Below are 56837 nucleotides of genomic sequence, written 5' to 3'. Positions count from 1 at the left end.
CTTCCATGACGCAGGGCAGTGGTCTGGCCGGGCACGGATTCAGCTCCGACAACATTTCACCAATGAATCTCATTTATCGGCGCAAGGTAGGTTACGGCGTTCGCGGCTTCTCGTTCAGGGAACAGCAGAGCGACCAGGCCGACCCCGTTTCAGACGCACTGCGGCGCGTTTTGCGCAAGGCTCTCAATGAATTGAACAGGTGATGCGGAACAAGCCCCGGCAGCAGCCGGAGCCGCCATCGCAAACCATGGAGGAATCAACGTGGATCTTCATGATTTTACTCAAAAGATAGCAGAAGTCACCAAAAGCCTGACGCCCGAAGAGCGCGAAACGCTGCGCAAGATATTTGCCACGTCTTCCGGCTCGGCTGTTACCCTCACGCCCACTGCCCCCGCGCAGCATTCCGGCCCCAAGGCTGGCGTGTCTGACGGCGTCAACGTGCCTGACGGCCCTACCGAGCGCCATCTCAAGCTCAAGACCAACTATCTTTTGCAGATGCCGCGCATCACCATTCACCGTGCGCGCGCCATTACCAAGATTGACAGCGAAAACCCCGGCATGCCGCGCATTCTGCTGCGCGCCAAGGCTTTCCGCTACTGCTGCGAAACCGCGCCCCTGGTCATTCAGGATAATGAACTCATCGTGGGCGCACCCAACGGCGCGCCGCGCGCTGGCGCGTTTTCGCCCGATATTTCCTGGCGCTGGCTGCGCGACGAGCTGGACACCATCGGCTCCCGCCCGCAGGACCCCTTCTATCTTGCTGAAGAAGACAAGAAAGTTCTGCGCGAAGAAATCTTCCCCTACTGGGAAGGCAAGTCCGTGGACGAATACTGCGAAGCCCAGTACCGCGAAGCCGGTCTGTGGGAACTTTCGGGCGAATCCTACGTGTCCGACTGCTCGTACCACGCCCTCAACGGCGGCGGCGACTCCAACCCCGGCTATGACGTCATCCTGATGAAAAAAGGCATGCTGGACATTCAGCATGAAGCGCAGGAACACCTGACGCACCTGGATTACGCCAATCCCGAAGATATCGACAAAATCTACTTCTACAAGTCGGTTATCGAAACGACCGAAGGCGTCATGTGCTATGCAAAGCGCATGTCCGAATACGCCGCCCAGCTTGCGGAAAAAGAACACGATCCCAAGCGCAAGGCCGAACTGCTCAAGATTTCCGAAGTCAACGCCCGCGTTCCCGCACATGCTCCCACCACCTTCTGGGAGGCCATTCAGGCTGTGTGGACCGTGGAATCCCTGCTGGTGGTTGAAGAAAACCAGACCGGCATGTCCATTGGCCGCGTTGACCAGTACATGTACCCCCTCTACAAGGCCGACATCGAAGCGGGTCGCATGACCCCCTGCGAGGCATTTGATCTCGCTGGCTGCATGCTGATCAAGATGTCTGAAATGATGTGGCTCACCAGCGAGGGCAGCTCCAAGTTCTTTGCTGGCTACCAGCCCTTCGTGAACATGTGCGTGGGCGGCGTTACCCGCGAGGGCCGCGACGCCACCAACGAGCTGACCTATCTGCTTATGGACGCGGTGCGCCACGTGCGTATTTACCAGCCCTCGCTGGCAACCCGCGTGCACAACTCCTCGCCGCAGGAATACCTCAAGAAGATCGTGGCCGTCATCCGTTCCGGCATGGGCTTCCCCGCCGTGCACTTTGACGACACCCACATCAAGATGATGCTGGCCAAGGGCGTGAGCATTGAAGACGCCCGCGACTACTGCCTCATGGGCTGCGTGGAACCGCAGAAATCTGGCCGCCTCTACCAGTGGACCTCCACTGCATACACCCAGTGGCCCATCTGCATCGAACTGGTGCTCAACCACGGCGTGCCGCTGTGGTATGGCAAACAAGTCTGCCCCGACTCCGGCGACCTGAGCCAGTTTGACACCTACGAAAAATTCGAGGCCGCGGTGAAGGAGCAGATTCGCTACATCACCAAGTGGTCCAGCGTCGCCACGGTCATTTCCCAGCGCGTGCACCGCGACTTTGCGCCCAAGCCGCTCATGTCCATCATGTACGAAGGCTGCATGGAACACGGCTGCGACGTGGCCTCCGGCGGCGCCATGTACAACTTCGGCCCCGGCGTGGTCTGGAGCGGTCTTGCCACCTATGTGGACTCCATGGCCGCCATCAAGAAGCTTGTGTACGAAGACAAGAAGTACACGCTCGAATACCTGAACGAAGCCCTCAAGGCCGACTTCAAGGGCTACGATGCCGTGCTGGCAGACTGCCTTGCCGCGCCCAAGTACGGCAACGACGACGACTACGCCGACAACATCGCCGCCGACCTCGTGTCGTTCACCGAGCAGGAGCACCGCAAGTACCGCACGCTCTACTCCATCCTGAGCCACGGCACCCTGTCCATCTCCAACAACACGCCCTTCGGCCAGTTGCTTGGCGCATCCGCCAACGGCCGCAGCGCATGGCAGCCCCTTTCCGACGGCATCAGCCCCACCCAGGGCGCGGACGTCAAAGGCCCCACCGCCATCATCAAGAGCGTGTCCAAGATGTCCAACGACAACATGAACATCGGCATGGTGCACAACTTCAAGCTCATGTCCGGTCTGCTGGATACCCCCGAAGGCGAACAGGGCGTCATCACCCTCATCCGCACGGCCAGCATCCTGGGCAACGGCGAAATGCAGTTCAACTACCTGGATAACCAGACCCTGCTTGATGCGCAGAAGAACCCCAAGGACTTCCGCGATCTGGTTGTGCGCGTGGCTGGCTACAGCGCCTTCTTCATCGAGCTGTGCAAGGACGTTCAGGACGAAATCATCAGCAGAACCGTGCTGCGCCACTTCTAGGCCGCCCGGTACTTACGGCAACACAAGCGTAACGGCATACGGCAGGGGAAAAGCACCGTGATCGAAAGAAAAGCCATCGTTTTCAACATACAGAAATACAATATGTATGACGGTCCGGGCATACGCACCATCGTTTTCTTCAAGGGCTGCGCCCTTCGCTGCAAATGGTGCTCAAACCCCGAAAGCCAGCGTCGGCGCTGTGATGTGCTGTACAAAAAAGACCTTTGTATCTCCTGCGGCGCGTGCGTGCCCGTCTGCCCCTCAGGCATTCACGCGCTCGCAGGAGAGCAAGGCCAGCATACCGTCAACAGGGAGCTTGACTGCATCGCCTGCGGGCGCTGCGTCAAGGCCTGCCCCCAGGGGGCGCTGGCCATCGCGGGCGAATGCAAGGGCATTTCTGAACTGCTGGAAGTGGTGGAACAGGACTGGCCTTTTTACCAGAGCTCCGGCGGGGGCGTTACCGTAGGCGGCGGCGAGCCAATGCTCCAGCCGGAAGCCGTGGCAAACCTGCTCCTGGCCTGTAAGCACAAGGGCATCAACACCGCCATGGAAACGTGCGGCTATGCCCGCCCTGAAGTTGTGCGCCAGCTTGCCGAAGTGGTTGATCTCTTCCTCTTCGACATCAAGCACATGAATCCGGAAAAGCACTACGCCCTCACGGGCGTGCGCAACGAGACCATACTGGCGAACCTGAGCTGGCTGCTTGAAAACGGCAGCAACGTGCGCATCCGCATGCCCCTGCTGAAGGGATACAACGACGATGCGGAAGAACTGCACGCCGTGGGAAAATTTCTGTATAATTACAAAGGTATGAAAAACCTGAAGGGTGTTGATCTGCTCCCCTACCACAAGATGGGCGTCGGCAAGTACGCCCAGCTCGACATGGAATATCCCATCAAGGACAACCCTGTGCTTGATGACCGGGATATGGCGACCATGGAAAGCATTTTACGTGGCTATGACCTCGATGTGAAGACCATCAGGCATTAACGCAGACAATTACGGACAAACCCGCGCCGCGCCCTTGCGCAGTGAAGGAGAAAAAGCATGCTGGCATTAGGACTTGTGGAAACGAGGGGCTTGATAGGAGCCATTGAGGCTGCCGACGCCATGCTCAAGGCAGCAGACGTGCGCCTGCTCGAAAAGTCCCTTGCTTCCGGCGGGCTTGTGACCATCACCATTGCGGGCGAGGTGGCTGCCGTGCAGTCCTCCGTGGACGCAGCCACGGCCTCCATTGCGCGCATTGAAGGCGCGGAGTGCGTTTCGCGGCATGTCATCCCCCGCCCCGATGCGGAGCTTGAACATATTTTGCTGTTGCAACCGCGCAGCATTGAGATTGAGGCGGCGGCCCCGGCAGAGGCCGCACAGGAAGGCCAGACAAGCATGACTGACCCCGCCGACAAGGCGAAGCCCGCCACGCAGGCCGCGCCCCCGAGCAAGGAAAAACTCGCGGGCATGAGCATAAACAAACTTCGGCAGTTGGCCAGAGACCTTCAGGTTCCGCTCACGCGCGGACAGATTGTCTCCTCCGACAAGAAAACGCTGATAGACGCCATTTGCCGGGCGGCTCTGAAGGAAAAGGAGTAAAAAATGGTCGATAAGGATTTGCTCTCCATTCAGGAGGTGCGCGCACTGGTTCGCGCTGCGCGCAAGGCGCAGCCGGAATTCGCACAGATGAGCCAGGAACGTGTGGACGCCGTGATCAAGGCCGTTTCCGAAGCCACCGCTGCCCAGGCTGAAACGCTGGGCACAATGGCTGCGGAAGAAACCGGCTTTGGCAAGCCGCAGGACAAAAAGACCAAGAACCTGCTTGCCAGCGAAAAGGTCTATGCCTGCATTCGCGACATGAAGACCGTGGGCATTCTTTCCACCAACAACGAGACCAAGGTTGTGGAAGTGGCCGTGCCCGTGGGTGTGATTGCGGGTATTGTGCCCTCCACCAACCCCACGTCCACCACCATCTACAAGTCGCTCATCTCGCTCAAGTCGGGCAATGCCATTGTGTTTACGCCGCACCCCAGCGCCCGCAAGTGCATTGCCAAGACGGTGGAAATCATTCAGGGCGCGCTGCGCAGCTGCAACGTGTCGCCCGATCTGGTGAGCTGCATTACCATTCCCACCATTGAAGGCACCAACGAACTGATGAAGATCTGCGATCTCATCCTTGCCACGGGCGGCCCCGGCATGGTCAAGGCCGCGTACAGCTCCGGCACGCCCGCACTGGGAGTGGGCGCTGGCAACACGCCCGCCTTCATTGAACGCACCGCTGATATCGAAAGCGCCGTGACCAAGATCATGAGCAGCAAAACTTTCGACAACGGCACCATCTGCGCCTCCGAGCAGTCCATCGTCACCGAATCCTGCATCGCCGCCAAGGTGCGCGCCACGCTGGAAGCCCAGGGAGCCTACTTCCTCCAGGGCGAAAAGCTGGAAAAGGTCAAGAACGTCATGGAACGCGGCAATGGCAGCATGAACCCCGCCATTGTGGGCCGCGACGCCCAGACCATCGCACGCATCGCCGGCATCGACGTACCCCAGGGTACGCGCCTGCTCGTTTCGGACGAAAAGGGCGTTGGCCACAAGTATCCTTTCTCCAAGGAAAAGCTCACGGCCCTGCTCGGCTTTTACGTGGTGGAAGACTGGCATGAAGCCTGCGAACTGTGCACCGCCCTGCTGCACAACTGCGGCGCGGGCCACACCCTTGCCATCCACTCCAACAACGAAGAAATCATCCGCGAATTCGGCCTCAAAAAGCCTGTTTCGCGCATCATGGTCAACACGCCCGCCACGCAGGGCGCGGTGGGCCTCAGCACCGGGCTGTTCCCCTCGTTCACCCTGGGCTGCGGGGCCGTTGGCGGCAGTGCCACTTCCGACAACGTCACGCCCATGAACCTGATCAACATCCGCCGTGTGGCCTATGACCTTAACTCCCAGTGCTGCTGCTCCGGCAACGGGCACGGCGCGGACAGCCATGCTGCCCCTGCCTCCTCCTGCTGCTCCGGCAGCGGTCATGGCACGTCTGCCCCGGCTGCCAGCGCTGGCAACATTGATATCAACGCCGTCACCGAACTGATTGTGGCCGAGCTGAAGAAGGTTCTTTAGCAGCAGCTACACCGGGCTGGCCAGTGCCCGCCCAATGTAACCGTAACAGCCCGTTATTGCGGAATGCCCCCAACGGCATGACCCGCTCAGGGGCACAACAACATACGCAAATAACGCAAGGAGAATAGCTATGACCGCTTCCGCCAACGCTCTGGGCATGATCGAAACCCGTGGTCTTGTGGGCGCCATTGAAGCCGCCGATGCCATGGTGAAAGCCGCCAACGTAACCCTTATTGGCCGTAGCCAGGTGGGTTCCGGCCTTGTCACCGTGATGGTGCGCGGCGATGTGGGCGCTGTTAAGGCCGCCACTGACGCCGGTGCCGCCGCTGCCAAAAAGGTGGGCGAACTCGTGAGCGTGCACGTGATCCCCCGCCCCCACAGCGAAGTGGAAATGATTCTGCCCAAGCGCGAAGCCTAGTCTTTGCCGTATCTGGCCCCCCGGCGCACACTGACGGGCAGCGCGCTGCACGCGAGCAGCGCCGGGGGAGCCACAGGCAGAACGCCTCTACGGAAACGGCGCGGTGTTGCCCATAAAAACGCCCGCCAAAGGAATTTGAGCCTGCGGCCCGATTCCCGCGTATTTACAAGGCGGTTGCCCAATGCGCAGCCGTTGCATGCTGGAGCCAAGATGAACGAACAAGCGATCAAGGACATTGTGACAGATGTTGTGCGCAAGGTGCTGACAGAGCAGTGCGCCAGCAGCGACAGGGAAGAAACCATGAACGCCGGGCCCATCCCGGTGGAGATTTCCGCCCGTCACGTCCACCTGAGCGTCGAAGATGCGCTGTCGCTGTACGGTGAGGCCCTGCGACCCGAAAGGCCGCTCTCGCAGCCGGGACAATTTTTGTGCGTTGAACGTGTGCGGCTGATCGGCCCCAAGGGCGTCATGGACAAGGTGGCCGTTCTCGGCCCCGCCCGCAGCGTTTCGCAGATAGAGCTTTCCAAGACCGATGCCCGCATTCTGGGCATCAATCCTCCGGTGCGCCAGAGCGGCGACACCAAGGACACCCCTGGCATCGTGCTTGCATCCACCACGGGTATTGTGGGCCTGGAATCGGGCGTGATTGTTGCCGCCCGCCACATCCACATGCACACCGATGATGCCGAACGCTTCGGCCTCAAGGACAAGGACAAGGTCGCCGTGCGTCTTGATACGGAACGGCCCATGATTCTTGAAGACGTGCTGGTGCGCGTGAGCGACTCCTTCAAACTTGCCATGCACATTGATGCGGACGAAGGCAACAGCGCAGGCTGGAAGCCCGGCGTCACCGGCGTCATCGTGCGGCGCTCAAGGGGCTGATATGGACTTTGCCGCAGCGGACAAACTGATCGCCACGCTTGACCAGTGCCGGGAAAATCCCCGCAAGGTCAGCCCCACGGAACCCCTTTATGTGGGCGTAGACCTTGGCACCGCGTACATTGTGGTGGTTGTGGTCAACGCCAAACGCGAGCCTGTGGCCTGTGCCATGCGCTTTGCCCAGGTGGTGCGTGACGGTCTGGTGGTGGACTACGCGGGCGGCGCGCGCATTGTGCGCGAGCTGACCGAAGAGCTGGAAGAACGCCTTGGCCGCAAGCTTGAAAATGCCGCCATCGCCGTTCCGCCCGGCACCAGCGAGCGCGACTGCGCAACCCATCGCCATGTGGCGGAGGCCGCTGGCTACCGCGTTACCGCCCTGCTTGACGAACCCACTGCGGCCAACAGCGTTTTGCAGGTGCGCGACGGCGCCATCGTGGATATCGGCGGCGGCACCACCGGCATTGCCCTGTTGCAGGACGACAAGGTTGTGTACGTGGCGGACGAACCCACGGGCGGAACGCACGTTTCACTTGTGCTGGCGGGTAATTACGACATTCCTTTTGACGAAGCTGAAGACCTGAAAAAGGACGCGAGCCGCCACAAGGAACTTCTGCCCGTGGTGCGCCCCGTGATTGAAAAGATGGCGGCCATCATCAGGAAGCACATTCAGGGGCGCAAGGTTTCGGCCCTGTACCTTGTGGGCGGCACCTGCTGCCTCGCTGATATGGAATCCATCATCCAGAAAGACACCGGCGTGCCCACATTCAAGCCCGCCAATCCTTTTCTGGTGACGCCGCTGGGCATAGCCCTCAACTGCACAGACTAGAGCATTTTGCTTTTACGAATATAATTCAAAGCCTTAAATGATTATAGGAGCGCGGCCTATGCCCGTGGAACTGAACACACTTATTACCGCCGTGGTGCGGGCCGTGCTGGATCAGCTTGATACCAGGCCCGCATCCGTGGCTCAGGTGCTGGCCCCCAGGGACGAAGCCCTCGCCCGCCAGGTGGAAAAGCGCCTCGGCAGCGCCATGCAGGTGTGCTTTCAGGGGCAGAGCGCCGGGCAGGAACCGGTCCTCTACATCCTGCCTGAGCTTTCCTGCCCGGATATGGCGGATCTGGCGCTTGGGCGCGGCTCAAGCCTTGCCCAGCGCGAAGTGCTTGACCTGCTCTTGCAGGGCAAACAGGTGCGCACCCTTGGCTTTGCTTACCGCGCACACGCCGCCACTGCCCCGGACGCGCTTTTGCGCCTGTATGAAGAATATGAAGCGCGGCTTGCGGCCTTTGGCCTGACGGAACTCGTCGAGGCCGCGCCGGAGGCGTCGCGCACGCGCGATTGTCTTATAACCGCAAACCATGTGGCCGAGGCCGCCGCAACGGGCGCGCGCACCCTGCGTGCTCCCCAAGGGGCCGTTGTAACACCGCTGGCGCAGGATGCGGCGGTGGAACGCAACATGACCATTCTGAAAGATCTGTAGGTGTCGCATGCTGATAGGCATTGTCGTCGGTAACGTATGGGCCACGCGAAAGGAAGATTCCCTCAACGGGCTCAAGCTCATGGTGGTACAGCGCCTTGACCTCGCCCACAACAGGCTGGCCGAAAGTTTTGTGGCGGTGGACTGCGTGGGAGCCGGTATTGGCGAACGCGTGCTTATCACCACCGGCAGCCCGGCCCGCAAGGCTCTGTACAATCAGGAATCCCCTGTTGATGCAGCCATTGTGGGCATTCTGGATCAGGAAGAAATGATGGGCAAAAGCCCGGAGAGCGAATAGCTCATGGATACGCTGGGCATTGTGGACAGCCGCAGCATAGCCGCTGGGGCGGAGCTGGCCGACATCATGCTCAAGGCCGCTCCGGTCACGCTGGTGCGCGCTTCCGTTGTGTGCGCAGGGCGCTTTCTCATCCTTGTGGGGGGAGACAGAGAGGCGGTAGACGCCTCGGTGCAAGCCGCCAGAGCAACGGAAGCGCGCCTTGCGGGCAGCTATGTTGTTTCCAATGTGTCCAGCCAGGTACTCAATGTTCTGCGACGCATGCCCGCTGAAATCGGCGGCGCGGCCCTGGGCGTTGTTGAATGCCGCAACGCGGCAGACAGCGTCATAGCGGCAGACAAGGCCGTCAAGCAGGCGGAGGTGTCGCTCATGCGCATGGTTCTTGGCCAGGGCATTAGCGGCAAGTCATACTTTGTGCTGACAGGCGATGTGGCCGCCGTGCGTGAAGCCGCAGCCGCAGCCGCTGACGTGCTGGGCAACAACCTGATGCGTATGGTGGTCATTCCCCAGCCCGACCCGGAAGTGGTCAACGCGCTGGCGGGCACGGCGCGGCGTAGCGCCAATGACGCCCAACAATAACCCGCGCCTGCGGAACGAACGAGGCACATATGGGAAAAACGCTGATAACCATTGATAATCTTGATCAGTTCATCCACAGCAACAAGCTTGTGATGGACTCCGCAAAGATTCTGACCCCCGGCGCGCGCGATGAACTTTGCAAGCGCGGCGTCCAGATAAGCTACGACGAGGCCGCCGCCCACCACTGCGGCCACGGCGAATGCGCGCAACACGCGCATGACGGACATGACGAACACTGCGATGAGCTGCTCATCGGCGTGGCCGCCATCATCAAACAGCACTATGGCATCACCGACCCCGACGAACTGCGGAAGGTGACGCTGGAAACCGTGGCAGTGATCGGCAAGAGCCTTCACGCTTAAGCCTCTGCCGCGCATACGCAAACATAAAAGGAGATTACAATGGCTATAATGACTGACGCTCTCGGCATGGTTGAAACCCGTGGTCTTGTTGGCGCTGTGGAAGCTGCCGATGCCATGGTCAAGGCTGCCAACGTGACCCTCATCGGTCGCGAACAGGTGGGTTCCGGTCTGGTGACCGTGATGGTGCGCGGCGATGTGGGCGCTGTTAAGGCCGCCACCGATGCGGGCGCTGCCGCTGCCTCGCGCGTGGGCGAACTTGTGAGCGTGCACGTTATCCCCCGCCCCCATGAAGAAGTGGAAATGATTCTGCCCAAGTGCAAGTAAAGCCTGAAGCCGGGCTATGTGATTGCGGCGGGTGCGGTTAGGGCAGTTTACGAAAGAAATGGGGTAACTGCTCTGCAGGGGTTTTCCTGAAAATCCTTGCCACGAAATGCGAGCAGGCAGGCTTTGCCTGTCGCAAGCGAACATTTCAGGAGTGAAATGCTCTGGCGGCCCGCTTTGCGATAATTCCAGTGAGAGGACATCATGGGAAAACCAATTGTTGACGCCATTCGCGCGGCTGGCGTGGTAGGTGCGGGCGGCGCAGGCCTGCCCACGCACGTCAAGGCCGACGCCGCCGCGCAGACGGTGCTGGTCAACGGGGCTTCGTGCGAACCGCTGCTGATGAGCGATCCGTATCTGATGGAAACACAGGTGGACACTCTGGTGCGCGGCCTCGAGGCCATGATGGATTGCACAGGGGCCGGGCGTGGCGTCATCTGCCTCAAGGGCAAACACGCCCACGCCATGCAGAGTGTACGCGAAGGCGTTGCCCGCCTTGGCAAGGGCCGCATCGAGGCCTTTGAACTGGGCGACTTCTACCCCGCTGGCGACGAGCAGGTGATGGTCTATGAAGTGCTTGGCGGCATTGTGCCCGAGCGCGGCATTCCTTTGCAGATCGGCGCAGTGGTAAGCAATGTGGAATCGCTCTGCAATGTGGCCCACGCGCTGGACGGCAAACCTGTGACCCACCGCTACCTCACCGTGGGGTGCGAGGTGCGCAAGCCCATGGTGGTGCGCGTGCCGGTGGGTACGCGTGTTGCCGAGGTGCTGCAATTTGCGGGCGGGCCGACCATTGACGAATACCGCGTGGTGGACGGCGGCCCCATGATGGGCCGCGTGCTGCCCGATACGGATCAGCCCGTCACCAAAACCACAAGCGGCCTCCTTGTACTGCCGCCCGACCACAACGTGGTGTGCCGCAAGGTCATGGACCCGCACACGGTCAAACGCCTTACCAACACCATTTGCTGTCAGTGCTCGCAGTGTACCGATCTTTGCCCCCGGCAGTTGCTTGGTCACAGCCTGCACCCGCACCGGCTTATGCGCGTGCTTGACGGGCAGGCCGTGGATTCGCCCATTGCGCGCGAGGCCCTGCTCTGCTCCGAATGCGGCATCTGCGAAAAGTTCGCCTGCCCCATGGGCCTTTCGCCCAGGGAAGTGAACGCGCAGCTCAAAAAGGAACTCATGGCCGCCGGGGTCAAGTGGGAAAACAGGGGCGAACCCCTTGTGGCCTCGCGTTTCCGCGACGAGCGCAGGATTCCCACCAGCCGCCTTGTAAGCAGGCTTGGCCTTGCGGGTTATGAAGCGCACCCGCACTTTGCAGGCGACTACACGCCTTCGGAAGTGCGTATTCCCCTGCGCCAGCACATAGGCGCGCCCGCTCTTGCCGTGGTGCATGCGGGCGATCACGTCAAAACAGGCGACCTCATCGGTGAAATTCCCGAAGGGGCCATGGGTGCGCGCGTACACGCCAGCATTGACGGCGTGGTCACTGCCGTTGAAAACGGCATCATAACCATCAAGGCGTGAGGCAACAGGTGAGCGGCATGAAATTACGCACTATTGGCTGTGTGGAACTGAACAGCATCGGCGTGGGCATTCAGACGGCGGACGAAATGGTCAAAGCCGCCAATGTGGAGCTGGTTATCTCCCGCCCCACCTGCCCTGGCCGTTATCTTGTGGTCATCACCGGCGATACCGGAGCCGTGACCAGCTCCGTGCAGACCGGGTTGCACCTGGGCGCGGATCTGGTGGTGGATTCCTTTATCATCCCCAACGTGCACGAAAGCGTCATCCCAGCCATGAACGGCACCGCCATCAGGGAAAAGATCAACGCTCTCGGCATTATTGAAACATATACCGCAGCCTCCTGCGTGCTGGCGGCGGATGCCGCAGCCAAGGCTGGCGATGTGCACCTTGTGGAACTGCGCCTTTCTGCGGGCCTGGGCGGCAAAGCCTTTGTGCTCATGACGGGCGAGGTCAGCGCCGTGCAGTCATCCGTGGACGCTGGTGCGGCCAACGTGACGGACGGCGGCCCGGTGGTCAGCAAGATTGTGATACCCTCGCCCAGCGACGATCTCAAAAAGCAGTTGCTCTAGAAGCAGATGAACTTTGAAATGTGAAGCATTCCAAAGTTGAAATGCTCTAACCAGTTTACTCTCGGGCAACCCCTTGCGCGGGGAGCCAGACTCCCCGCGCGCCCATCAACATTCCCTCAAGCAAACAGGCAGCCGCACCATGGAAGAAGCGAAACAGCGCGTCATACAGGAGTATGTGCCCGGCAGGCAGATCACTCTGGCGCACCTTATCGCCAGCCCCCAGCGCGACATTCCCCTCAAGCTCGGCCTTGACGAAAGCGCAACGGACGCCATCGGCATACTCACCATCACGCCCAGCGAAGGCGTGATCATTGCCGCAGATATCGCCACCAAGGCCGCCGATGTGCAGATCGGCTTTCTGGACAGGTTTGGCGGCTCCCTGCTGCTCACCGGCGATGTGGCCAGCGTCGAAGCCGGGCTGCGTGAAGTGCTGCGCTATTTTGGCGATGTGCTCCACTACGCCCTGACAGATTGCACCCGGTCATAGGTCTGCCGTGCGCCGTATTATGCTTATGGGCGAACGGGGGGTGGGCAGACGCACCGTTGCCCGCCTGCTTGGCTGCACCGTACCGGATCTGCGGCGTACCATGGCCGTGGAATATGCCGGAGAATTTGTTTTTCCCCCGCCGGAATTTCTGGAAAACCGCCGTTTTTACTGCGCCCTGATTACCCTGGCCACGGAATGCGCGGCCATTCTTTTTGTGCAGGACGCCACCCGCCCAACCTCCGCCTTCCCGCCGGGTTTTGCCCGCATATTCAACCGCACCGTCGTTGGCGTCATCAGCAAGACAGACATGGACGCAGCCAACACGGAACGCGCAAGGCGCTTTCTGCACAGCGCAGGGACAACGCAAATCGTTGCGCTGAGCTCCGTAACCCTCGCTGGCGTAAACGAACTGCGCGCAGCCCTGCCCCTCAAAGCCTGATCCCTTTCAGGCACGGGCCGTCGCAACATATACGGTCAGGTCAGGCCATCCCCCCATCAACCATTCCCCAGAATCTGCATCAATTCAGTCAATATCCATGCGGAGGTTCATTTCTCCAGCATGAGCCCTCCACGCGTACGTACCATACCCGCGCCCCTGATTTGTATTCCATGGCTTTCGTATAAAAAGCAAAAAGAGTTCTATACACATTTTGTTATCAAATGATGCAAGATAGCAGTGTTCAATCAATGATGTGCCAAAAACTTTATGTATTGCATAAAAAAATTTTACATATTGCAACTTTACTATCATGATGTTCATGGCATGATCTTGCCTGTTTTCGGGAGTCTATTCACTTTAAAATTTTTTTGTGCTAACTACTCAAAAATATGCTTATTTTCAGCGCTATTTTAGAAAATCGCCAATGCTAACCAATAAAGTATTTTTTTATGTTTAAAAAAATTATCCATAAATAATACTATTATCGCTTTTCAGCTTATTCATTGCTTGACCAGTGAGTGCAATTTTCAAATTCATGGGTATAATAACATAAAAAATTTGCATTATAGAGTCTGCATCTCCTTCAGGCCAGGGTGCGGCTTTGGCCTGATCATCACCGATGAAAAATGAAAAAAAACGCATGAAATCAAAACATGGCATAATCATTTACTAAAACATGCCGAAAGGCTCTGCGTTGCTGCGGCATTCCCCTGCGCAAGGGTATAGGGTTTCCGCACTGATTCACGATTCATGGTTTACGTTTTTTGAAGTGACAAAGTCTCCGCTCCTCACTGGCGCTCCTGGCTGGCTGCAAAAACAACCATCAAAGAGAACGTGATAATGCTGTATTTATTTAAAAAATGTTTACTTTCAGCCTTATTTTTAGCATTTATTCAGCTATTTTTTGTTCAGGCAGGCAATGCAGACAACACTAAAACCTACATTGGTTCTAAAAACTGCGCTCCATGCCATGAAGAGCAGTACAATTCTTTTATCAAGCATTCCAAAAAAGCCCATTCATGGAATTCTATAGCCATCATGAAGCCCAAGCTCAAGGAGCACGAGCTTCAAAAATGCTACGAATGTCACACCACTGGCTACAACAAGGGCGGATTCAAAAGCATAGAAACAACGCCCGAGCTGGCCGATGTTGGTTGCGAAACCTGCCACGGGCCAGGCAGCGAACATGCGGAAAATCAGGACCCTCAATCCATCAGCAGAAAGCCTGCCGTGGAAACCTGCACGGCATGCCATAATTCCGAGCGGATTCAGGATTTCAAATTCAAGCCACTGATCTTTTCCGGCGCGCACTAGCTCGGGGGTAGCAATGCTTTTATCCAGATCGCTTAATTTCAAAATTACTGTATCCATTGTCACTATTACTTTTCTCGTCATAAGCTGCATAATGACCCTGGAATATGCCGGGGTTAAAAAGCTTATGACTGATGAAATCCGCTCCAGCGCGCATATGGAAACAGGGCTGATCTATATGGGCATTGAAAAGCCCATGATCGTGGGCGACAACAAGGGAACAGCCGACGAATTCAGCAAGATCAAAAGCAAATTCGGGCATATTACCGCTTACATGACCTCCTACGCGGGCAATATCACTTACAGTACGGACGACACCACCCTGCGCAAGGATTTTGCAGCGGTTGAAGCGGACAAGGAGCTGGCGGGCCTGCATGTGCGCGGCCTCAAACAGCCCATTGAGGAAGCCATTTTTATTGACCAGAACGGTAAAAAAATTCTGGGCAGCGTTTTTTCCATAGCCAACCAGCGCAGGTGCTATCACTGCCACGGCGAATCTGAACCAATCCTCGGCCAGCTGGTGATGAAACTTGACGTCACCAACGCCTGGACCGCCATGGAAAACCAGTTGCTGCGCTCGTCCATCATGGGGGCTGTGGGCCTGCTGGCTCTCATTGCCTTTACGGTGCTGGCGATCCGCCATTTTCTCATTCGCCGGATTTCGCGGCTTGTTGCCAATGCCGGGCAGGTAGCCGCAGGCAACCTTGCCGTGGAGTTTGACCAGCAGGGTAAGGACGAACTTGCCACGCTTTCCACCGACATTGGCAAAATGGTGGCGCAACTCAAAGACAAGCTTGGCTTTTCAGAAGGCGTGCTCAACGGCATTGCCGCCCCCTGCCTGATCATTGGCGCGGACAAAAAAATTCTCTGGCTTAACCAGCACCTGTGCGACCTGCTGGAAAAAACCGCAAAGCCCCAGAGTTTTCTCGGTCTGACATCGGGCAAATTTTTGTGGAATGACGAAAATCGCGAAACCACCGCAGTGCGCGCCGTGCTGCACCGCAAAAAATTTGTGGCCGAGCGTGAACTCCCAACGGAAAAAGGCAACCTGCGCTATGTCACGGTGACTGCCACGCCCTTTTTTGACATGGATAATACTCTCATGGGGTCGGTGACTTTCTGGAACGACATTACCGAAATCAGAAAAAATCAGCGCCAGATTGAAAAGAACGGCGCCATGGTCGCCAGGGTGGCGGAAAATGCAGGCGAAATTGCCACCCACCTTGCCCATATATCCGACCAATTGCTGGAACGCATCGGCCATACCAGCGAAGGCACAGCCAACCAGCAAAACAGGATACGCGAAACCGCCACCGCCATCGAAGCCATGAACGCCTCCATAGTGGATGTGGCGCGCAACGCTGGCGATGCCTCGGGCAATGCTGATCAGGCCCGGCAGCGCGCCCAGAGCGGCCAGAAGATCACCGACCAGTCCATTGAGGCCATAGCCGATGTACGCAAGCACACCACAACCATGAGCACGGGGCTGCACGATCTTGGCAGCAAGGCGCAGGACGTGGGCAAAATCCTTGGCATCATCAGCGATATTGCCGACCAGACAAACCTGCTGGCCCTTAACGCCGCCATTGAAGCCGCCCGCGCTGGCGAGGCAGGGCGCGGATTTGCCGTGGTTGCCGATGAAGTGCGCAAACTGGCGGAAAAAACCATGCAAGCCACCATGGAAGTCTCTTCCGCCGTCAAGGGCATTCAGGACAGCGCCCAGAGCAATATTGCGCTGATGGACGAAACTGACGCCAGCGTACAGCAGGGTGTGGAGCTTGTGACGCAGGCGGGTGAAGCCTTGCAGGAAATTGTCACCCAGGTCATGCAGACCGCCGACATGATCGGCATAATCGCCACTACGGCTGAAAAGCAGTCCGCCGCTTCTGAAGAAATCAACGGCAACATCGGCACGGTTGATTCCATTGCGCTGGATATTTCCAACGCCATGACGGAGCTTGGCGTCACCGCCCGCGAGGTGGCCCAGATGGCCGCCGACCTGCGCGAGACCATTGCCTCCATGAGCAATGGGAACGGCAACGGGCACAGCGGTTCCTAGAAAGGTACAACCGCTGCCCATTGACCCGGCGCACCACAGGCCCAGATACATCAATTCATTAAAAGCTGCGGCGAACGTTTGTTTGCCGCAGCTTTTTTTCGTCCTCTTGACACTGATCAATTAATGTTGAAATATCATTTTATGGAAAGCAAAACTGCCGCCAACATCTTTGAAGCCCTGTCATCCGAGGTACGCCTCGACCTGTTCAGACTGCTGGTCAAAAATGCCCCGCAGGGGCTGGTGGCTGGAGAAATCGCCCGTCAGCTGGATATTCCCTCCACCAACCTCTCCTTTCACCTCAAGGCCGTTGTGCACAGCGGTCTGGTGACGGTTGAAAAGGAGGGGCGATTTATGCGCTACAAGGCCAGCATCCCCCTGATGCTTGAGGTGATCGCCTACCTCACGTCAGAATGCTGCTCCGCCAACCCCGGTGAGTGCCGGAAGTTCCGGGCAGCAAGCAGCGTATTGCCAGGCATCCTCCCGAAATTATAAATAAAAGGGCCCTGCCTTTTTTTAGCTTCAACATGTCAACTATTCAACAAATATTAAAATAAAAGATGCTCACCATGAACACGCCTCTTCAACAAAAATGCTGCTGCAAAAACGATACGTTGCAGCCCCACAAAGCGTCAGAAACGCGTGCCTGGAACCTCGGATACGCTGCGGCTATTACCGCCCTCGGCGTGGTGTGGTGGCTGGTCTATTCCGTCATTCAGCCTGCGGCGCACTGGCTGGCTGTGGGCCTTATGGGTTTTGCCCCTGGCTCGCCCATTGCGGAATCCGTGGAGTTCTTCTTCTATGACACGGCAAAAATTCTGCTCCTGCTGGTAGCGCTTATCTACGCCATTGCCTGGGCGCGGGCCGGGCTCAACGTGGAGCGGGTGCGTGATTATCTGAGCGGCAAGGCAAAGGGAGTAGGCTATTTTCTCGGCTCCGCCTTTGGCGCGGTTACACCATTTTGCTCCTGCTCAAGCATCCCGCTGTTTCTCGGCTTCACCACGGCCAGCATCCCCATGGGCATTACCATGTCCTTTCTCATCACCTCGCCGCTTATCAACGAACTGGCCGTTGTTTTGCTGTGGGGCCTGCTGGGCTGGAAGATCACCGTGGCCTACGTGGTTGTGGGCATGATCGCTGGCATCATTGGCGGCTGCCTCATGGACGCCATCAAGGCCGAGCGCTGGCTGCACCCCTTTATTCTTGAGGCCATGGCCAACATGCCCGCGCAAGCGGAAGAAGCCAAGAGCGCAGGTGCCGCCCCGGTCTGCTCCCCACGCATCACCCTGCGCCAGCGGCACGATTTTGCATGGTCGGAAACATCCACCATCTTCCGCCGCGTGTGGAAGTGGGTGATCATCGGCGTTGGGCTTGGCGCGGCCCTGCACGGCTTTGTGCCGGAAAACTGGTTTGCCGAGCATCTTGGCGCCGGGGAGTGGTGGTCGGTGCCGCTTTCCGTCCTGCTGGGCATCCCTCTGTATTCCAGCGTGACAGGCATCATCCCGGTTATGGAAAGCCTGCTGACCAAGGGGCTGCCCATCGGCACCACACTGGCCTTCTGCATGAGCACGGTAGTAGTCAGCCTGCCGGAAATGCTCATGTTGCGGCAGGTCATGACAGGCAGGCTGCTGGCTGTTTTTGTGGGTTATCTTTTGCTTATGTTCACCCTGGTGGGCTGGTTGTTCAATCTGGCTGGATCATTCCTGGCATAACTTTCAGGAGCAAAACAAATGGAAATCAAGGTATTCGGCCCCGGCTGCGCGCGTTGCGTAGAGGCGGAAAACGTGGTGCGTCAGGCTGCGGAACAGGCTGGCGGTGAAATTTCGGTGATCAAGATATCTGATTTCAGAGAAATCATGGCCGCGCGCATCATTTCCACCCCGGCGGTGATGGTCAACGGCCAGATCAAATGCACGGGCAGGGTCCCCACCGGGGATGAGGTCGCCAGCTGGATTGCGGAGGCCAAGGCTTAAGCCCCGGCTCCTCGCTGACACGCGCCGACATGAGCGGACGTTTACGGCCCGCCGCGCAGATGCAACCAGCTTGCCCTGCGTGGCGGGTCACGTTATTGTCGGGCATTGTTCCGGGTGCAATTTCGCATATTTCCACCAAGGCCGCCCCAATGCACTATCCCCACATTGCCCTGCTGAAAACCAAGTGCCTTTTTCTGGTTGTGGTTATGCACTGCGTCATGTTTTACGCCACGCCCTTTCCGTTCTGGGAGCTCTATGCGGATACCCCGCAACCTTGGGCAGATTTGTTCACGGCCATCTCAGGTTCTACCCTTATCCAGTGTTTCATGTTTGCATCGGGCTTTCTGTTTGCCGCCTCGTGGGATGCTGGCAAGCGCACCCCCCTGCAACACGCGCTGCACAGGGGGCGGAGGCTCCTGCTGCCCTGGTTTGGCGTGGGCATGCTCTGGGTAGCCCCGCTCTACACGCTCTTTTCCATCCCCGCGTTTGGGCATCCGGCAGACGCAACACTGCTTGAAACGTGGAAATCCGTTGCGCTCGGCCTGTTCACAGATCATCTGTGGTTCTTGCTGGTGCTGTTCTGGATCACCCTTTTCTGGATTATCGCCCTGTGGATTCTGCAAAAGCTGGGGCGCGACACGGCCCTTACCGGCGGCATGGTGGCCCTTGTGGCCGCACTGTGCTTGCAGAACTATGGCGGCTGGCTCAAGTGGTATTGCCTGTGGGAAGCACCTTCGTTCATTCTGTGCTACTACATGGGCATTGTGGCTTTCAGAAATCACGAGGCCCTCAATGCCCTGTGCCGCACCCGCCCGCTGGCTCTCGGGCTTGGACTCACTGCGCTGATAGTTCTGCTGTGGCCCTATGCAAGCGCGCCTGTGAGCGGCTGGATCGTTTCCCTGCTCTGCGCCTTGCTGGTGTACCATATGTTTTTACTCACAGCCGGGCTGTACCCGCTGTTGCAGGCATTTGCTCCTTTTGCCTGGTTTGAGCGCAACGGCTTTCGTTTTTATCTTTTTCACCTGCCCACGCCCCTGCTGGTCTTCATGTGGCTTTACAAGCCCTTGCAACTGCCGCCCGTCGCCTTTGTGCTGCTGAACATTGCCATCACCCTGACAGTGACATCTGCCCTTGTGGCCGCAAGCCGCAAGCTGGAAGAAAAACTGGGCATAAAATTATAAATGATTTAGCACTGTTTGGTGTTTTATCCCCCTGTTTATTGGTGTACGGTTTTCAGGCGCATATTTTGCGGCACTGCGCGAAATCCTTGCTCGGGAGGGAATACCATGATGGGGTTCTTGAAGCTGGTGTTGGCATTTGCGCCCTGGCTGTCGTTTCTGATCATTGCGCACGGCAGCATGTTTCGGCTGGAGCTTGGCCTTGGCATCGCTTTGGCCCTCAGCATCCTCATGGGCGTGCTCAAACTGCACCGGGGGGTGATACTGTGGGTGGGGCTGGCCTTTTTCAGCGCGGCATCCGTGCTTGTGATCGGCTTCCAGAACATGTGGACAGTGCGGTACATGGGAGTGCTTGCCAATAGTGCTCTGGCGCTTGGCACATGGGCAGGGGTCGTCATGCGCAAGCCGTTTACCCTCGATTACGCCAGGGATCACACCGATCCGGCGCTCTGGGATTCCCCTATCTTTCTACGCACAAACATGATTATTACTTCTGTCTGGGGTGGGGCCTTCACCTGCAATGCCCTGCTGGCGTGGCTGAAAATGAAGGAGTTCTTTTTTTCAGAACTTACCTACGAGCTGATCTCCTACACCCTGCTCATAGGTGTGGCCGTGTTCACCCAGTGGTATCCGGCGCATTTGCGCTGCTTGCGGGCCAGTCAGCAAACGGCGGCGTAACGCTGCACACGCATTTTACAAATTACGCACGACAACGCCCAATAATATAATAAGTAAAGGACTGCACCCCATGACACGGCGCAGTCCTTTATGTTTTGCAGGTGCGGCTTTCGGCAAAAAACGCAAAGATCAGAGTAAATATCTGCCCTCAATTCTGATTGTCGCACTGCCGCCAAACAGCACTTTGCCCGCAGTTTCCTTCAGCTTGACCACATTGGACGCCGTCTTTTCCGCATTTTGTTCGATTGAAACAGCGCTGCCGTCCCACAGGGAATTTTTAAGCATATAATAGCCAAAAGCCGAATTTCCCGACCCTGTCGCCGGGTCTTCAAGATAGCCAAAGCGGGGTGCAAAAACCCGTGTGCGCATGATATTTTGGCTACATGCAACCTCTGAACTGAAAACAAGAATAATATCCACTTCGCTGTCGATGCAAAACTGCTTCAGCGCGGCTTCATCCGGGTGCATGGCGAGGACTGTTCCCAGCGAAGCAATGGGCACGATCAGCGTGCGCAGGCCAGCATCAATGCACTCCACATTCAGATCTTTTCTGATTTCTGATTTTGAAATAGCCAGATGTTGCGCAACGGCGTCCATATGCGGCTTTACAGGCAGTTCAACCTTACCTGGCGCTGTAATAAATACCGCGTCAGAGGTGGAAATTTCGTTGTAAACCTTCAGGCTGCCCTTGCTTGTGGTGATGGTTATTTCCGGTTTTTGCAGCAGCATGGGGTCGTTGGCGATCAGGTCGTACATGCAGGCAATGGTGCCGTGCCCGCAAAACGCAACCTCGCATTCAGAAGAATAATAGCGCAAATGATAGTGCGCGTCTTCAACCGGCGTGCAAAACACCACTTCTGATACAAAGCCCTCATGTTCCCTGGCCACAGCCAGCATGTCCTTATCCGCCAGTGGCCGCCCTTTTTCAAGATACAAACAGGCTGCCGGATTTCCAGACGAAAAATGCGAGGTAAAGGCATCTATCTTTTTATACGGATAACTGCTCACTTTTGCTCCGTATGGCAAAAGGAATGTGGAGTGGGGGCTGACCATTATGGGTTGGGGCACCCGCAAGCTGTTTCGCCATGAATATTTTATGCCATGCAAAATACTGCGCGCATTGCGTATTGGCAAGCATTCCGATTGGGTGTATGCGCTTTACCGCGTCATGAACGAGCCCGCCAACGGCCCCATATTTTTTGCAACAGCCGAGGATGTTACGCATGAGAAAAATCGCCCTGATCCTTGCCCTGATGATGAGCACCTTTATGCTCACCGCCTGTGGCTCCAAGTACATTGCCGTTACGAAGGATTACACTATCTACATCGGCACCAAGAAGCCCGTTATCAATCCCGAAAATGATTCCGTGAGCTTTGAGGACGACACAGGCAAAACCCACACCATCCCCCGCGAAGACTTGAAGCAGGTTCGTCCCCTGCCCTAGCGTTTTTTTGCCTGACCGCCCAGCGCGGCAAGCGTGCAAAAGAGCAGCCGCCTTACAGCTCCATCTGGAACCGTAAGGCGGCTGCCTTACTTTATGCCGTAAAATGAATTTTAGAACACAGGCACGATGCCGCGTTCAAGCAGATTCTTCTGGATGTATTCCTTCACTTCAGGGGACTGCACGGCCTTCATGAGGGCCTTGGCCTTGGGGCTGTCCTTGTCTTCATTGCGCACAACAATGATGTTGGCGTAGGGGGATTCGCTGCCTTCCATCACAAGGGCGTCACGCGAGGGCACCAGACCGGCTTCGCCAGCAAAGTTGGTGTTGATGACCGAAGCGGTCACGTCGTCCAGGGTGCGGGGCAGCTGGGCCGCGTCAAGCTCGTGGAACTTGAGGCCAAGGGGGTTTTTGGTGATGTCGGCCACGGTAACGAGCGCGCCGGGCTTGATGGCGATCACGCCGTTGGCTTCGAGCAGGCGCAGGGCGCGGGCTTCGTTGGTGGGGTCGTTAGGCACGGAAACGCTGTTGCCCTTCTTGAGGTCGGCAAGCTTTTTGATCTTCTTGGAATACACGCCCAGGGGTTCGATATGCACCTTGCCGATGGAAACAAGGTCAAGCTTCTTTTCCTTGTTCATGTTGTCAAGGTAGGGTTCGTGCTGAAAGAAGTTGGCAAAGAGCTGCTTGCTGGCCAGCGCCATGTTGGGCTGCACGTAGTCGGTAAATTCCTTGATGACCAGATTGTAGCCTTCCTTGGCAAGCAGGGGCTTGGCCGCCAGCATAATATCCTTATGCGGGAAGGGGGTCACGCCGACAACAATGTCTTCAGCAGCGAACGAAGGGGCGGCCAGCGCCAGAACCATGGCCAGAGACAAAAGCAGACGTTTCATAAGCGCTCCTGCAAGGGTAAAGGGTAAAAAAGTTCACACGCCGCCGCGGGCCTAGCGCAAAATCTTGTACAAGAAATTGCAGACGCCCTGAATGAGCAGCACGAGAAGGCAAAGAATAATGACCGAATACACCATGATATCGACCTGAAAGCGGTTGTAGCCGTATTTGACGGCCAGATCGCCCAACCCGCCGCCGCCAACGGTTCCGGCCATGGCCGAATAACCCAGCAGCGTAATGGCGATAACAGCCACGTTCAGCACAATGGAAGGCAATGCTTCAGGAATCAGCACGCGAAAGATGATCTGCGTGTTGCTGGCCCCAAAAGACCGCGCAGCCTCAATAACGCCCCTGTCCACCTCAAGAAAGCAGGTTTCGATAAGCCGCGCCACAAAGGGGGCTGCGGCGATGGTCAGCGGCACTATGGCCGCCGCGCTGCCAATGGAGGTGCCCACCACAAAACGGGTAAAGGGAATGAGCGCAATGAGCAGAATGATAAAGGGGAACGAGCGCAGCAGGTTGACCACAAAATCCACAGCCTGATACACCGAGCGGTTGGGCTTGAGGCCGATGGGATTGGTGACGATCATGAGGATAGCCAGCAAAAAGCCCGAAATGAGCGAAAACAGCGTGGAGAGCAGCACCATGTCCAGCGTTTCCCACGTTGCCGTAATAATTTCCGGCAGCTTGTCCAGAAACCGCTCCCACAGCGGGTAGTAGGCCGCAAGGCCGCTCATGTTCTCAATCATGCTTGTTCACCCGCGTTTTCAGAATAGGCCAGAATCTCCCAGAACAGGTTCTGCGTTTTCAGATAATGCAGCACTGCGTCCAGGTCTTTGTCCTGCACGTTGATGATAAGAAAGCCGAAAACATCGTCGAGGTAACGTTCAAGCTTGCCGCCAACGATGGAAAAATCAATGCCCAGCGTTCGCGCCATCTGCGTGATGACGCTCTGCTGCGAAATTTCGCGCGGAAACATAAGGCGGATGTTGGTGCCGCCGGGAATGAGCGTGTACTCGTCCTCCACCATGGCCTGCATTTCCTTGGTGGGCGACAGAAAGAGATTTTCCGTCTTGCCCATGGCCACGGTTTTGCCGCCGTCGAGCATGAGCAAGCTGTGGCAGAGGCGTTTGACCACTTCCATCTGGTGCGTAACCATGATGATGGTGAGGTTGAGCCGCCGGTTGATGTCTTCCAGCAGGTCGAGAATGGACGAAGTGGTCTTGGGATCAAGAGCGGAGGTGGCCTCGTCGCACAGCAGCACGCGGGGATTGAGCGCCAGCGCACGGGCAATGCCCACGCGCTGCTTTTGCCCGCCGCTCAGGTTCTGCACGCGCTGTTTGGCCCTGTCGGCAAGGCCCACAAGCTCAAGCAGCTCCATGACGCGCTCTTCGCGCTTGGCAACGCCCCACAGCGAAAGCGGAAAGGCCACGTTGTCGAACACGTTTTTGCGGGACATGAGATTGAAATTCTGAAAAATCATGCCCATTTTGCTTTGCAGCATACGCAGGGCCGTGCCTTCGAGGGAGGCAACTTCAACGCCCATGACTTTGACACTGCCCATCTGGTAGGGTTCCAGGCCGTTAAGGCAGCGCAACAAGGTGGACTTGCCCGCGCCGGAATGCCCCACTATGCCGAAAATCTCCCCCTCGTGCACGTGCATATTGATGTCTTGCAGCACAAGGTGACTTCCGTAGAGCTTGCCAAGATTGGTTACCTGAATCATGCGATGGTTCCTGAGCCTGTTTTCGGTGTCGCCAGACAATGCGATATTTGTCCGCGAAAGTAAAGAATTCACGCAGGCACAGCATGAATAACCCGGCATTCTACCCCAAGGCGGCGTTCAAAATCAAGCTGCCAGCGGAGGCCCCGCATACGGCGGCGCGCAGGGGTAAACAAGGCCCGCGATGTGTTCCTTCGTGCGGGCAGTATCTGCTATCTCCCGCGCATTGCTGTTGCCGCCCCTGCGCAGATGGAAGGCATCCTGCATGTGATGCCGATCATGGACAGCCATGCGCAATGGTGACACAACCAGTGGCGCAATTGTTTATCTGAACAGTCTGAAAGGATATTCCATTATGAACCAATCCGCCGATTCTGCGCCAGAGGCTGCACAGCCCACAGCGCCAGCGCATACCCCCCTCGCACCCAAACCTCCCAAACGCCGCATCACCCCCACCCTGCTGCGGCGCGGCATACAGGGCGCATTCGCCATTTTTCTTGTTTGGGTGGGCTGGGATTTTTACCTCTACGTGCAGTGGGCCACGGGAAAAAGCCAAGCGTTCACGCCCAAGCCACCCTCGGTGGAGGGCTTTTTGCCCATCAGTGAACTCATGGCCGCGCGCCGCCTGTTTGAAACCGGCATGTGGGACGTTGTGCACCCTGCCGGGCTGACGCTCTTTTTGGCAATCGCCCTCATGGCCCTGCTGTTCCGCAAGGGATTTTGCGGCTATATCTGCCCTGTGGGCCTTGCCTCCAACCTGCTGGGCCGCCTGGGCGAGCGCCTGGGCCTGAACCGCAACCCGCCGCGCAAGCTGGAGCTGGCGCTCCAGGCCATCAAGTATATTCCTCTGGTACTGCTGTGTTATTTCAGTTTTTTTGCCATGAGCGTGGACGAAATTGACTCTTTCATGGGCGCGCCATTCAATATGGTTGCTGATTCAAGCATGCTGTTTTTCTTTTTGCGGGCGTCAACCACGACCTTGATTGTGGTTGGCGTGATTGTGGCGGCCTCGCTGGTGGCACGCAATGCGTGGTGCCGTTTTCTCTGCCCTTACGGGGCGTTTCTGGGCATTCTGGCTTTGGCAAGCCCTGTGGCGGTACGCCGCAACGCGGCTACCTGTACGAGCTGCCGCCGCTGCCAGCGCGCCTGCCCTTCGGCCATCGCCGTACACGAGAAAACGCGCGTCAATTCGCCGGAATGCCTTGGCTGCACCGCCTGTATTGAAGCCTGCCCGCAAAAAGACTGCCTCCACCTTTCTGCGGCCCGTAGCCGCGTGCCCTTCTGGACAGTTGCCGCTGGCTGCCTTGTGCTGCTTTTTGCCGCCTACCTATGGGCCGTGAGCACCGGTCACTGGGTTTCAGAAATTCCCCCGGGCATGCTGCGGCGCTTCCACATGATCCAGTTTGGCGGATAGACGGCCGCTCGCCTCAGGGGTTTATAAAAACAGCATGGCGGCAAAGGTATTCCCTTTGCCGCCATACTGTCATTTATGATTGGGCCTTGCCCTTTTTACCAGACCGGGGCTTCTGCCGGATCGCGCTTGATATGGCAGGCCTGACAATCCGTTGCACGGGGCTTTTCAAGCTTCATGCGGGTGTGGCAGTCCATGCAGCGCTGGTGATAGGCAGCCTTGAGCAGGGGCCTGCCGTCCGGCATGGTAGTTACGCCAGCGGGCAGGTTTGCGGGATGGCACGAGACGCACCGCGGCGGCGTCATACCCTCTTTAAGGCGCGGGCTGTTGTGGTGGCAGGCGGCGCACTCCAGGCCATCCTTGGCATGCATGCCTTGCAGGCCTGCGGCCTTGCGGCCAATGCCAGCCCGCAACTTTTGCAGATGCTGCGCATGGGCAAAGTCCACAGGGCGGAATTCCCTGCTCATAAGCTCTATGCGCACCTTTTCGGGCAGACCGTCAGAGACAGGCCCAAGCTTGGGCGCGTCAGCCACCTCAGCGGCTGGCTGAGCGCTTTGGGCAGGAGGCGGCGTTACAGCAGGTTGCAGCGCCTTGGCCGCAGCAGCGTTGGCTGCCGGGTCGGGCTTTGCGGCGGGATTTTTGTCCGGCGGCGGCAACAGAATGGCAGAAGACGCAAGCGCGGTTTCTGACGCGTCGGCAGACTGCTGCGCAGCCTTCACCGCTGCGTCCACTGGCAACAGAATGGCCGAAGGGGAAAGCTTGGCGTTCTGCTGTGCGGCCTGCTGGGCAGGCAGGCTTTGCGGCAGGGCCAGGGCATCCAGCCCGGCAGTTCCGTTTGCCTTCTCAGCGGCCTGAGGCGAAGGCAGATTGCTGGGCAGCATCAGCCCCATGGTGCCCTTCACGCCGGGGGCGGCGCGGTGGCAGAAGGCGCAGTTGCTGCCGCTCTTGCTCACGGGCCTGGGCGTATGACAGCCCGCGCATTCCGGCGCGGAGGTGGTCAGGCTGGTGTGGCAGTTCACACAGGAGTTTTTGGACGTAACAGAGTGCATGGCCTGCGCCAGCGGAATATTCTTGCCCTTGGGGTCGCCGCTGGGCGTATGGCAGGTGATGCACGACTGCTTGACGCTGGTGTGGTGGCAATCCACGCAGTTGAGCGCCCTTTCGTGCAGGCCGTGGTCAAAAGGCACGGCAGGCATGACCGTAGGCCATTTGGGCCCCTGCGGATACAGGGGAGAAAGCGGCACCTGGGGCGGCGTGACCTTGTCGGTCAGCACCACGCCCGTGGGTCTGTCCATGGTCATGATGGAGGGGCTGGCCTCAAAGCGGGGCAAGGCCTCAAAACGCGCCTTGTCATGACAGGTGGCGCAGTCCACAGGGCCGTGCGGCAGCTTCTGCTCCGCAAGCGAAGCGTGGCACTTCATGCACACTTCATGCGCGGCGGCGCGCAGGGGCGGCGGCGTATAGGCGGCATCCCTGGTGGCAAGGGCCGAGCCGGGGCCGCTTTCGTGACAGGTGCGGCACGAATCAATGTTTGGCGGCAAGGTGGGTGAAAAATCCTTGGCATGGTGACAGGTCACGCAACGCTGGGGATCGTTCTCCGCCAGAATTGCACCGGGGGCCAGACCGGGCTCCGCCTTTACAGGGAACGCGCCGGAGGTCAGATGCCGCTGGTGCAGGGAGGCGTCCATCTGCGGCTTGTAAGGCTTTTGGACGGGCAGCTTTGCGGCATCGGCAACGGTGTGACAGTCGCGGCACTGCGCCAGGGACGGCCCAGCGCCCTTTTGCGCATGGCACGTAGCGCAGGCCGCATGAAAGGCCTCCTTGCGCGCGGCAGGATCGCTGGAATTCATGCCCGCAAAGGCGCTGAACACAGGCGTTTGCATAATATTGACCGGCAGACCCGCGCTGTTCTTCTCCACGCCGGGATCAGCCGCGTGGCAGCTCGCACAGGCGTTGGCCTTGGCATGGGCCGCATGGTCAAAGGCCACAACAGGCATTTTAAGCTCCTTGGCGCGCTGACCGCCAAGGTAGATGGTGTTGCCCGCCAGAGGCGCGGAAGCTGCCTGGACACCAACAGCAGAAAAACACAGCGCCACGGCAAACACTGCACTGGCGGCCACAAACCGCATGGCGCAAGCAGAAACGAGGGCTGTACTACATATGGTTCGCATTAACTCCCCCTTGGGGACTTTGATCAGAAAAACCATCAGCGCAGCAACCGTGCAAACTGGCAACGGGGCGCACACCACAAAAAAACATGCCCGGCAACAAGGTGCAGCAAGAGCCAGAGTCCATACCCCGGCATGCCCGAGCGGGCAAGCAGGCCCGTAAACGGCAGCAGCACCAACAGGGCCATAAGCCGCCAGTCCGCCTTGGTGGCGGCGGCGCGCAGGTCGGCCAGCAGCAGGTGACGCAACGGCAGGGCCAGCGCCCCAAGCGTCAGCAGCACAGCAAGGCCGTCTGCCCAGCGAAAGGCCATGCCCGGCCAGTCAAGGCCCAGGCCGCGCCCGATAAGCACCGCATGGCCGGGGGCAAACAGCACCACCACCAGAGCCATGAACAGCAGCCAGAAAATGGCGTCGTTGACCAGCACGCGCACGGGCCACTGCCCGCGCAGCAGATCAAGCGGCACAAGGCGCGCGCGCCAGCGGGCCGCGAAATCCGCGGGATTGCAGTCGCTGGCCTTGCACTGGCGCAGGCGCAGCACGCACCCGGCCAGACATCCCAGCAGGGATATGAGCAGCCCCCAGCCAGTGAGAAAGGATATCAGCGTTGTCATAACGTGCTCCAGCCTAATCCTTGCCGTTCAGAAAGAGGTAAAAGCCCAGCAGGCCGAACAGGGCAAAGCAGATGAAAATAAACATCCAGCCCGTGCCGGACATCAGGGATGCGTAAAGCGAATAAAATACCGTCTGCATGGCGTCCTCCCTGTCAGGCTTCGGGTTTGTAGTCAGGATGATCGCGCAATACGGGCATCTTGGCGCACACAAAGCGGTACACCGTCACAAGCCCCACCAGCATGAACAGCGAAAGCGTGATCTCGCCCAGCGAGGGAAAATACTTGAGGTGCGTGGGCAGATTGTAGTTGTAGGCCACAAGGCTCACGTCCATGCGGTTGAGCATGACCCCGAATACAGACAGCCCCGCCGCAAGGCGGATCATGCCGTAACGCCGCTCGCGCACGCCCACGGCAAACATGAAGGCAGGCACGATGACCAGAGCCATTTCCAGCAGCCACAAAAGGCCGTAACCGCTGAACACGTACTTCCAGCCATTGTCGAGGGTGAGGCCGCCGATCTTGATGACAAAATAGCCCATCATCACCAGCGATGCGCCCCGCGCAAGGCTCAGGCTCACGCCGTCAAAGCTCTTGGCGTGGTTTTCGTCCATGTACTTGTGCATGCCGGCGTGGGCCAGCGTGCCTTCAAAGATCACCATGGAAAGCCCGGCATAGAGGCTCGACACAAAGAAATACACGGGCAGCCATGACGAGTACCACAGGGGGTGCATCTTTGAGGGAACCATCACATACAGCCCGCCCAGAGAAGACTGGTGCAGGGTCGAAAGGATGATGCCCAGCGCCACCAGCGGCATGATCAGCTTCATGAGCATGGCGCGCAGTTTTTTCCACCCCAGCCACTCGCAGGGAATCACAAACCACAGCACCGCCATGACGCAGAGGTAAAAGAACTCGCACACGCCCACGGTAAACAGGAGTGATGTGGTGCCCTGTGACACAAAGACAGGATACGGCAGCCGCCAGGGCTGGCCCACGTCGTACAGCAGATCGGCAATAACAAAGGCGTAGCCGAAAAAAGCCGTGGTCAGCGCAGGCCGCCACATGGAACGCAGATTGCTGAAGCCGAAGATGTAGTAGCCCGCCGCCAGCGTAAAGCCGCCAGCAGCAAGGGCCACGCCGCACAAGAGGTCAAAGCCGATCCACAGGCCCCAGGGGTAGTAATCATCAAGGTTTGTAACCGCGCCGATGCCCCAGCCAAAGCGCATGACAGTGGCCACGGCTCCGCAGAACAATATGACGGCGGTGATGATGTTGCCCGGCGTGTTGAGCAGGCCAAGCGTATTTTTCAGCAGTTCCGAAGGCTTCAGCATTGTCCGCCTCCCTGGCCCTTTTCAGGATTATGGTCAGCGGGCTTGCAGCCGCAGGCTTGTGCGCTGTTTTCTGCATGGGCGTCAGCGCAGCTCTGGCCTTTTGCCTGCTGCGCACCCTCGCAACGGGCCTGCTCCACCATTTTTTTGTAATGCTTGCTCATGGAATACGCGCCGCCCAGAATCACCGGCCATATTCCGGCAATAACGGCAATGGAGCCAAGCATGCCGCGCGTAAGTTCCGGCGCGGAAACAGCAGGCACATCCGGCTGCCCCAGATCGGCATGCGGCACGGGCGAGAGGTACAGCCAGTTGGTGCCGCCCATCTCGTGTTCGCCATAGATGTGGTCTTCGTACATGCCGGGATTGTCCATGATGCGGCGGCGGGCCAGTTTAACAAGGTCGCTGCGCCGCCCAAAGACCAGAGCCTCCTTGGGGCAGGCCTCCACGCAGCCGGGCAGCAAGCCCTGCTTGAGGCGCGGGGCGCACATGGTGCACTTGTACACCAGCGGATTCCAGGCGTTGTTGTAGTCGTAGGCAGGCACGTAGAAAGGACAGGCCATCATGCAGTAGCGGCACCCCACGCAAAGCTTGGGGTTGTACACTACCGGGCCTTCCTCTGTTTTTACAAAGGCTTTGACAAAACAGGCCGAAGCGCAGGCCGGTTCCTGGCAATGATTGCACTGCAACTTGCGGAACATGGGGGCATGCCCTTCCGGCTGATATTTGTTGACCACCGTATAGGCCTTGAATGTGGGCCTGCGGGTCTGCTCAAATACCGAACTGTCGTCAACGGGCTTTTCCAGAGGCGGCAGCACGTCGGCATTGACCTTCTGGCAGCCTTCCTCGCACTTGCGGCAGCCGATGCAGCGCACTGAATCGTGCAGCACGCCCACGGCATCGGGGCTGCCGTCATAGGCAAAGGGGGCTGCCCCGGCAGCACCGGGAAGCGCGGCTCCGGCCATGCCGCCGAGGCCCAATATTTTCAAAAACTGTCTGCGCCGCATGGCGATCCTCCCCTGCTTGCGCATTGCATCATTTCATGCCCCATGTCTGCCGTGGGGCAAGCCGCCAAGGCGGCGCCGTAAACACGCCCCTGCGGCCTATGGGCTGGCAATGGCCCCCACGTCCTCATTCTCCGCCAGAAAGGCGGCGTAATCTTCATCGAGGTAGCGGGTGGAATACAGATACACCGTGCCCACGGAGCTTTCCGTAAACCTGATGTCCGCGTATTCCTCGCTTTCCGCCATATCGCGCAGGCACTGCTGCAAGGCTTCGGCCTCAAAAAGAAAAGGCGGGTATTCAAATATTTCAAGGGCCACAGGCCGGGGGTAGTCGCGCGAACTGTCGCGCACCACGCTGGCGACCTGCACCATCCTGTTATTGGCTGTGGAAAGAATACCCGCATACAGGCTGCTCATCTGCGGCTTGTAATGATAGTATTCCTTTTTGTCCCAGGCGGTAAAAGCCGCCACGTCTTCATCTTCCGCCAGCAGTTCGGTCAGCAGGGCCGCCGCGTATTCGCGCTCCACCACGCGGGGAGCGGTTGCGGCCTCTGCGGGCTCCGCTGCTGGTGCAGATTCCGTTGCCTGCGCCGGGTCAGCTCCTGACTCCGCCAGCGCCTCTGCGGGATGCAGCAGCGAACTCAGCAACTGCCTGCGGCTCAGCAGACGGCGGGTTTTGCGCAGACCCGGCACTTCCGGGTCAGGGGCAGAGCCGGGCTGGGCCTTTTCCATGGCCTTGATGCGGGCCATATCTGCTGCAACAGTCTGCGAATCCGGCCCTTCAAAACGCGGGTCGGGCATGGACTCCAGCTCCTGACGCACATGGGCTACGGTAACGGGCGGCGCAAGCGCCGCGCGCTCCATAAAAGCGGCCAGCAGTTCATCGGCGGTCACAAGGCGTTCATCACTGCTGAAATCGGCCAGTGTTTCCACCAGCAGAACCTTGTCGGCCTTGCGCTGGTCCACCAGTCGGCGGCTTTCGGCTTCTTCCACATGGGCGGCTGCGCCGGTCTGTTCTATTTTCTGGACGGCTGCGCCAGTCTGCCCTGTCTCCGGGGCGGCTCCGCCCCCCCCCGCCAAGGGGGGGGGCCCCGCCGCCCCCGGCACAGGGGGCGGCCGCCTGCGACTGATTCTGGGCCTGATTCTGATTGCTCATAGACTCTCCAAGGTTACGCGCCGGGAACCAGCTTTTCCTTGGTCATGGTATCGGCCACGTCATTGAGGCCCAGCGAACGGTAATGGTTCGCGCTGGGCAGGCCGGATTTCACATCCCAGCCCTGCACTTCGTAGAACAGGTCGAGGCTCTTTTCGATATCGGCCTTGTCCATACGGATGGTGCCCTTGGTGAAGGGAGCCTTGTTCTTTTTGTCTTCAAACAGCCAGTTGGGATACTGGTCGTGCTTTTTGCGCATGTCCGTGGTCTGCATCTGGCGCGCGGTGTAGGCGCGGTGCAGGTTAAAGGCGCGCTCTGCGCAGCGGTCCAGTTCCTTGACGTCCAGATTGTGCCCGGTGAGGACGCGATAGTATTTGCTCTCAAGGCTGTTGTCGCCCATGTAGCCATCCTGCTTGTTGGGGGTGGAAATCCACGGCCCCATCCAGTTGCAGAATGAAAGCATGTCGTGCAGTTCCTTGCGCTCGATGGACCACTTGGCGCGGATCATCTTGTACTTGTTGGTGGGCTTGTAGTCGCCGATGGCGTCCACCGCGTCGGCAGAACCCCAGAAGTGCTCGGCAAGGCGCTTTTGCACATCAATGGGCAGACCGCTGCGCACAAAGTTGCAGTTGGAGTGGCACATGGGGTCGCGGTTGTACTGGGTGTTGATGACGCACCCGGTCTGGCCATCGTCCTCGTTGGCGTGATGCTTGGGATGCCCCATTTTCCAGTAGACGGTGCGGTGGTCATCCTTCCACTTTTCTTCGGGAATACCCATTTTTTCAATCATGTAGCCAGTGCCCATGCCCAGAAGCTGACCGAATTCGCCTTCCTTGTAGGCAATGCGGTGCACGGCAGTCTTGATGAATTCGGGATTGCAGGCGTCCACCATTTCCCAGGGAATGGATTTGTATTCGTCCGCGCCGAGCTTCTGCTTCCAGATGCCGTCTTCGTACATGTTGCTGAAATCGCGGAACAACTGGCCGTAGTTTTCCCACACGCCAAGGTCGTCCATGAGTTCAATGCCCACAAAACCGGCCTGACGCGCCAGATCGCTCTTTTTGCGCGAAAGCTTGGGGAACCATTCGCGCCCGCCAAACATGCCCACGCAGGTATTGAACTGGATGGGGCTGACGCCGAACTTTGCCGCAGTGTCTTCGTCCTTCATCACTGTATAGCAGCGGATGGGACAGGAGAAACAGCCGTTGTTGCGCACGGTGTACTGCCACACGTTGTCGCCCAGAAAATAGGCGGCATTGTTGGTGCGGTACGAAATGCGGTTGAGCGAACGCACATCGTTTGTAAGGGTAACGGGGGCTTCAGATGCGCCCCAGCGCTTGCCCGGCGCGCCCACCCAGCGGGAACCGGCATCCCAGTACTCAAAAAGCGGGCTGGGGAAGTTGGGAACCACGTGCTGGTTGTTGGCGCCGATGATGGTGCGGTGGTAGTTGATGAGTTTTTCCCAATCGGCCTTGTCGCCCGCGATGTGCACAGGCTGGCTGCCCTGAAGGGCAATGGCCTTGAGCATCTTGGAGCCCATGACAGCCCCTATGCCGCAGCCTGCGGTGTGGGCGCGGCTGTTGACAACCACGGAATAGGGAACCAGATTTTCACCGGCAGGCCCGATGGCGGCAACGGTACCGTCGGCCCCCACTTCTTCGCTGATAACGCGGGTGGTGCGGCGGGTGCCCTGGCCCCACACGTGGCTGGCATCCTTGAGCCATGCCTTGCCATCGCGCACATGCAGCCACACGGGGCGCTCGGCCTTGCCCTCAATAATGAGGAAGTCGTAGCCCGCGTATTTCAGGTGCTCGGCAAAGTTGCCACCCATGTGACCGGAACCGATGAGATGCTGCGGCCACGAAACAGGCATGATGGTTGTAACCGCCGTGCGTCCGCTGCACAAAACGCCCGTGCCAGCCAGCGGCCCCACGGCAAAAACTATTTTGTTGGCTTCGTCATAAGCCTTGGTCTTGGGCGGTACTTCGTCCCAAAAAACCTTGTAGCCAAGGCCCGTGCCGCCAATAAGATCAAGATACTGATAGGTGTCTTCAACCGTGATGCGGCCCGTACTCAGATTGACCCGCAGGCCCTTGCCCTGATAACCGCCAAATTTCCTTGCCATAAATTCCTCCGGCTCGCTGATGGAGCGTACTTCCTGTGAATGCCTGTTGCGCCTCGCTCTGCAAGACGCAAGGGGTGCGCGCTACTGCTCGTATTTGAGGTTGCGCGGCCCGCCGGGCGATTCCACATGGCAGGCGTTGCAGGCGGCGCGGCGGTCATCGGGCACCATAAGCGAGAACGACCCGCGCGTGGTGGCCTCGCGCGTGCGGTCGCTCCACGGCACATAACGCAGTGCTGCTGCCGGGCAGGCATCCACGCACTTGGGCGCGCCGTTGCACAAAAAGCACTTGTCGGCCTTGCCCTGCTCTTCATCAAAGGTCATCACGCCCCAGGGGCAGGCCTTCTGGCACAGGCGGCAGCCTACGCAGCGGTCTTTGAGCACCATGCGCGTGCCCGTGCCCTTTTGGGCAATGATGGCGTTTTGCGGGCAGGCCGTGGCGCAGGGCACCGGGTGAGGGCACTGCTTGCAGGTATCCTGAATCACCAGCGAGCCTGAGCCGTAAATGCCCTTGGTGGTGTTTTCCAGCCCGCCCTCCGGCCCAAACATGGCATTGCGGCTTATCTTGATGCGCGCAAGTTTGGGGTCGGCCTTGCCGTCGTTAAACTCCGTACAGGCAAGCTCGCACCGCTGACAGCACACGCACAAGGTGGGGTCGCCCACGATCATGCCGGCTGCTTTTTCCATAATCACCAGCGGCGAGGCCTTCATGGTGGCCAGAGCCTCGGAAGCTTGCAGCGTGGCCAGCCCGAGGGCCGCGCAGGAAGTTACCTTGATGAATCCGCGGCGCGAAAGGTTTTCGAGCAGCATATCTTCATCGGCACGTTTCAGTTTGTTCAGCATATCAGCCATACAGCGCTCCTTGTCATGATCGACAACGGCATCATGGCAGCACAAGCTGCCCGTTTTCATGATATATGTGCATGCTGCCGGACTTAACATTGCCCAGCAGAGTCAACCCTGTTGCGCGCGCCATATCCACGGCGCGCGACATGGCGCGAGAAAGGGAGGCAAAAACAGGTACGCCGATGCGCACGGCCTTTTGCGCTATTTCAGAGGCAATGCGCCCGCTGCTGATGATCATATGTTCAGCGGGGTTCAGACCTTCCACAAGCATGTAGCCCACAAGGGTATCAATGGCGTTGTGGCGGCCAATATCAAGGCAGTAAAAAACCATGCCCTGCCTGTTGAGCAGGGCTGCGTTGTGGCAGCCGCCTGTCTGGTGGAATACTTCGGAGCGTTCTTCCAGCTCCTGCGCGGCCCGCAGAATGACGCGCGGGTCCCAGCTGGGAACTTCCGCGCGCGGCATACAGCGCAGTTTTCGGGCAGCCAGGGGAATGTTCCAGCCCATGGCAGAAGTGATGGTGAGCCTGGGGGCGGCCTGCTCCGTAGAACCAGCCGCCTTGCTACAGCAGGCCTCGCGCAGCAGCACGTCCACCCGCACTTCTTCCGCCCCATCGGGAGGCGTTGCCCCGGAGGCGGCGGCAGGCAGGGGCGTTACGTCCATCCCGGCGAGGTCATGCAGGTTTTCAATGAGGCCGCAGGAATAGAGAAATCCCGGCACAAGGTAGCGCAAATGCTGCCCTGAACAGGCCACACGCACAAAGGGCACGCCGTTGACATGCATGGTCAGCGTCTGCTCCCGGCACGACAAAAATACGGACGGCGCAACCTTGCCGTTGCTGTAGGTCAGAATATCGTAGCTGCGCACCGTGGCCGGGGGAGAAGCCAGCGGCAGAACATCGCCTGCGGTTAAGTTTTTGAACAAAGCCATAGCACCCCTTCCTTTCCTATGCGGAGCCGCTGTCTTTACGGAGGCGGCAATTTCCGGCAATCCACAACTATCTGCCCGTGTGCGCCAGAACTCATTGGCGGCCTGGGCCAAGCCGGAGCAATATCTGGGCCAAGCAAAGGCCAAATCTGGGCCCAATATGAGCCAAGGCCAGCTCAAAACTTCAGGCTGAAAGTTGATACAAATTTGTTCTTTTTTTCACATTATTCCCGCAATGAACAATGTGCTCTTTTCAATTCTGCCTGATATCTTGTACTCTGAGAACAGGTGGAGAGAATAACCCTGCGCCAGATGTTGCCCGTAAGCGGTGGGGGGGATACCGCATGGAAGACATGTGTATTCGCGCAACCATCTGGCTATGCGCAACAATTACCTGACAATCTTCATGGTTTTTATTGTTTGCGTGAACAAAGTTTAGGTAAATCGCTTTGTGCAGTCAAGCCTATGTGTTATTTTTCACCAAACTTAATTTATCATAACACACTAAAATATAATAATATTTACAATTTCATTGTAAATTAGTATAGTTACAAGCTTAAAGAATCATCTACTGGAATGCACTCCACAAGGAAGGTCAAGGCATGTCCCTGTATTTTTGCCTGCGGGAAACTGCGGATATTACCGCCTTTCTTGCAGGAGCAAGCCCCTTGCAGCCTGAGCCTGTATCCGTAAACGCTGCCCTTGGCAGGGTGCTTGCAGCCGATATGCACGCGCCTGTTCCCTGCCCTTCCACGCACCGCTCCACTCGCGATGGATATGCAGTGCGCGCCGCAGACACTGCCGGGGCAAACCCCGCAGCCCCGGTTTTACTCCACCTGACGGGTGAAAGCCCCATGGGCAGGCCCTGCGGCGGCACGCTGCAAAAAGGCGAGGCATGGCGCGTCTACACGGGCAGTACCTTGCCCGAAGGCGCTGACGCCGTGCTTATGCAGGAATTTGCGGCGCTGAAAAATCAGCCAGCAGAGTCGAAGGATGCTCCGCAAGTGGTGGCAGCTTCCGCCCCGTGCGCAGAGGGAGAAAATATCCTTGCGCCCGGTGCGGACATGCCCCAGGGCGCGCTGCTGGCGCAGGCTGGAACGAGGCTTGGTGCGCACCATATGGCCTTGCTGGCGCAGTTTTTCAGGGATGTGCCGCTGTACCGCAAGCCCGTGCTGGGAGTTCTTTCCACTGGTGACGAATTTTGCGGTTCTGCCCCGCAGAGCGGTTTTGCCGCCTGCCAGAGCAATACCAATGCCCTGCTTCTCGAGGGTCTGGCCGCCTCGCTGGGCGCGCGCTGCCTGCACCTCGGCACTGCGCCGGACAATGCGCAGGCTCTGGGCCAGCATCTCCGCGCGGCCGTGCCGGGCGGCCCCACGCCCTGCGACGTTATTGTGGTTATTGGCGGTTCTTCCGGCGGCAAACGCGATTTCAGCGCTCAGGCCATAGCCGGGCTGCCGGGCTGCAACATCTGCGGGAATGACCAGCGGGTAAGCAGCGGCCGCCCTCTCACCCTTGCGAGGGTGGGGCAGACAGCCATATGGGGCTTGCCGGGGCATTCACTCAGCCTTGCGCTGGCTGCTCAGGTTTTTCTGGCGCCGCTGCTGCAAAGGCTCGCCGGGCAGCAGACCTTGACGCAGCATATGAACCGGCAACCCTCCGTACTGGCGCGTCTTGGCCTTGCCCTGCCTGTGGAAGGAAACGCCCCCACCCACTATCCTGTGATGCTGCGGCGTGAGCATGGGCGAGTGACGGCCTGGCCCGTTGCCGCTGGTACTGGCAAAACCGCCGTGCTGCGCGACATGAACGGCTGGATAACCATGCCCGGCAGCGATGATATGTCCAGAGGCGGTTTGCGCCGTGGCGCAGCAGTGCGCGTGCACCTCTTTGCCTGACCCCCTGCCGTCTGCCTGGCGGCACCCGCTTGCCATGCCGTATGGCTGTGGCTACACTTGCAGGCACATCAACTGCAAACGGTGAAAAGCCATGCCCCCCCGCCCTTCAGCCCCACAGCAAACCTTCATTTCTCCGGACAAGTATCCGTATCTTGAGGTGCGCACCACGCTGCAAAGCACTCTGCCCTACGCCGAGCACTTCCATTCAGCGTTTTCTTTCGGCCTTATTCTTGAGGGCGGCACCTGCTTTACGCTCATGGGGCAAGCGCATGAGGCGCTCAAGGGCGACATCGCCATGATTGCCCCCGGCCTGCCGCACAGTTGCAATCCTCTGCACGGCAAGGCGCGCAGCTACCTTATGGCCTATTTTGACGCGGCATGGTTTGCGCGCAATATCTGCCGCCCCCTGGGCATTGCAGATGCGTACGAAGTAACAATGCCCGTTGTGCGCGACCCGGCGCTCTTTCAGCAGGGGATTGCCGCCATGGAGGCTTTTTGCAACGGTGCGGACGATGCGGAAATACGTTTTGTGACGCTTTTCAGGCAGCTTCAATGGGGATACGGCTGCCTCGCCAACAGATCTGAAGATGCTGGCAAAAAGACGGACTATCCCCTTGCCGCCACAAACATTCTGCTGGCCGCCGACAGCACGCCCATGGCAGGTGAAAACGGCCCGCCTGCCACAGACCATGCGCCCGTTACATCTTTGGCCCGCAGGGCTGGCCTGCGGCGCGAGAGCTTTTCGCGCGCATTCCGCCGCACCGCGGGCTTGCCGCCCAAGGCGTGGCTGCACTGCCTGCGGCTGGAAAAGGCCCGCGCCATGCTGCGCCAGGGCAAGAGCATTGCCGATGCGGCCCTTGCGGCAGGCTATGCCGATCAAAGCCACTTTCACCGCATGTTTGTAAAATTTTATTCCGTTACGCCCGGCTGCTATCAGCGGGGGCGGTCACATTCGTACAATACGCGCAAATAAAAAGAGGGTGTGCTGTCCGCAAGGAGGCCACCCATGTCTGTTTCCACACTGATTCCCGCTGCTTTTCCTGCGCTGGCTCTGGCGCATTTTCTGGCTCTGCTCAGCCCCGGCCCGGATTTTTTCCTTATCATTGGCCATGCCGTGCGGCATCGGCTGCGCGGTTCGTTGTTCATCTGCCTTGGCATCGCCCTGGGCAATGCCCTGTATATCTGCCTTGCGGTTTCCGGCTGGTCGGTCATGCGGCAGATGCCCGCCCTGTACCGGTTGCTGGAGCTTGCAGGCGCGGCCTATCTGGCATGGCTGGGCTTTTTGCTGCTGCGGGCCAGCCGGGAGGCCGCCAACAGCAAGCCCTCGCCAGACCAGCCCACACCAGACCAGCACGCGCCAAGCCAACCTTCACATAACCAGACAGGCAGCCTCGCCACAGGCCATGCAAGCCCACTCTCTCCCGGCAGACAACTGCTCACGGGGCTTGGCTCTGCCCTGCTCAATCCCAAGAACGCGGTTTTTTACCTCACGCTCATGACTGTCATCCTCGGCCCCACCGCCACCCTGCCGCAGCAGGCCTTTGCCGGAGTGTGGATGACCCTGCTGGTCTTTGCCTGGGATGCCGCCCTTGCCGCCGCCATATCACTGCCCGGCGCGCAGCGGGCGCTGGAAAAACGCATTCCGCTCATTGAAGGGCTGGCAGGGCTGACGCTTGCCAGTATTGCCCTCTGGCTGGCGCTACGGCCCCTGTTTTACTGAGCATGCCGTAACAAAGGCAGAAAGCCCGCATTGTTGCAACGCGGGCTTTCATTGTATCAGGCAGATATGTCTCAGAATAATGGTTCGGAGGACGCGGATTTTCGGGGAAGGAATCCGCCCCCGCAACTCACCTTACTACCCCCGAAAACTAGGGCGCATCGGGATTCAACTCAATCTCGACAGGCGAGGTGATGGTCAGCTCATGTTTGACTTCGGCCTTGCCGCCCGCAGGCGCATCCACATTCCAGAACAGCAGGTGTTCCTTGGCATCCTGCTGGGCCTGCGGCCTGTCGCGGTAGGTCACAGTAACGCCCTGATCCACCAGCATGGGCATAGGCCGCTCAAGGCGCACGGTCACGGCCCTGTCGCGGGTGTTGCGCACGGTGTACGTCCAGCCCCATGTCCAGGTGCGGCTCTTGCCGATAAATCCCTTCTCGCCGCGCTGGCGCAGATCGGCGGCCGCATTGACCTGCACGCGCGGATCCGCGCCAAAATAGAGCGTAACCTCGTTGCCCTTGGGGCGGAACTGCCCCATGCCCACGCTCTGCCCATCCACGCTGAACTCCGCCTGCCCGTCAGGCCAGGCCTGCCCATCGGGCAGGGTGTGACGCGCCATGAGCCACACGCGGCTGTCCCCCACAGAGGGACGCGCCAGCCACTGCAAGGGGGCCTTCCATTCATCCGCCAGCACCAGCAGGCGCGAGCGGCCTTCAGGCAAGCCCTTTTCTCCGGGCGTCCAGGCGGCGTACATACCGCTGGTGTCGGCCTCCACTGGCGCGGCAGGGGCAGGAGCAGCTTCGGCCATGGCGGCATCGGCTGTCATCAGCATGCGCGGGGCCGCCTTGGCAAGGGGCTGGGCCACGGGCTGAGGCTGCGAGTCAATCACCCAGTGCGGCAGGGGTATGGGTTCACGCGGGCCTTGCCCACGGGAAACAAGCGTCAGGCGCGTGTCTGTCCAGTCCATGCCGGAAAACTGCCACACCTCGGCCATAAAGCGCACGCTCACGGCATCGCCCTTGCCCTTGTCGGGCTGCACGTCAAAAACATAGGCAGGCCGCCAGCCGCAATTGCGCAGCGTATAACTGTAACGCACAGGCAGCGTTGCTGCGGATACCTGCTTTTGCAGGGTGATCAGCACCGTCTGCCCAAGCTCGGGGCTTGGCGGCAACTGCTGCAATTCCTGCTTCAGCAGGGCCAGACGGCGCTCCAGCTCGGCCTTTTCGTAGCTCAAGCCCGGCACAACTTCGGCCATGCGCTTTTCGCGCTGGGTCATATCCTGAAAGCTGCCCTCGGCGGACGCGCCTTCCCACAGGGCCAACTGGGCCTTTACGGCCTCAAGCTTGCCCGCGAGGGTCATCAGCGCGTGCTGGCGCTCCTCGCGCAGTTTGGCAAGATTGCCGCCCTGATCAAGAGTCTGGGGCAAAAATGCCCAGCGCACGACGGTATGGCCCGGTATGGATACCTGAAAATTCTCGGCCCCGGCGGGCAGCACCACGCGCACCTGACTTGCGCCATCGGCGGAAATCACAGGAGCCTGCTGCTCCACCTCAAGCAACCCGCCGGAAGGCGTGAGGCGCGCGGCCTGCGGCGCTGTTGGCGTGTTGGGCAAGGCTGCGGCCTGCGCGCTGAAAGGGAGCAAGCTCAAAAAACACAGTACCAGAGCAGGCAGCGCATGCCGCCCGCTGGCAGATTTGCGGCAAATGCCAAGACCGGAAAGAAAAAAACGCAGGGGAGAAAGGACGGTGTACGACATTGGCCCTCCGGCGAAAACCGCCGCATACAAAGCCGCCGCGCCGCAAGATGCAGCGCGGCGGCGGGCGGCTAACGCGTCAGTTTGCGGTACTTGATGCGGTGCGGCGTGTCGGCATCTTTGCCGAGCCGCTTCTTACGGTCTTCTTCGTAGTCCGTATAGTTGCCTTCATAAAACACCACGCTGGAATCGCCTTCAAAGGCCATGATGTGCGTGGCCACGCGGTCGAGGAACCAGCGGTCATGGCTGATGACCAGCACGCAACCGGCAAAGTTGTCCAGCGCGTCTTCAAGGGCGCGCATGGTGTTTACGTCAATATCGTTGGTGGGTTCGTCAAGCAGCAGCACGTTTGCGCCGGACTTGAGCATGCAGGCCAGGTGTACGCGGTTGCGTTCACCACCCGAAAGCACGTCCACCTTCTTCTGCTGGTCAGCGCCGTGGAAGTTGAAGCGCGTGCAGTAGGCGCGGGCGTTGACTTCGCGCCCGCCCAGCTTGATGGTTTCAGCGCCGTCGCTGATGACCTCATACACGGTCTTGCCGGGTGTGAGCGATTCGCGGCCCTGATCCACATAGGCAAACTGCACTGTTTCGCCCACCTTGAGCGTGCCGGTGTCGGGCTTTTCCTGCCCCACAAGCATCTTGAACAGGGTGGTCTTACCCGCGCCGTTGGGGCCGATAATGCCCACAATGGCGCCGGGGGGGATGATGGCGTTGACGTTTTCCATCAGTTCCCTGTCGCCCATGCCCTTGCTGACGCCTTCAAGCTCAAAGACGACCTTGCCAAGGCGCTGTCCCGGCGGAATGTAGATTTCCAGATCGGGCGCGCGTTTTTCACTCTCGTGCGAGAGCATGGCCTCGTAGGCGTTAAGACGCGCCTTGCCCTTGGCGTGACGGCCCTTGGGCGACATGCGCACCCACTCCAGTTCGCGTTGCAGGGTCTTCTGGCGGTCGGCTTCGGTTCTTTCTTCGTTGGCGAGGCGCTTCTGCTTCTGCTCCAGCCAGGAAGAATAGTTGCCCTTCCACGGAATGCCACGGCCACGGTCCAGCTCCAGAATCCAGCCCGCCACGTTATCGAGGAAGTAGCGGTCATGGGTAACGGCAATGACTGTACCGGGGAAGGTGGAAAGGAAGCGTTCCAGCCAGGCCACCGACTCGGCGTCAAGGTGGTTGGTGGGTTCGTCAAGCAGCAGAATGTCGGGCGATTCAAGCAGCAGGCGGCACAGGGCCACGCGGCGGCGCTCGCCGCCCGAAATCTGGGCAACGGGCATGTCGCCGGGGGGGCAGCGCAGGGCGTCCATGGCCATTTCAAGGCGCGAATCCAGATCCCAGACGTTCTTGGCGTCCATGAGTTCCTGCACTTCGGCCTGACGGGCAATGAGGGCGTCCATCTCGTCCGCTTCCATAGGCTCGGCGAACTTGGCGTTGATTTCTTCAAATTCGCGGGCAATGGCGGTGAGGTTGCTCACGCCGTCTTCAACCACTTCGCGCACAGTGCGGGTTTCGTCCTTGAGCGGCTCCTGTTCCAGATAGCCGATGGTGTAGCCCGGGGCCAGCACGGTCTTGCCGTCAAAGGCCTGATCCACGCCCGCCAGAATGCGCAGCAGGCTGGATTTACCCGCGCCGTTCAGACCAAGCACGCCGATTTTGGCCCCGTAGAAGTACGAAAGAGAAACGTCTTTCAGCACTTCCTTCTGGCCATGACGCTTGGTGACGCGGATCATGGAATAAATAATCTTGTCCGGTTCGTTACTCATGATGCTCCTCAAAATTTGGTGACGCTTCCGGCCCTGCGGCGTTTGAGATAACGCGGGGCGAAGCGCGCGCCAAATGGGCGCGCTGGATTGATGACAAACCCGGCCGTGCAGGCCTAGGGTTTGCGCCGCCAAAACGGCAGCTCCGTCAGGCGGATAAAACGATTGCCCCGTGCTGGCAGGCCGCAGATTTTTGCGGTTTGCCGCGCACACCGTGCAGGGCGGAGCTTTCAGTAAGACCGGGAAGGCCCTCAGGCCCACCAGACTCGCCAATGCACTGGGCGCTCGTGTAATATATGAGCCTATCCGTTAGCGGATTCTTTTTCAAGTGGCCTCGCGCTCCAGCAAAGACGCGCCCTGCGCAAAACCGAGAGTGGCTGACCATCCGCCACAAAAGCAACCGCGCCTGTCAGGCCAAACCCGGCAGGCGCGGCAAGCGCGCAGCAAACACAGCGCGCCCAAATCTGAAGCAGGCCCAAGACTATGCGCGGACCCGCCGCCTAATCAATCATGATGTGCAGCACTTCAATATCTGTTTCGCGCATGCCCTCGCGAGCCAAGCGGGAAACGCTGCGGATGGTTTCTTCCACATCGCCTTTCACAATGCCCTCGCCCGCAGGAAAAACCTTGCCCTGCATGGAGAGATCGTGGGCAGTGATGGCGGCATCCACTGCCGATGAAATTTTGGCCGCGCACGAGCTTTTGGCGCCATCGCACACAATGCCCGACACATTGACCAGGGTATTGATGATGGTGTCGGCAATCTGTTGATAACTGCCGCCGTGCATCCAGGTAATGGCCGCCCCGCTGCCGCAGGCGGCGCTGACAGCACCGCAGTAGGCCGAGAGCCTGCCAATGCCCGACTTGTTGTGTATGGCCACAAGATTGCTGATGAGTAAGGCCCGGTAAAGCTTTTCGTCCGGCAGGCCCAGTTCGCGGGCGTATTCAATGACCGGAAGCGAAACCGTGATGCCCTGATTGCCGCTGCCGGAATTGATGATAACCGGCAAATCGCTGCCGCCCATGCGGGCATCGGAGCCAGCGGCGGCCACCGCCGTGGCGCGGGTGCGTACATCGCTGCCGCGCGAATCAAGCAGTGAGCGGCCAACGCCCATGGAATACTGATGGCTCAGGCCTTCAACGGCAATATTGCTGTTGCACAGAATCTGCTTGTCCAGAATATCGCGCACATCATCGATATTGCAGTTTTCCGCAAAATCAAGAATCCCGGCGATGCTCATAAAAGCCCGGCTTTCTTCATGGCCCTGCACATCAGGCTTGTATTCCCCACCCTCAAGAATCTTGCCGTTCTTTTCAATGCGCACCACGTTGGTGTGCTCTTCGGCAATTTCCACCACGGCACTGCTGTCGCCAGCCACCGCCGTCACCTGGATGTGCAGGTTAACAATGCTCTTGAGCAGCTCCACCGTGCAGAACCCCACCGCCGCAAGCTGCCGGGCGCGCTCCGCATCAGCGGGCGTAACGGGAGTGAGCACCTGCAACTGCAAATCGGGATTGCCCCCCACAGCGCCGAGCGTGGCGGCAACGGCAATGCCCTTCTGCCCGCCGGAATTGGGCACGACAACGCTCTTGGCGTTCTTGATCATGTTCCCGCTGCAGGCCACCGTCAGACGCTCGGGAAAAACTCCGAGAACCTTGGTGGCCAACGCTCCGGCAAAGGCAATGGCAATGGGTTCGGTGCAGCCCTGGGCCGGGATCAGCTCTTCGCGCAGCACTTCGAGATATTTTGCGTGTGTATCCATAGTATCCATCATGGTCATTCGCGCCCAGTAAGCGAACGCTGATATGCCCCATGCCAGTTTGTATTGTCCTTGGTCTGCCTGCGGTCAGGGAGAAGAATCAGCCAGCACCATTGCGCCGCCCTTTAAGGCTATTTCAGCAGGGATTCCGCCTTGGCCCGGATGTTTTCCACGCTCAGATCCTGATTGGCGACGCGGTCAACCAGTTCGCCATTTTTGTAGAACAGGAACACAGGCACGGTCATGATCTTGAGTTCAATGCAGAGCCTGCGGCTTCCGGCAATGGGTATTTTGCAGAACTTGACCCGACCTTCAAAACTTTTCGCCAGGTCTTCCACTTCCGGCATCATGGCCACGCAAACGGAGCACTGCTCGCCCCAGAATTCCACAACTACCGGCTCGCTGCTTTGCAGCACTTCCTGTTCAAAACTGTCTCTGTCTATTGCAAGCATGGGAATCTCCTTGCCGATCTGCCGTACCGCAGACGGCGTTTATTTTTCTGCACAGCCGCAGGCCGCGAGGGCCGCAACGGCTTAAAATCGCTACCGGGATTGCAGCCAGTGATAGGCGGAAATGGCGGCCAGCGCGCCGTCTGCCGCCGCCGTGACAATCTGGCGCAAAGGCGTGTCGCGCACGTCGCCCGCTGCAAAAACACCCGGAACAGACGTGCGCAAATGGGCATCCGTAGCCAGCCAGCCGCCATCCGTGCGCTGAAAACGCGTATCAAGAAATGCCGCATTGGGTTCAATGCCCACGCACACAAACACGCCCGCCACATCAAGGTCAGAGAATTCGCCGCTGGCAGTGTTGCGGACGGTCAGACCTTCGACCATCTCGCCGCCGTTGATGCTCGCCACGGCGCTGTTCCAGACAGGAATAATTTTGTCATTGGCAAGGGCGCGGCCTGCAAGCACGCTGTCCGCCCTGAAGGCATCCCGCCGATGAACAATGTACACCTTGCTGGCAAAGCGGGTCAGGTAGAGGGCTTCCTCCACTGCTGTATTGCCGCCGCCCACCACGGCCACGGCCTCGCCTTCATAAAAAGGGGCATCGCAAACGGCGCAGTAGCTCACGCCCGCCCCGGTCAGCGTATCTTCACCGGGGCAGCCAAGCCGCCGATGGGTAGCGCCGCTGGCGATGATGACGGCTTGCGCCGCATAGTCGCCCCTGGTGGTGTGGATAATCTGGCGGTCGCCCTGCGCCTCCAGCCCGAGCACATCGCCTCTGGCAAAGATGCAACCCAGATGCCCGGCATGCTCGCGAAAGGATTTGTCCAGCTCCGGCCCGCTCACATTGGGCAGACCGGGCCAATTTTCCACTTCAAGTGTATTGCATATCTGGCTGCCGCCATTACCGCTTTCCAGCAGCAGCACGTTGAGGCCCGCCCTGCGGGCGTATATGCCTGCGCTGGCTCCGGCAGGGCCTGCACCGATAACGACAAGTTCATGCTCCTGCATGGTATCCGCCAAATTTTGTTTTTTCGGGGCGCGCTCCCCCTGCCGCTGCGGTTTCCCGCAGCGGATATCCGGCAAATCCATTGCGCCGGAAGGGGTGCGCCCGGATTAAATGAAGAGTGTATGCGCCTACAGTTTGGCGCAGGTTACCTGCTGGCCGCTGGCGGGCGCTGGCGAACCGGATGCGGATTTGCCGCCCGATGTGATGGGCTTTTTGCAATGGGGGCAAAGAACCGTGCCGCGCACCTGCGAGGGGCGCAGAAAACGGTGGGATACCTTGTTGCAGTGTTCGCAGGTAAAGGTAAGAAAAGGCATGATCTTTCTCCAGAAATTTATTGTTCCAGCAGTCCCATGACTACCATCTCAACCTGAACCAGCACCTTGGCGCCATCAGCCATGCCGCCCCCAAAAAGCGTTTCGCCCTCGTGGGTTACAGAGCCGTGCAGATGAACGCGCACCTGATTGTTTTCGCGCCACATTTCGCCTGTGATGCCGTTGACTTCCAAGAACTTTTCAATGGTTTTGGATTTCACCGGCGGCGGCATGGTTGTGCAGGTTACGGGGTAGTTGCAGATAATTTTTTCAAGGGAGCCAATGCTTGAAAGAATAAAGGCCCGTTCAAGTTTCTGCTGCTCAAAAAAATCCCGCAGTCCCTGAAACAGGTCAGAGCCTGGACCAAGGCGCAATTTGTACCATTTAGGCTGGGTCAGTTCTGTTACTTGCATGAAATCCTCGATGCTCGCCGTAATAGTTATAAAGCGTAACTACGAGGCATCACTTGAGGTTGTAGATTTTTTTGAGCTCAAATTCCTCAATCAGCCACTTCATGCCCTCCTGAATTTCGGGGCTTACATCGCGCATGGGGCGCTTGCAGTGACCGACAGGAAAGCCCAGCAGGCGCACAAAGGTCTTGACCGCCACAGGGTTGGTGGCAGCGTAGCAGGCCTCCATGATGGGCAGCAGCTCGTTGTAAATCCTGCGGGTACGCTGCACGTCTTCAAAATTCTTCCAGGGCCGGGACATTTCAGCCATGGCGCGGGGGTGAATATTGCCCGTCACGTTGGCTGTTCCCGCGCCGCCAAAAGCCAGCACGGGCAGGGTCAGGGCGTAGGCGGGCGAATCGCAGCACAGGATGGGCAGCTCGCCGTGGGTGCCTTCCTGAATGGTGGCAATCTGGCCCACGTTGGGCATGGCTTCCTTGTCGGCCACCAGGTTGGGCACGGAATTGAACAGGGTGATGACTGTTTCCGCATTGACGTTGGCCACAACTCTGGCGGGGTTGTTGTACAGGCCCACGCTGATATCAACAGAAAGGCAGACATCAATGAGGTATTCCAGCACGGATGCCTGATCCGGGCACAGATAGGGGGGCACCACAACAACGATGCCGTCCGCGTCCTGCTCCTGCGCATAGCGCGCAAGTTCGATGGTTTTTTCGGTGTCGCCGTGGGTCACGCCAAAAAACGCATGGATCTTGCCCTTGCAGTAGCGGGCCATGTCCTTGATGACGGTCTTTTTTTCTTCAATGGTCAAAGTAGTGGGTTCGCCGGTGGACCCCAGCACCAGCAAGGTGCTGGTGCCGTTGGCGGCGTGAAAATCCACAAGATCATGCATTACACCAAGGTCAATGGTGTTATTTTCGGTAAAGGGGGTAACAATCGCTACCCAGGAACCTTCAGGATAAATCAACCTTCCCATCTTCAATCTCCTTTAATGCTCTGCCTCAGGCAACAGCACGGGCCTGCACGGCCTTGCTGCTCATTTTACAATATGCGCCGGTAACAAATACAATACCAAGGCCAATCATGTCTGTGATGCTGCCGGGGATAATCAGCAGACACGCGCCCACAATCAACAGCAGCGCCACCGGCAACGGTATGGGGCGGAAAAACCAGCGTTCCATGCCGCCAGCCAGAGCAACGGTGCCAATGGTGGCGGTAACAAAAACCTGGAGGATGTTCTGCCACTCGCCCTGCATGAGCAGAGCCGGGTCATACATGAAGAAGAACGGCACAATAAAGGCCACGCTGCACAGGCGCGAGGCGATCAGGCCCGTGCGCATCATGGAGGCGCCCGCCACTTCCGCGCCAGCGTAAGCAGCAACGGCCACCGGCGGCGTGACCATTGAGATCACCCCGAAATAAAACACGAAGAAATGCGAGGAAAGCACGCTGAAGCCAAGCTCGCGCAGAGCGGGAACCCCCAGGGTAGCCACAAGCACATAGGCCACGGTGGTAGGTGTGCCCATGCCCATGAGGAGCGAGGCAAGCATGATCAGAATCAGCGCGACTATGGTGCTGCCGCCGGATATGGAAATGACCACAGAGGCGAGGTTAAGCCCCACGCCAGTGAGCGACACAACGCCGATGACAATACCCGCGCCAAGGCAGGCAACCGCAATCAGAATCATGCGCCGCCCGGCGGTGGAAAGTATTTCAACAAAACGGCGCGGCCCGATGGCAAACTTTTTATCGCCCCACGAAACCAGCACGGCAGCCGCAGCCGCAGCCATCGCCGCCCTGAAGGGCGTGTAGCCGAGCATCATGATCACAAGCAGGGCTACAATGGGCAGCAGAAGGTAGAGTCTTTTGACAACATCCTTCATGCGGGGCAGCTCCTCCTTGGGAACCCCCACAAGACCCAGCTTGGCAGCCTCAAAATCCACCATCATAAGGATGGAGAAAAAGTACAGAAAAGCCGGAATCACCGCCGCCTTGCACACCTCAAGGTAGGGTATGCCCAGCGTATCCGCCATCAGGAATGCGGCTGCGCCCATGACCGGGGGCATGATCTGCCCGCCGGTGGAGGCCGCAGCCTCCACCGCTCCTGCAAAGGTGGGCTTGTACCCGGCCTTTTTCATCATGGGGATGGTGAACGCGCCCGTTGCGTAAACATTGGCGGCAGCCGAACCGGAAATGGTGCCGAAAAAAGCGCTGGTAATAACAGCAATCTTTGCAGGGCCGCCGCGATAATGACCTGTCAGCGCACGGCCGAGATCCATGAGCACATCGCCCGCGCCGCACCTCTCAAGAAAGGTGCCGAATACAATGAAGGCAGCAATGTAGGTAGCCGAAACACCAATGGCTGAAGAATACAGGCCCTCAAGCCCAAACCCCAGATAATCCACCACTTCGTTCCACGAAAAACCCTTGTGCGCAAGCATGCCGGGGATGTGGGCACCCCAGAACGCATAGGCCAGAAACAGCAGGCAGACCACCAGCAACGACATGCCCACCACGCGCTGAATAAGCACCAGAACCAGCACCAGGGCAGTAATGCCGCTGATGGTCTGGCCGAGGGTCAGGTCGTCAACCATGACCAGACGTTCTGCAATCTGGTCTGCCTGAATGGCTGGCAGAGCGAAAGCGGCCAGAGCCATCAGTGCCAGCACGAGATCAAGGGGCGCTGGCCCGCGCTTCTTGCTGGATGGGTACACCAGAAAGGCCAGCGATGCGGCAAACATGACGTGGATGGGCCGATGCACATAGGCTACCGGCATTCCAAAAATCGTGGTGACGCAGTGGTAGCCAGCAAAGAGCAGGCAGCCAAAGAATATGAGGTATTGCACAAATCTGGCAAAACCCTGCTGGCCCGCAACTTCGCCAAAGTCATTGCTGGCTTCGCCAGCAAGTTCTTTTTCCACAGCGCTGCGGGCCAGATTGACCTTGGTTGACGCGCCTGTAGCGTCCTTTTGCTCGGAAGAAGCCATTATTTCACCCAGCCCTTTTCCTTGTAATAACGCAGGGCACCGGGGTGAATGTATTGCACGGCAATATGATCAGCGCTTTTGCTGGGGTCAAAGACCGAATAGGTCTGGTGCACATTGCGGATCATCTCGGGCTTTTCACAAAGCACCTTGGTCAGGGCGTACACAGCATCGTCAGGCAGGTTCGCACCTACGGGCAAAACCACGGTTTCGGCCATGTGCGGCGTATCCTTTGTGATAAAGTAATACTGTCCGGCCTTGATGGTGTAGGTCATGTAGCCATCGCTGCTCAGCTTGTCGAGAACCGCCTGATCAATGGGCAGCATCTTCATCTTGACGGTGGTGATCAGCTCGTTGATGGACGAAACAATGGGGCCTACATAGGCGTCAGCATGGCCGTCCTGAATAAGGGAAGAGGCTTCCGCGTAAGAAACGTAGCTCACGGAGCCGCCCCATTCCTTGATGTCTTCAAACGAGAAACCGTACTGCTTGAGCATGTTCTCGGAGGCAACCGCAGGGGAGGAACCTTTTTTGGAGGTCAGCAGACGGATTTTGGGCTTGGTGTTGGCGATGTCCGCAATGGAGGTGTAGGGGGAATCAGCACGCACAAGAAAAAAGCTCATGGGCATGGGCGCCACATACATCATGATTTTTACGTTCTGCACAGGCTTGCGGCTGGCGAACACGCCCTCGGCCTTGAGGCTTTCTTCATACAGCTTGATCATGCTTGTACCAAGGTCAGCCTTGCCCGCATCAATCTTCAGCAGGTTTTCCACTGAGCCGCCAGTGTTGACGCTCACTGTAGCGCCAGGCATGACCGAACGGGCAGCCTCGCCGATAACGCCGCCAAGGGCGTAAAAATCGCCGCCAAGCGGGCCAGAGGTAATGGTAAACGTTTTCAGCTCCGCCGCCTGGGGCATCTGGGCCAGCCCAGCCGCCAGCATAACCACGGTAACCAACAGCGAAATCAAACCCTTTTTCATAGAATACTCCTGTGTACGGTTTATCCCGGCCTTCACTAAGGCACGGCAGGTCGCTGGCACTTGGCAATACTCTGGGGGGGGGGGCCAAAACCGTTAGCACCCTATCAAAATTCATTCCAAAATCATATACCCTCTCCCAGGCCTTGCGGCTCTAGCACTTACTGCACTCACCCCACACCGGGGCAGAGAGCTGCCAGATGCAAAATTGAAAACATCCAAAACAAATATAGTTAAATTAGTTAACATTTCAAGGTCTTATTTGCATTCTCAAATATGGGAATGCATTTCTCAAATATGAGAAAAATCTTGCCGTTGCTGCATGAAAATGGCCAGAAAAAGCGAGGCAGGCTGTTGTTTTATTTCAGCGAGCTAATGCAGCAGATTATATTCCTGTAGTTTACGGTACAATGTGGCGCTGCTGATGCCCAGACGCTGCGCCAGAAGTTTCTTCTGCTCCGTGCTGGTAGATACGCCGATCAGGCGCTCCAAAAGCTGTTTTTCGTGCGCCGCAAGCATTTCCTTGAGCGTTGTTGCAGACGATGTTCCTGACCGCCTGGCAAAAAAATGCTGTGGCAAATCATTGGCCCGTATCAGTGGGCCTTCAACAACGTTAACAAAATACTCAATGATATTGCGCAATTCACGTACATTCCCCGGCCAGTCATGGCCCATGAATGCGTCAAAAGCCACTGGGTCAAGCCCGCGTATGTCGCGGCGCAGTTCTCGCCGGTAGCGGGCAAGAAAGCTCTCGATAAAAACGGGGATATCCTCACGCCGCTGACGCAAGGGCGGTATATGGATGGGGATGACATTCAGGCGGTAATACAGATCGTTGCGAAAGGTTCCCTGGGCGACCATTTCCTGTAAATTGCGGTTGCTGGCGCACAGAATGCGCACATTCACCGGGATGGACGCAGAACCGCCCACCCGCTGCACGCATTTATCCTGAAGCACGCGCAGCAGTTTGGCCTGCACGGGCAAGGGCATCTCGCCCACTTCGTCCAGAAACAGGGTACTTTCATGGGCCAGTTCAAACTTGCCCATGCTTCCGCCCTTTCTGGCGCCAGTAAACGCGCCTTCTTCGTAACCAAACAGCTCGCTCTCCACCAGATTTTCAGGAATGGCCCCGCAGTTCACAACCGTCATCAGCCGCTTGCCGCGCCCGCTCATACTGTGGATGGTGCGGGCCAGCACCTCCTTGCCGGTGCCGCTTTCGCCGCTGATAAGTACGGTGGAATCCGCTGCGGCGATCTTCTGCACCAGGGCCAGAATATCGCGTATGGCAGCGCTGTTGCCCAGCAGGGGGGTTTCTTCCAGTTGTTTGCGTTCACCACTCACGACCGCATCTAGCTGGTGCTCAAGAATGCGCGAATGCTGCTGCGTTACAAGCTTGCTTTCAATCAGCATGCTCATATATTTGAGAAATTCCTGAAGCTTTTCCTGATTCCCCAGCAGCCGCCCCCGCTCGTCCTCGTTAAACGCAACAATGCCGATAACGCCAGCCACCTTGTTGTTCAAAAAGATGGGGTAGGCCATGTCGGCGAGTTCATTGCAGTTCTCGCGATTGGCGCACACGCTGCAAGCCTGATCGTTCTGCACGTTTTTGACAAAGGCCGGCTTGCCGGTCTTGAATACTTTGTCAAAAAAAGCACTGTGCGCTATCTTCCGGCTGATAAGCGACTCATATTCCGCAGTGCCGCCCACGCGCACCAGATTGCAGTCAACCACGGTAACGGGCGCGTCCAGAATGGAAGCAACCGCAAGCACATAGGCCTGCACAAAAGGCTGGATTTGCATAAGGCTGGAAAGTTCTGCCATTCCTGCTGCTCTTGGGTATGAAACTGTTCGGAGGATGCAGAACGCATGGCGAGCCACGGCGAATCAGCACCTGAAAGTACCTGAGCGATACCTTTTGCCCAAACCAAGTGCAAGTGCCCTCGCTTGCCACCGTGAACGCTCTCTGCCAGTATGCGCCCACACCAATGCGGCAGAAAACCGCGCAACAGGAGACAAAGGTTGAATATCTTACAGCGCGCTGGCAATGCACTTACCCGTTACATGGGAGCGCTTATTCTGGCATGCGCGGCATTGGCCTTATGGAAGCCGGAGCTGTTCCGCTGGGTGGCCCCGCATGTTACGCCGCTTCTGGGGTGCATCATGTTTGGCATGGGCATGACCCTGCGGCTCAAGGATTTCAGCATGGTGTTTTCCCAGCCGCACGCCCTGCTGCTGGGCCTGCTTGCCCAGTTCGGCTGCATGCCGTTGCTGGCTTTTGCGCTGTGCCACCTGTTTGCCCTGCCGCCCGATCTGGCGATGGGCGTCATTCTTGTGGGCACGGCCCCCGGCGGCACCGCCTCCAATGTGCTGACCTTTATTGCCAGAGGCGACGTGCCGTATTCCGTGGCGCTCACCTCGCTGACAACCGTTGTTGCACTGGCGCTCATGCCGGTGCTCACATGGCTGCTGGGCGGCGTGTGGGTTCCTGTAGATATGGGGGCCCTGTTCGTTTCCATCCTTAAAATCGTGGTGATCCCGGTTATTCTGGGCATTGCGGCGCACCGTTACTGCGGCAGGCTTACAGAGCGGGCCATCCCCTTTCTGCCTCCGGTCTCGGCGCTTACCATCACTCTGGTGGTGGCTGGCATCATGGCCATCAATGCCCAGAGCATCCTCGAGGCCAGCGCCAATATCTTTCTGGTCGTCGTGTGCCACAACCTGCTGGGTCTGGCCTTTGGCTATGCCGTGGGCCGCATCTGGAAATTTGATGAACCCCGCTGCCGCGCCCTCTGCTTTGAGGTCGGCACACAGAACTCCGGTCTGGCTACGGCCCTCGCGCTGGCGCATTTTTCTCCGGTTTCAGCCATTGCTGGCGCGCTGTTCAGCGTATGGCAGAATATTTCTGGCGCGCTGGTTTCAAACTACTTTCACGGTAAAAAACTGAAACCGAACCCGTAACAGAAGCCCGGAGCAGAGCCGCCTCCCCAGACCGAACGCCCCTCCACGAGCTGCCGGGCTTTGACTCTGGCGCGGGGCTGTGCCAAGTTGTCCGCAGCCGTCCGCCGCTGGCAGGTTACACACCATTGGCTAACCTTGCAGCAGGCCAACGGCCCAGTACCTTGAACCCTTACCAGCAATCTGAAGAAGGAAGCGCCATGAGCAAGGAAGTCATCAGCACGAGCAAGGCCCCCGGGGCAGTCGGCCCTTACAGCCAGGGCATCAAGACCGGCAACATGTTCTTCTTTTCCGGCCAGATTCCCATTGATCCCGCCATCGGCAAGCTGGTGGAAGGCGATGTGAGCGCTCAGGCGGAACAGGCCTGCAAAAACGTTATGGCATTGCTGGAATCACAGGGCCTGACCGCTGCCAATGTGGTTAAAACCACTGTATTCATCACTGATATGGGCAACTTTGCGGCTGTCAACGAAGTGTACAAAAAGTATTTCACGGCCCCCTGCCCCGCGCGTTCCTGCGTAGAGGTCAGCAAACTGCCGCTTGGCGCGCAGGTTGAAATTGAGGCCATTGCCACGCTGTAATTTCTAGCCGCAACACGGGCGGCATGGCCCGGTCTTCAACCGCAACGCGGCTCTTGTTTGCAAGCAGCCGCGTTGCGGTTTGTTTGTGCCCTGACACCACGGCAACACCGCCTCATCAGTGCGCTTTGCCGATTTACAGATGCTGTAAAATAGTGGAATATGCAGAAGATTAACGGCAAATGCGAGGCGCGGTATGGATGACCGACAGTCGAATATCACAGGGCAGTATGCCCTGCATATGCAGAAGCAGCTTGTGCAGCACTGCCTTGCACCCTGGCCTCGCCGTGGCCGCACCCTGCTTGAAGTGAACTGCGGGCGCGGTGAACTGTTGCCCCTGCTGTGGGAATACGGCTTTGACATGACCGCCACGGAGCACAATCCCGAGTTGCGGGCGGAGGCAAGCCGCATGGCTGACCGCGCCGAAGTTCTGGCCGCCGCTGATGATCACCTGCCCTTTGATGATGACGAATTTGACTGGGTTGTGCTACACCTTGCTTCGCCCAGCACCGAAAGCACGCGTAAGGCCATAGCCGAATCGCTGCGCGTGGCCTCCGCAGGCCTTGCCCTCACATTCTGGAACTCGGCTTCGCTTCCCTTTATGCTCCACCTGCTTGGCGGCCGCAAAACCGCATGGCACGGCCCGACCTTCTGCTGGTGGCAGATATGGCGGACGCTCAGGAGCCTTTCGGCTGGCCGCATCAGCGGGGCAAGCGTTCTTGCCGGGCCGCAGGGCACATGGAATGCATCGTGCGCACTCTCCGGCTGCAACAGGGTTTTGCCCTGGCTGCCCATGGGAGCATGGGGCATTATCCGTATCGACATGGCAAAATCCCGCCCGGTCACGCCGCTGCCTTTACGGCTCGGACGCAGACGTCTGCGCCGCGCAGAGCCTGTTCTGGAATGCGGCCACAAATCTCAGGCCAAGGCTGCCGACACAGAGAGGAAAGCGCCATGAACCTGCCCTTTATTGCCCCCCTTGTGGCATTCATACGCCAGCACCTGCTGGCGCTGGCCGCAGTGCTGCTTGTGATTCTGGCGGCGGTGGGCGGATACAGCGGCTTGCGGTACTACCAGTACAGACAGACTGCCGAATTTGCCTTTGTGCAGATAAAGGACGCACTGCACCCGGCAAAACCAACAGAACTGGCGCAACGCATAAACTTTGACGCCATTTCCCTGCCCCTGGCCAAGGCCGTTGCAGAGCATTACCCCTTTTTAAAAAAGGGGCCAAACCAGTTGCGTGATCTGAGCGACATGATTCAGGTCGGTCTGCTCAAGCAGGCGCGCGTCAAGGAAGAACCCGTCAAGGAAGAAACTGACGAGCTGGTGCGCCTCAGAACCCCCCTGTATGTTCTGCCGCCAAACTTTTTTACCCAGTTTTTTACAACCATGACCTTGCAGAACCCCACGGAAAATACAGCGCTGATAGCCGCGCAGATTCGCCATCCAGTGCTGAACAAACAGTTTTCACTGCTGCTGCGCATGGACAAAACCCCAGAGGGATGGAAGCTGGACGACATGGTCAATGCCGAGGAGCTGGTCCGCCAGTACCGCGAGTTCCAGATGGAGCGCATGGTCGCGCAACGGCAACTGCTTCTTGACAAAAATGCCAAGATAAAAAAACGCATGGAAGGTACACTTCCTCTCAAAACCTGCACAGCCAGCGCAGGTTTGATTTCAGACGGAAAGACACTTCTTGTTGTGGTGAACGTGCAAAGCAAAAACATCAGCACTATCCCCGTCAACAACATGGATCTTTCGGTCAAAATTTTTGCGCCGGACGGCACGGAGCTGATGCAGCGTTTTCTTAATGCCGTGCAGCCCACATTTCCGGGCGATACGTTTGACCGCAGCTGGACAATTGAAATTGACGGCACAAGCCCGCTTGGCAAATCCATTGTGGCGGCGCGCAAACTTACCTGCGAAGCTTTGTGGAAAACTCTGGGCCTCGCCAATGGAGAGGTGCTGCACTATGCCATAGCGCCTGATCTGCTGGAAGAATTTCAGTAGTTTTCACAGTCACCTGTCCACTATGCCCTTTTCTCGCGCAGGCGAATGTGTCATAGTGATGAGGTTGGCGGGCCGCACACGCCCGTGCCAGCCTACATAAACTCAAGGAGCCGCAAAATGTCGGGCCTCAGCCGTTCCATACACCTTACGGTGCATATCCATAAAGATCCTGCCGCCATGGCCGA

Annotated in this window: 58 protein-coding genes (2 of these 58 only partly in view); 34 read left to right on the top strand and 24 right to left on the bottom strand. The window is 58.5% G+C overall.

Going from position 1 to position 56837, the window contains the following annotated elements:
* The 24 genes from NE637_RS04020 to NE637_RS03905 form a co-directional block, all read left to right on the top strand.
* On the top strand, positions 1 to 203 hold the end of the coding sequence (locus NE637_RS04020; RefSeq protein WP_227117575.1) for an aldehyde dehydrogenase family protein. The gene continues 1249 nt to the left of window position 1, outside the view; the window shows 203 of its 1452 coding nt (coding positions 1250–1452); the start codon falls outside the window, past its left edge; its stop codon occupies positions 201 to 203.
* A gap of 58 nt (positions 204 to 261) precedes the next feature.
* A complete protein-coding gene (cutC, locus tag NE637_RS04015; protein ID WP_227117577.1) occupies positions 262 to 2820 on the top strand; it encodes a choline trimethylamine-lyase in 2559 nt (852 codons plus the stop codon).
* 57 nt (positions 2821 to 2877) lie between these two features.
* On the top strand, positions 2878 to 3810 hold the full coding sequence (gene cutD / locus NE637_RS04010; protein ID WP_227117579.1) for a choline TMA-lyase-activating enzyme: 933 nt from the start codon (positions 2878 to 2880) through the stop codon (positions 3808 to 3810).
* A 57-nt stretch (positions 3811 to 3867) separates the two neighbouring features.
* Positions 3868 to 4407: a BMC domain-containing protein gene (locus NE637_RS15765; RefSeq protein WP_215647778.1), complete on the top strand. Its 540-nt coding sequence runs from the start codon at positions 3868 to 3870 to the stop codon at positions 4405 to 4407.
* 3 nt (positions 4408 to 4410) lie between these two features.
* The gene (locus NE637_RS04000; protein ID WP_227117580.1) at positions 4411 to 5922 is read left to right on the top strand and encodes an acetaldehyde dehydrogenase (acetylating); all 1512 of its coding nucleotides are present in this window, start codon (positions 4411 to 4413) and stop codon (positions 5920 to 5922) included.
* 130 nt (positions 5923 to 6052) lie between these two features.
* Entirely contained in the window at positions 6053 to 6340 is a 288-nt protein-coding gene (locus NE637_RS03995) for a BMC domain-containing protein (RefSeq protein ID WP_022658528.1), read from the top strand.
* 210 nt (positions 6341 to 6550) lie between these two features.
* On the top strand, positions 6551 to 7222 hold the full coding sequence (locus NE637_RS03990) for a phosphate propanoyltransferase (protein ID WP_192111450.1): 672 nt from the start codon (positions 6551 to 6553) through the stop codon (positions 7220 to 7222).
* Position 7223: 1 nt separating this feature from the next.
* A complete protein-coding gene (gene eutJ, locus NE637_RS03985; RefSeq protein ID WP_227117581.1) occupies positions 7224 to 8045 on the top strand; it encodes an ethanolamine utilization protein EutJ in 822 nt (273 codons plus the stop codon).
* A gap of 58 nt (positions 8046 to 8103) precedes the next feature.
* The gene (locus NE637_RS03980; RefSeq protein WP_227117583.1) at positions 8104 to 8697 is read left to right on the top strand and encodes a hypothetical protein; all 594 of its coding nucleotides are present in this window, start codon (positions 8104 to 8106) and stop codon (positions 8695 to 8697) included.
* Between the two features lie 7 nt (positions 8698 to 8704).
* Positions 8705 to 8992, top strand: coding sequence for a EutN/CcmL family microcompartment protein (locus tag NE637_RS03975; protein ID WP_022658524.1), 288 nt, complete (start codon positions 8705 to 8707; stop codon positions 8990 to 8992).
* 3 nt (positions 8993 to 8995) lie between these two features.
* Positions 8996 to 9568: a BMC domain-containing protein gene (locus NE637_RS03970; RefSeq protein ID WP_227117584.1), complete on the top strand. Its 573-nt coding sequence runs from the start codon at positions 8996 to 8998 to the stop codon at positions 9566 to 9568.
* A 29-nt stretch (positions 9569 to 9597) separates the two neighbouring features.
* The gene (locus tag NE637_RS03965) at positions 9598 to 9930 is read left to right on the top strand and encodes a hypothetical protein (RefSeq protein ID WP_215647772.1); all 333 of its coding nucleotides are present in this window, start codon (positions 9598 to 9600) and stop codon (positions 9928 to 9930) included.
* Between the two features lie 45 nt (positions 9931 to 9975).
* A complete protein-coding gene (locus tag NE637_RS03960) occupies positions 9976 to 10254 on the top strand; it encodes a BMC domain-containing protein (RefSeq protein ID WP_108702565.1) in 279 nt (92 codons plus the stop codon).
* Between the two features lie 201 nt (positions 10255 to 10455).
* Complete coding sequence (locus tag NE637_RS03955) at positions 10456 to 11781, top strand: 4Fe-4S dicluster domain-containing protein (protein WP_227117586.1); 1326 nt, start codon at positions 10456 to 10458, stop codon at positions 11779 to 11781.
* Between the two features lie 17 nt (positions 11782 to 11798).
* A complete protein-coding gene (locus NE637_RS03950) occupies positions 11799 to 12350 on the top strand; it encodes a BMC domain-containing protein (protein WP_192111444.1) in 552 nt (183 codons plus the stop codon).
* Between the two features lie 139 nt (positions 12351 to 12489).
* Positions 12490 to 12837, top strand: a complete 348-nt coding sequence (locus tag NE637_RS03945; protein WP_192111443.1) for a BMC domain-containing protein — start codon at positions 12490 to 12492, stop codon at positions 12835 to 12837.
* Positions 12838 to 12844: 7 nt separating this feature from the next.
* Positions 12845 to 13276: a EutP/PduV family microcompartment system protein gene (locus NE637_RS03940; RefSeq protein WP_227117588.1), complete on the top strand. Its 432-nt coding sequence runs from the start codon at positions 12845 to 12847 to the stop codon at positions 13274 to 13276.
* An 840-nt stretch (positions 13277 to 14116) separates the two neighbouring features.
* Positions 14117 to 14590 (top strand): cytochrome c family protein, encoded by a 474-nt coding sequence (locus tag NE637_RS03935; protein ID WP_256267584.1) that lies wholly within the window; start codon positions 14117 to 14119, stop codon positions 14588 to 14590.
* A 91-nt stretch (positions 14591 to 14681) separates the two neighbouring features.
* Positions 14682 to 16646: a methyl-accepting chemotaxis protein gene (locus NE637_RS03930; RefSeq protein WP_227117590.1), complete on the top strand. Its 1965-nt coding sequence runs from the start codon at positions 14682 to 14684 to the stop codon at positions 16644 to 16646.
* A 141-nt stretch (positions 16647 to 16787) separates the two neighbouring features.
* Positions 16788 to 17138, top strand: coding sequence for an ArsR/SmtB family transcription factor (locus tag NE637_RS03925; RefSeq protein WP_192111440.1), 351 nt, complete (start codon positions 16788 to 16790; stop codon positions 17136 to 17138).
* A gap of 74 nt (positions 17139 to 17212) precedes the next feature.
* On the top strand, positions 17213 to 18355 hold the full coding sequence (locus NE637_RS03920; RefSeq protein WP_227117591.1) for a permease: 1143 nt from the start codon (positions 17213 to 17215) through the stop codon (positions 18353 to 18355).
* A gap of 18 nt (positions 18356 to 18373) precedes the next feature.
* Positions 18374 to 18616, top strand: coding sequence for a thioredoxin family protein (locus NE637_RS03915; RefSeq protein ID WP_227117593.1), 243 nt, complete (start codon positions 18374 to 18376; stop codon positions 18614 to 18616).
* 29 nt (positions 18617 to 18645) lie between these two features.
* Positions 18646 to 19797, top strand: coding sequence for an acyltransferase family protein (locus NE637_RS03910; RefSeq protein ID WP_227117595.1), 1152 nt, complete (start codon positions 18646 to 18648; stop codon positions 19795 to 19797).
* A gap of 105 nt (positions 19798 to 19902) precedes the next feature.
* Complete coding sequence (locus tag NE637_RS03905) at positions 19903 to 20472, top strand: hypothetical protein (RefSeq protein WP_227117597.1); 570 nt, start codon at positions 19903 to 19905, stop codon at positions 20470 to 20472.
* Between the two features lie 129 nt (positions 20473 to 20601).
* Here NE637_RS03905 and NE637_RS03900 read toward each other — a convergent pair whose 3' ends face one another.
* Positions 20602 to 21480, bottom strand: a complete 879-nt coding sequence (locus NE637_RS03900; protein WP_227117599.1) for a PhzF family phenazine biosynthesis protein — start codon at positions 21478 to 21480, stop codon at positions 20602 to 20604.
* 215 nt (positions 21481 to 21695) lie between these two features.
* Here NE637_RS03900 and NE637_RS03895 point away from each other — a divergent pair, with 215 nt between their 5' ends.
* On the top strand, positions 21696 to 21917 hold the full coding sequence (locus tag NE637_RS03895) for a YgdI/YgdR family lipoprotein (protein ID WP_192111434.1): 222 nt from the start codon (positions 21696 to 21698) through the stop codon (positions 21915 to 21917).
* A gap of 110 nt (positions 21918 to 22027) precedes the next feature.
* Here NE637_RS03895 and NE637_RS03890 read toward each other — a convergent pair whose 3' ends face one another.
* From NE637_RS03890 to NE637_RS03880, 3 genes are read right to left on the bottom strand one after another with little or no spacing between them, the layout of a single operon-like run.
* A complete protein-coding gene (locus NE637_RS03890) occupies positions 22028 to 22804 on the bottom strand; it encodes a MetQ/NlpA family ABC transporter substrate-binding protein (RefSeq protein ID WP_227117601.1) in 777 nt (258 codons plus the stop codon).
* 51 nt (positions 22805 to 22855) lie between these two features.
* Positions 22856 to 23551 carry a methionine ABC transporter permease gene (locus NE637_RS03885; protein ID WP_022658505.1) on the bottom strand — a complete coding sequence of 232 codons (696 nt, stop codon included), beginning with the start codon at positions 23549 to 23551 and terminating at the stop codon, positions 22856 to 22858.
* The gene (locus tag NE637_RS03880) at positions 23548 to 24528 is read right to left on the bottom strand and encodes a methionine ABC transporter ATP-binding protein (RefSeq protein WP_227117603.1); all 981 of its coding nucleotides are present in this window, start codon (positions 24526 to 24528) and stop codon (positions 23548 to 23550) included. The genes NE637_RS03885 and NE637_RS03880 overlap by 4 nt, the downstream gene beginning before the upstream one ends.
* 352 nt (positions 24529 to 24880) lie before the next feature.
* On the opposite strand from NE637_RS03880, the gene NE637_RS03875 reads away from it, so the two are divergent.
* On the top strand, positions 24881 to 25939 hold the full coding sequence (locus NE637_RS03875; protein WP_227117605.1) for a 4Fe-4S binding protein: 1059 nt from the start codon (positions 24881 to 24883) through the stop codon (positions 25937 to 25939).
* Between the two features lie 95 nt (positions 25940 to 26034).
* Here NE637_RS03875 and NE637_RS03870 read toward each other — a convergent pair whose 3' ends face one another.
* The 9 genes from NE637_RS03870 to NE637_RS03830 all read right to left on the bottom strand — a co-directional run bounded on the left by NE637_RS03870 (position 26035) and on the right by NE637_RS03830 (position 36096).
* Positions 26035 to 28107: a cytochrome c3 family protein gene (locus NE637_RS03870; RefSeq protein ID WP_227117607.1), complete on the bottom strand. Its 2073-nt coding sequence runs from the start codon at positions 28105 to 28107 to the stop codon at positions 26035 to 26037.
* A 35-nt stretch (positions 28108 to 28142) separates the two neighbouring features.
* On the bottom strand, positions 28143 to 28715 hold the full coding sequence (locus NE637_RS03865) for a hypothetical protein (RefSeq protein ID WP_227117609.1): 573 nt from the start codon (positions 28713 to 28715) through the stop codon (positions 28143 to 28145).
* 13 nt (positions 28716 to 28728) lie between these two features.
* Complete coding sequence (locus NE637_RS03860) at positions 28729 to 28854, bottom strand: hypothetical protein (protein WP_022658500.1); 126 nt, start codon at positions 28852 to 28854, stop codon at positions 28729 to 28731.
* Between the two features lie 13 nt (positions 28855 to 28867).
* On the bottom strand, positions 28868 to 30046 hold the full coding sequence (gene nrfD / locus NE637_RS03855) for an NrfD/PsrC family molybdoenzyme membrane anchor subunit (protein ID WP_227117611.1): 1179 nt from the start codon (positions 30044 to 30046) through the stop codon (positions 28868 to 28870).
* Positions 30040 to 31050: a sulfate respiration complex iron-sulfur protein HmcB gene (gene hmcB, locus NE637_RS03850; protein WP_227117614.1), complete on the bottom strand. Its 1011-nt coding sequence runs from the start codon at positions 31048 to 31050 to the stop codon at positions 30040 to 30042. The genes nrfD and hmcB overlap by 7 nt, the downstream gene beginning before the upstream one ends.
* A 96-nt stretch (positions 31051 to 31146) precedes the next feature.
* Positions 31147 to 32127: a YdhW C-terminal domain-containing protein gene (locus tag NE637_RS03845; protein ID WP_256267575.1), complete on the bottom strand. Its 981-nt coding sequence runs from the start codon at positions 32125 to 32127 to the stop codon at positions 31147 to 31149.
* 89 nt (positions 32128 to 32216) lie between these two features.
* Positions 32217 to 34325, bottom strand: coding sequence for an aldehyde ferredoxin oxidoreductase (locus tag NE637_RS03840; protein ID WP_256267574.1), 2109 nt, complete (start codon positions 34323 to 34325; stop codon positions 32217 to 32219).
* Positions 34326 to 34406: 81 nt separating this feature from the next.
* On the bottom strand, positions 34407 to 35174 hold the full coding sequence (locus NE637_RS03835) for a 4Fe-4S dicluster domain-containing protein (RefSeq protein WP_022658495.1): 768 nt from the start codon (positions 35172 to 35174) through the stop codon (positions 34407 to 34409).
* A gap of 31 nt (positions 35175 to 35205) precedes the next feature.
* Positions 35206 to 36096, bottom strand: coding sequence for a formate dehydrogenase accessory sulfurtransferase FdhD (locus NE637_RS03830; protein WP_227117620.1), 891 nt, complete (start codon positions 36094 to 36096; stop codon positions 35206 to 35208).
* Between the two features lie 599 nt (positions 36097 to 36695).
* Here NE637_RS03830 and NE637_RS03825 point away from each other — a divergent pair.
* The 3 genes from NE637_RS03825 to NE637_RS03815 all read left to right on the top strand — a co-directional run bounded on the left by NE637_RS03825 (position 36696) and on the right by NE637_RS03815 (position 39705).
* Entirely contained in the window at positions 36696 to 37985 is a 1290-nt protein-coding gene (locus NE637_RS03825; RefSeq protein ID WP_227117621.1) for a molybdopterin molybdotransferase MoeA, read from the top strand.
* A gap of 91 nt (positions 37986 to 38076) precedes the next feature.
* Positions 38077 to 38958, top strand: coding sequence for an AraC family transcriptional regulator (locus NE637_RS03820; RefSeq protein ID WP_227117623.1), 882 nt, complete (start codon positions 38077 to 38079; stop codon positions 38956 to 38958).
* 33 nt (positions 38959 to 38991) lie between these two features.
* Entirely contained in the window at positions 38992 to 39705 is a 714-nt protein-coding gene (locus NE637_RS03815) for a LysE family translocator (protein WP_192111421.1), read from the top strand.
* Between the two features lie 148 nt (positions 39706 to 39853).
* On the opposite strand, the gene NE637_RS03810 is transcribed toward NE637_RS03815, so the two are convergent.
* From NE637_RS03810 to NE637_RS03760, 11 genes are all read right to left on the bottom strand, one after another.
* On the bottom strand, positions 39854 to 41458 hold the full coding sequence (locus tag NE637_RS03810) for a DUF4139 domain-containing protein (protein ID WP_227117625.1): 1605 nt from the start codon (positions 41456 to 41458) through the stop codon (positions 39854 to 39856).
* 68 nt (positions 41459 to 41526) lie between these two features.
* Entirely contained in the window at positions 41527 to 43209 is a 1683-nt protein-coding gene (gene ettA / locus NE637_RS03805) for an energy-dependent translational throttle protein EttA (protein WP_227117626.1), read from the bottom strand.
* A gap of 497 nt (positions 43210 to 43706) precedes the next feature.
* Positions 43707 to 44969, bottom strand: a complete 1263-nt coding sequence (locus tag NE637_RS03800; RefSeq protein ID WP_227117628.1) for an L-cysteine desulfidase family protein — start codon at positions 44967 to 44969, stop codon at positions 43707 to 43709.
* A 128-nt stretch (positions 44970 to 45097) separates the two neighbouring features.
* Positions 45098 to 45418 (bottom strand): thioredoxin family protein, encoded by a 321-nt coding sequence (locus NE637_RS03795; RefSeq protein WP_227117629.1) that lies wholly within the window; start codon positions 45416 to 45418, stop codon positions 45098 to 45100.
* A 90-nt stretch (positions 45419 to 45508) separates the two neighbouring features.
* Entirely contained in the window at positions 45509 to 46423 is a 915-nt protein-coding gene (locus tag NE637_RS03790) for an NAD(P)/FAD-dependent oxidoreductase (RefSeq protein ID WP_227117630.1), read from the bottom strand.
* Between the two features lie 126 nt (positions 46424 to 46549).
* On the bottom strand, positions 46550 to 46735 hold the full coding sequence (locus NE637_RS03785; RefSeq protein WP_192111416.1) for a hypothetical protein: 186 nt from the start codon (positions 46733 to 46735) through the stop codon (positions 46550 to 46552).
* Between the two features lie 17 nt (positions 46736 to 46752).
* A complete protein-coding gene (locus NE637_RS03780; protein ID WP_192111415.1) occupies positions 46753 to 47145 on the bottom strand; it encodes a PPC domain-containing DNA-binding protein in 393 nt (130 codons plus the stop codon).
* Between the two features lie 49 nt (positions 47146 to 47194).
* On the bottom strand, positions 47195 to 48118 hold the full coding sequence (locus NE637_RS03775; protein WP_215646998.1) for a dihydrodipicolinate synthase family protein: 924 nt from the start codon (positions 48116 to 48118) through the stop codon (positions 47195 to 47197).
* Positions 48119 to 48143: 25 nt separating this feature from the next.
* The gene (locus tag NE637_RS03770) at positions 48144 to 50129 is read right to left on the bottom strand and encodes a TRAP transporter permease (protein ID WP_227117631.1); all 1986 of its coding nucleotides are present in this window, start codon (positions 50127 to 50129) and stop codon (positions 48144 to 48146) included.
* Positions 50129 to 51109: a TAXI family TRAP transporter solute-binding subunit gene (locus tag NE637_RS03765; protein WP_227117633.1), complete on the bottom strand. Its 981-nt coding sequence runs from the start codon at positions 51107 to 51109 to the stop codon at positions 50129 to 50131. Before NE637_RS03765 ends, NE637_RS03770 begins: the two co-directional genes overlap by 1 nt.
* A gap of 369 nt (positions 51110 to 51478) precedes the next feature.
* Positions 51479 to 52927 carry a sigma-54 interaction domain-containing protein gene (locus NE637_RS03760; protein WP_227117635.1) on the bottom strand — a complete coding sequence of 483 codons (1449 nt, stop codon included), beginning with the start codon at positions 52925 to 52927 and terminating at the stop codon, positions 51479 to 51481.
* Between the two features lie 198 nt (positions 52928 to 53125).
* Here NE637_RS03760 and NE637_RS03755 point away from each other — a divergent pair, with 198 nt between their 5' ends.
* The 5 genes from NE637_RS03755 to pgl form a co-directional block, all read left to right on the top strand.
* Entirely contained in the window at positions 53126 to 54064 is a 939-nt protein-coding gene (locus tag NE637_RS03755; RefSeq protein ID WP_227117637.1) for a bile acid:sodium symporter family protein, read from the top strand.
* Positions 54065 to 54261: 197 nt separating this feature from the next.
* Complete coding sequence (locus NE637_RS03750) at positions 54262 to 54642, top strand: RidA family protein (protein WP_027180759.1); 381 nt, start codon at positions 54262 to 54264, stop codon at positions 54640 to 54642.
* A gap of 193 nt (positions 54643 to 54835) precedes the next feature.
* Complete coding sequence (locus tag NE637_RS03745; protein ID WP_227117638.1) at positions 54836 to 55597, top strand: class I SAM-dependent methyltransferase; 762 nt, start codon at positions 54836 to 54838, stop codon at positions 55595 to 55597.
* Positions 55594 to 56652: a translation initiation factor IF-2 gene (locus tag NE637_RS03740; protein ID WP_227117640.1), complete on the top strand. Its 1059-nt coding sequence runs from the start codon at positions 55594 to 55596 to the stop codon at positions 56650 to 56652. The genes NE637_RS03745 and NE637_RS03740 overlap by 4 nt, the downstream gene beginning before the upstream one ends.
* 117 nt (positions 56653 to 56769) lie before the next feature.
* Positions 56770 to 56837: the start of a 6-phosphogluconolactonase gene (pgl, locus tag NE637_RS03735; RefSeq protein ID WP_192111409.1), read on the top strand. The gene runs 679 nt beyond the window's last position; 68 of the gene's 747 nt are visible here — the first part of the coding sequence; its start codon is at positions 56770 to 56772; its stop codon lies off the right edge, out of view.

The sequence above is a fragment of the Desulfovibrio desulfuricans genome, assembly GCF_024460775.1.
Taxonomy (GTDB): domain Bacteria; phylum Desulfobacterota; class Desulfovibrionia; order Desulfovibrionales; family Desulfovibrionaceae; genus Desulfovibrio; species Desulfovibrio desulfuricans_E.
The sequence above is the reverse complement of the archived record's forward strand: the minus strand, read 5'-3'. Positions and strand labels throughout refer to the sequence as shown.

Bases quoted from the DNA above. Each gene is read 5' to 3' on its own strand.
- NE637_RS03865 (WP_227117609.1), bottom strand. From the start codon at position 28,715: ATGACAACGCTGATATCCTTTCTCACTGGCTGGGGGCTGCTCATATCC.
- NE637_RS03995 (WP_022658528.1), top strand. From the start codon at position 6,053: ATGACCGCTTCCGCCAACGCTCTGGGCATGATCGAAACCCGTGGTCTT.
- NE637_RS03830 (WP_227117620.1), bottom strand. From the start codon at position 36,096: ATGGCTTTGTTCAAAAACTTAACCGCAGGCGATGTTCTGCCGCTGGCT.
- NE637_RS03975 (WP_022658524.1), top strand. From the start codon at position 8,705: ATGCTGATAGGCATTGTCGTCGGTAACGTATGGGCCACGCGAAAGGAA.
- NE637_RS03935 (WP_256267584.1), top strand. From the start codon at position 14,117: ATGCTGTATTTATTTAAAAAATGTTTACTTTCAGCCTTATTTTTAGCA.
- NE637_RS03750 (WP_027180759.1), top strand. From the start codon at position 54,262: ATGAGCAAGGAAGTCATCAGCACGAGCAAGGCCCCCGGGGCAGTCGGC.
- nrfD (WP_227117611.1), bottom strand. From the start codon at position 30,046: ATGCTGAAGCCTTCGGAACTGCTGAAAAATACGCTTGGCCTGCTCAAC.
- NE637_RS03870 (WP_227117607.1), bottom strand. From the start codon at position 28,107: ATGCGAACCATATGTAGTACAGCCCTCGTTTCTGCTTGCGCCATGCGG.
- NE637_RS03920 (WP_227117591.1), top strand. From the start codon at position 17,213: ATGAACACGCCTCTTCAACAAAAATGCTGCTGCAAAAACGATACGTTG.
- NE637_RS03790 (WP_227117630.1), bottom strand. From the start codon at position 46,423: ATGCAGGAGCATGAACTTGTCGTTATCGGTGCAGGCCCTGCCGGAGCC.
- NE637_RS03915 (WP_227117593.1), top strand. From the start codon at position 18,374: ATGGAAATCAAGGTATTCGGCCCCGGCTGCGCGCGTTGCGTAGAGGCG.
- NE637_RS03840 (WP_256267574.1), bottom strand. From the start codon at position 34,325: ATGGCAAGGAAATTTGGCGGTTATCAGGGCAAGGGCCTGCGGGTCAAT.
- eutJ (WP_227117581.1), top strand. From the start codon at position 7,224: ATGGACTTTGCCGCAGCGGACAAACTGATCGCCACGCTTGACCAGTGC.
- NE637_RS04000 (WP_227117580.1), top strand. From the start codon at position 4,411: ATGGTCGATAAGGATTTGCTCTCCATTCAGGAGGTGCGCGCACTGGTT.
- NE637_RS03815 (WP_192111421.1), top strand. From the start codon at position 38,992: ATGTCTGTTTCCACACTGATTCCCGCTGCTTTTCCTGCGCTGGCTCTG.
- NE637_RS03800 (WP_227117628.1), bottom strand. From the start codon at position 44,969: ATGGATACACACGCAAAATATCTCGAAGTGCTGCGCGAAGAGCTGATC.
- NE637_RS03925 (WP_192111440.1), top strand. From the start codon at position 16,788: ATGGAAAGCAAAACTGCCGCCAACATCTTTGAAGCCCTGTCATCCGAG.
- NE637_RS03795 (WP_227117629.1), bottom strand. From the start codon at position 45,418: ATGCTTGCAATAGACAGAGACAGTTTTGAACAGGAAGTGCTGCAAAGC.
- NE637_RS03895 (WP_192111434.1), top strand. From the start codon at position 21,696: ATGAGAAAAATCGCCCTGATCCTTGCCCTGATGATGAGCACCTTTATG.
- NE637_RS03950 (WP_192111444.1), top strand. From the start codon at position 11,799: ATGAAATTACGCACTATTGGCTGTGTGGAACTGAACAGCATCGGCGTG.
- NE637_RS03880 (WP_227117603.1), bottom strand. From the start codon at position 24,528: ATGATTCAGGTAACCAATCTTGGCAAGCTCTACGGAAGTCACCTTGTG.
- NE637_RS03955 (WP_227117586.1), top strand. From the start codon at position 10,456: ATGGGAAAACCAATTGTTGACGCCATTCGCGCGGCTGGCGTGGTAGGT.
- NE637_RS03990 (WP_192111450.1), top strand. From the start codon at position 6,551: ATGAACGAACAAGCGATCAAGGACATTGTGACAGATGTTGTGCGCAAG.
- hmcB (WP_227117614.1), bottom strand. From the start codon at position 31,050: ATGCGGCGCAGACAGTTTTTGAAAATATTGGGCCTCGGCGGCATGGCC.
- ettA (WP_227117626.1), bottom strand. From the start codon at position 43,209: ATGAGTAACGAACCGGACAAGATTATTTATTCCATGATCCGCGTCACC.
- NE637_RS03970 (WP_227117584.1), top strand. From the start codon at position 8,996: ATGGATACGCTGGGCATTGTGGACAGCCGCAGCATAGCCGCTGGGGCG.
- NE637_RS03765 (WP_227117633.1), bottom strand. From the start codon at position 51,109: ATGAAAAAGGGTTTGATTTCGCTGTTGGTTACCGTGGTTATGCTGGCG.
- NE637_RS03775 (WP_215646998.1), bottom strand. From the start codon at position 48,118: ATGGGAAGGTTGATTTATCCTGAAGGTTCCTGGGTAGCGATTGTTACC.
- NE637_RS03825 (WP_227117621.1), top strand. From the start codon at position 36,696: ATGTCCCTGTATTTTTGCCTGCGGGAAACTGCGGATATTACCGCCTTT.
- NE637_RS03885 (WP_022658505.1), bottom strand. From the start codon at position 23,551: ATGATTGAGAACATGAGCGGCCTTGCGGCCTACTACCCGCTGTGGGAG.
- NE637_RS03860 (WP_022658500.1), bottom strand. From the start codon at position 28,854: ATGCAGACGGTATTTTATTCGCTTTACGCATCCCTGATGTCCGGCACG.
- NE637_RS03890 (WP_227117601.1), bottom strand. From the start codon at position 22,804: ATGAAACGTCTGCTTTTGTCTCTGGCCATGGTTCTGGCGCTGGCCGCC.
- NE637_RS03875 (WP_227117605.1), top strand. From the start codon at position 24,881: ATGAACCAATCCGCCGATTCTGCGCCAGAGGCTGCACAGCCCACAGCG.
- NE637_RS03760 (WP_227117635.1), bottom strand. From the start codon at position 52,927: ATGGCAGAACTTTCCAGCCTTATGCAAATCCAGCCTTTTGTGCAGGCC.
- NE637_RS03820 (WP_227117623.1), top strand. From the start codon at position 38,077: ATGCCCCCCCGCCCTTCAGCCCCACAGCAAACCTTCATTTCTCCGGAC.
- NE637_RS03835 (WP_022658495.1), bottom strand. From the start codon at position 35,174: ATGGCTGATATGCTGAACAAACTGAAACGTGCCGATGAAGATATGCTG.
- NE637_RS03980 (WP_227117583.1), top strand. From the start codon at position 8,104: ATGCCCGTGGAACTGAACACACTTATTACCGCCGTGGTGCGGGCCGTG.
- NE637_RS03930 (WP_227117590.1), top strand. From the start codon at position 14,682: ATGACCCTGGAATATGCCGGGGTTAAAAAGCTTATGACTGATGAAATC.
- NE637_RS03740 (WP_227117640.1), top strand. From the start codon at position 55,594: ATGAACCTGCCCTTTATTGCCCCCCTTGTGGCATTCATACGCCAGCAC.
- NE637_RS03810 (WP_227117625.1), bottom strand. From the start codon at position 41,458: ATGTCGTACACCGTCCTTTCTCCCCTGCGTTTTTTTCTTTCCGGTCTT.
- NE637_RS03770 (WP_227117631.1), bottom strand. From the start codon at position 50,129: ATGGCTTCTTCCGAGCAAAAGGACGCTACAGGCGCGTCAACCAAGGTC.
- NE637_RS15765 (WP_215647778.1), top strand. From the start codon at position 3,868: ATGCTGGCATTAGGACTTGTGGAAACGAGGGGCTTGATAGGAGCCATT.
- NE637_RS03905 (WP_227117597.1), top strand. From the start codon at position 19,903: ATGATGGGGTTCTTGAAGCTGGTGTTGGCATTTGCGCCCTGGCTGTCG.
- NE637_RS03745 (WP_227117638.1), top strand. From the start codon at position 54,836: ATGGATGACCGACAGTCGAATATCACAGGGCAGTATGCCCTGCATATG.
- NE637_RS03785 (WP_192111416.1), bottom strand. From the start codon at position 46,735: ATGCCTTTTCTTACCTTTACCTGCGAACACTGCAACAAGGTATCCCAC.
- NE637_RS03965 (WP_215647772.1), top strand. From the start codon at position 9,598: ATGGGAAAAACGCTGATAACCATTGATAATCTTGATCAGTTCATCCAC.
- NE637_RS03910 (WP_227117595.1), top strand. From the start codon at position 18,646: ATGAGCGGACGTTTACGGCCCGCCGCGCAGATGCAACCAGCTTGCCCT.
- NE637_RS03780 (WP_192111415.1), bottom strand. From the start codon at position 47,145: ATGCAAGTAACAGAACTGACCCAGCCTAAATGGTACAAATTGCGCCTT.
- NE637_RS03945 (WP_192111443.1), top strand. From the start codon at position 12,490: ATGGAAGAAGCGAAACAGCGCGTCATACAGGAGTATGTGCCCGGCAGG.